The following is a 54,862-nucleotide window of genomic DNA, read 5'->3' on the forward strand; positions in this document are numbered from 1 at the left end:
CCCTACTGAAAGTAGGACGTGCTCTGGTAGCACCGCTGACGCCTGACGAGGAATCATCTCCCTCGCGACGAGAAGAAGACTAGCAGGTCAGCGGCCCGGCACCGAAACCGGACGGACGATCCCGCCGTACGGCCCGGCCCCGCCGCCGGTGCGCGGGGCCCCGTCCGTGGTGGTCTTCTGGGTGCGACGCGTCGTCCGCGTCCGATCCGAACCCGATCCGGTCCAGCCCGCTCCCTGGAGGAATCCGCCGTGTCCAAGCCCCTGATCGTCATCACCGGTGCCAGCTCGGGCATCGGCGCGGCCACCGCCCGGCTGCTGTCCGCACAGGGCCACCCGTTGTTGCTGCTCGCGCGCCGACTGGAACGGCTCGAGGAGCTCGCCCTGCCCGAGACCCTGTGCCGCAAGGTCGACGTCACCGACCGCGAGGCGCTCCGGGAGGCGGTGCGCGAGGCCGAGGAGCGGTTCGGGCCGGCGGACGCCATCGTCAACAACGCCGGGGCGATGCTCCTGGGCCGGATCGCGGACCAGGACGCCGAGGAGTGGGACCGGATGATCGACCTGAACGTCAAGGGGGTGCTGTACGGGGTGCGCGCCGTCCTGCCCGGCATGCTGGCCCGTGGCGCCGGCACCGTCATCAACGTCAGTTCCGTCGCCGGCCGCAAGACCTTCCCGAACCACACCGCGTACGTGGGGACGAAGTTCGCCGTCCACGCGATGTCGGAGAACCTGCGCGAGGAGGTCGCCTCCTCGGGAGTCCGCGTGATCACCATCGCCCCGGGGGCCGTGGAGACGGAACTGCTCTCCCACACCACCGACGAGCGGATCAAGGAGGACTACCGGGCGTGGAAGGAGGCGGCCGGCGGCGCCCTGGACCCGCAGGTCGTGGCCGAGGCCATCGTCTACGCGTACCGCCAGCCGCCGGAGGTCACCATCCGCGAGATCGTCCTCGCGGCCACCGGCCAGCAGGGCTGAACGGGCCGGACCGCCGGCCGGCAGGGCTGAACGGGCCGGACCGCCGGCCGGCAGGGCTGAACGGGCCGGACCGCCGGCCGGCAGGGCTGAGCGGGCCGGCTCGCCGGCTACGGCTACGGCTCGGCGGGGGCGCTGTCGCTCCCGGTCCGGACCGCGGCGCCGAACCGCCACGCCTCGATGTCGCGGTAGCGGATCGGCCCGGGGCCGCGGCCGAAGTTGCTGCCGACCAGGTGGAGTCGCTCGGCCGGCCACGGCCTGCCCACGAACCCGGCGAGCCCGGCCGCGGCCTCCGGCACGCTGGTGGGATCGTCGCGACGGCAGCGCGCCAGGGTCAGGTGGGGGCGCAGCGGGCGGTCGGCGAACTCGATCCCGCAGGACCTCACCAGCTCCCGGACGTCGGCGGCGAGCCGGTGCAGTCCCTCCAGGTCCCCGTCGATCCCGCTCCACAGCAGTCGCTCGTCGAAGTGGCCGCCGCCGCGCAGGCCCAGCTGCAGGGCGGGGTGCGAGGCCGCCCGGCCAGCCAGCACCGCCCGCAGCGACGGCACTGCCGTGGACGGCAGTTCACCGAGGAAGGCGAGGGTGATGTGCCAGTCCTCGATCCGGTTCCAGCGCAGCTGCGGGTACCTGGCGTAGGCGGGCTGCAGCGCACGGGCCAGCTCGTCCTTGGCCTCGTCGGGCGGGGCCAGCGCCACGAAGACGCGCAGGGTCGAGGGCTCGGGGGAAACGTCCACGAGGGGGGAGGGTAGCCGAGGGCGGGCCGTCCGCGCCGTCGGTGCCCGCCCGGTCCGCCGCGCCGGGGGCGTCCCGACCGCCCGCCCTCGGGTCTTCGGCACCGAGGGGCACGCAGCCCGCCGCGCAGGCCGGACACGCCCTACGGCCCGGTTCACGGCCGCCGTCCGCCGGGCCCGCGATGATCGGGGGACGGACCCGCACCGCCCGGCGGTTGCGGCGCGCAGCCACACAGAAGGGACGGCCGATGGCCGACGACCAGGACACGGGCAGGCCGGCGTCCCCCGCCCCGCCGGGGCGGACCGCGGCCGGCGGAGGCCGGGAGCCGGGGCACCCCCCGGGCGGGGGCCGGGAGCCGGAGCACCACTTCCGAGCGGACGACCGGAGCCGCCGTGCGTCGACCGGCGCCGACGGCGCGGGCCGGCCCCTCGGTCGGGCCCCCGTCGTCGCCGAGCACTGAACCGACCGACCCGCTGTCCGCGCCCCCACCAGATCCAGGCCCGTGCGACCGGTGTTCCCGGCGGGCCAGCCGTCGAGGAGACGATGCACATGCCGGCCCGACCCACCCCCACCGGTCCGACCGGGCCCGCCGCGGCGTCACAGGACCCGTTGGCGATGGTCCGCTCCCCCGGCTACCTGGTGGTGCTGGCGCTCTCGGCCCTGCTCGGCGTCCCGATCTCGGCCGGCGCGTTCGGGTTCCTCGCCCTGGTCTCCGAGCTGCAGTCGCTCGTCTTCGACGACCTGCCGAAGGGCCTCGGCTTCCACGGCACCCCCGACTGGTGGCCGATCCCGCTGCTCGCGGTGGCGGGCGTCCTGGTCGCCCTGACGATCCGGTACCTGCCGGGTGGCGGGGGCCACCGGCCCGCGGAGGGGCTCAAGACGGGGGGCACGCCCTCGTTCACGTCGGTGCCTGGCGTGGCGGTCGCGGCGATCGTCTCGCTCAGCCTGGGGGTGGTCCTCGGTCCCGAGGCCCCGCTGATCGCCCTCGGCGGCGGGCTCGCGGTCGGCGCGGTCCGACTGCTGAAGCGGGACGCCCCGCCGAGCGCCGTCTCCGTGATCGGCGCGGCCGGCAGCTTCGCGGCCATCAGCGAGCTGCTGGGCTCGCCGCTGGTCGGCGCGTTCCTGCTGATGGAGGCGTCCGGCCTGGGCGGGCCGGTGATGGGCGTGGTGCTGGTGCCCGGTCTGCTCGCCGCGGGCATCGGGTCGCTGATCTTCACCGGTCTCGGCACCTGGACCGGCCTCGGCACCTACTCCCTCACGTTGAACCAGGTGCCGGCCGCCGGCCGGCCGACCCTGGGCGAGTTCGGTTGGGCGATCCTCGCGGGCGTGGTCGCCGCGCTGCTCGGGGAGGCGATCCGCCGCTCCTCGCTCGCCCTGCAGGGCGTGGTGGACCGCCACCGCCTGCCGCTCACCGTCCTGATGGGCGTCGCCGTCGGTGTGATCGCGCTGGTGTACGCGGTGATCACCGACCGGCCGGCCACCGGGGTGCTGTTCTCCGGGCAGGACGCCCTGGGGCCACTGCTGGACCAGAGCGCCGGCTACACGGCCGCCACCCTCCTCGTCCTGCTGGTGTGCAAGTCGCTGGCCTACTGCGCCTCGCTGTGCGCCTTCCGCGGCGGCCCGGTCTTCCCCGCCGTGTTCGTCGGCGCGACCGGCGGCCTCGCCCTGTCCCACCTGCCCGGTCTAGGCACCACCGCCGGATTCGCCATCGGGATGGGCGCGATGACGGTGGCGATGCTGAAGCTGCCGATGACCGCCACGATGCTGGCCACCCTGCTGCTGGGCGAGGCCGGTCTGACCGTCGTCCCGCTGGTGATCGTCGCCGTGGTGGTGGCGTACGTCGGCACGCTCCGGCTCGCCCGGCTGCCCGGCGGGCCCGCACCGGAGGCGTCATCGCCGCCCGCTCCCGCACCCGCGGCCTGACGCCGGGGCCGGCCGGGGACCGGGACCCGAGGACCCGCGGACCCGAGGCCTGAGGACGTGCGGCGTGGGCCCTTCGTCCTGCGGGGTGCCGGCGGTCAGGCCGCGGTGAAGCGGCTGCTCGCCTCGCCCCGGAGCCGGCCGGCCGGAAGCCTGCGGCCGAAGGCGAGCAGGAGGAGGTCCTGGGCGGTGCCGTACACCGGGACGCCCGAACCGTACGACCAGTCCAGGTCCTCGGCGCACAGCCGCACCCCGTCGACGTCCGCGCCGAAGAACCTGAGGCCGGCGGGGCGGATCCCGTCCAGCAGGACCCGCAGCCGCTCCTCGGGCACGCGCCGGTCCAGGCCGAGGGGGACCGTGACGTCCAGGCCGTGCACCACGTCGTGGCCGAGCGCGGCCCGGATCCCGCCGACCGGCGGCGTCCAGGGGTGGTGGGCGCCCTCCCGCAGGAACGCGGCGAGTTCGGTCGCGGAGCAGGCGGCGGCCTCCCTGCGCGCGACGCGGTCGGTCATCCGGTGCAGGCTTCCCCGGGCCCTGACCAGCTCCCGGATCGTCGCGGGCAGGGAGAGCCGGAACCCCGTCGACATGTGCGCCGCGACCTCCCGGACCCGCCACCCCGCGCAGAGGCTGGGCTCCTCCCACTGGTCGGGCCGCAGGCCGTCGAACAGATCGGCCAGTTCCCGGCGTTCCGCCGCGATCATGGCCCGGATCCCGGCCTTCCCGTAGGTGTGAGTCGTCGCGTTACCCATGGGAGCAACCCTGCGGCAGGCCTGACCATCCGTCCAATAGACGGACATGATGCGGTCCAGCACCAGCAGTGATGGATCCCGCCGGTCGGGCCCCGGCGGTCAGGCCGGCTCGGCCCCGTTCGCGGCCACGACCAGCCACTGGGCGGGCAGGTCGATCCGCCGGCCGTCGGGGGTGAACTCGGTGGTCGTCAGCGGCAGGTCACCGGTGGCGAGGACGGTGAGACGGGCGGTGCGGAAGAGCTCGGCGAAGGCCGCGTCGGCGACCTCCGCGGGGGCCAGACCGTGGGCGAAGACCGGGCGCAGCTTGGGAGGCGGGCCGGCGGGGCCCCGGGCGAGGTCGGCCAGGACGGCCTTGGCCGACTCGCGGAGTTCGACGACGAAGGCCCGGCCGCGCTCGCCGATCAGGGTGGCGATGGCGCGGGCCACGGGGAGACGGTCGGCCGGTTCGCTCTGGTGGATGACGCCGCGCACGTACACGTTGGCGTCGCCGAGGCGGTCGTGGAGCGCCAGGACGGCCCGGGTGTCGGTGGCGTCGAGGGGCGCGAACTCGGCCCGCCCGGGCGGGTTGCGGCGCCGGGCGAGGTCGAGGGCGGCGGTGGAGAGGTCGACCCCGACGGCTCGGGCGAACCGGTCGGCGAGGAAGTGGGTCTGGGTGCCGTTGCCGCAGCCCAGGTCGACGACGGGCAGACCGGGGTCGGCGAGGTGGCGGTCGAACAGTTCGAGGTGGCGGGCCGCGGTGAGGCCCGGTTCGGCGTCCCAGATCACCGCCCCCGGCTCCTCGGGGGCGTCCCGCCAGAAGCCCTCCCAGTTGTCCCGGTACCGATTCGTCACGCTCATGGGTAGACCTCCCGGTTTCACGCACGGTGTCGGGATGGTGTGTAGCGGGCCGGGGCCCGGGAGGCAAACGGGGTTCGGGAGGCGCACGAGGGCGGGGTGGCGCCCCGGTGGGCCGTTCCACGCCGAACCGGATCACTCGAAGTGAGGACGGCCGTTCCCGCCGCACGAAGGGTGACGAAGGCCGCGCGGGAGGGCTCGCACGCGTCGACCGGACCGCCGGAGCCGTCGGCCTCACCCCCGGACGGGCCGGATGCGAACGGGAACGCGGACGAGGTCCGGCACCCTGGTGGGGTGCCGGACCTCGTCCGACTATGGAGCGCCAGGCCCGGGTTGCACGGACTCTCCCTACTGAAAGTAGGACGTGCTCTGGTAGCACCGCTGACGCCTGACGAGGAATCATCTCCCTCGCGACGAGAAGAAGACTAGCAGGTCAGCGGCCCTCCGCCGAATCGGGTGGACGGACCGCCCGGCCGCGTGACCGAGGCCGGTGGGCGGCACCGGCGCACCGGATGCCGCCCACGAACGTCGTCGACCGCAGCGACCGGCGGACGGTCAGCCCTGCGGCACCGGACCGTACGAGCCCGACTCGACCTCGGCGACCGCGCCCGGACGGTCCGGTCGCCACCCGAGGATCGTGCGGGCGGCGGCGCCGCTGACGCTCTGGTCGAGGGCGAGCGCGTCCGCGAAGAGCGGGCCGAAGACCTCGGCGGCCTTCTCCACCGGCACCGCGTGCGGGGCGGCGGCCACCCCGGCGGCGCGACCGGCGGCCCGGGCGAGGTCCCTGACCGGGACGGCAGACTCACCGACGCCGTGCCAGACGGTGCCGGCCGCGGCGCGCTCGACGGCCGCCACGAACAGCTCGGCCAGGTCGTCGACGTGGACGGCCGGCCAGCGCACGCCCTCCTCGCCGTAGTACTCGGGCGCCCCCTGCGTCCGGGCCCGGTCCACCAGGATGGCGGGGATGCCGCCGCCACGGCCGTACACGATGCCGGGGCGGACGACGACCGCGCGCACGCCCTCGGCGGCCTCGGCCAGCACCCGCCGCTCGATCCGCGGGCGGTAGCCGACGATGTCGATCGGGTCGGTCGGGGCCTCCTCGCCGACCTCCTGGGCCTCGCCGGTGGCACCGAGCACCCAGACGCCGCTGGTGTAGACGAAGGGCCGGCCGGTGCCGCGCAGCGGGGTGACGAGCGCCTCGATGACGGCGGTGTCGACGTCGGCGTCGCCGCTCGGGGGCGCGAGGTGGATCACCGCCTCGATCTCCGGGGTGACCGCGCCGGCCAGCGAGGCCGGGTCGGCCGTGTCGCCGACCACCTGGGCCTGCCAGGGCCGGTCGGGCTGCGGCTCGGCACTGCGGGTGAGCGCGACGACCTGGTGGCCGGCGGCGGCGAGGTGCTCGGAGACGACGGTGCCGATGTAGCCGGTGGCGCCGGTGAGCAGGACCTTCACGATGTTCCCCCTATGTCGAACATTTCGATGTCGAAACTATAGTCGGGCTCGATCCGCGATGTCAAACACTTCCATGTCGAAATGTTAGACTCGGAACATGACCGACCAGCAGCCGCAGCACGACGGCGTCGACCGCATCACCGCCCAGTGGCGCACGGTCCGCCCCGACCTGGACACCTCCCCCATGGCCGTGATCGGCCGGCTCTCCCGGGCCTCGCGCCTGCTGGAGCGCGGGATCAAGGAGAACCTGACCGTCCACGGCGTCGAGCCCTGGGAGTTCGACGTCCTGGCCACCCTGTTGCGTTCCGGCGCCCCGCACGTCCTCACCGCCGGCGAGCTCAGCGCCGCCGTGATGGTCAGCTCCGCGGCGCTCACCAACCGCATCGACCACCTCGTGGCGAAGGGCCTGGTCGAACGGGCCGTCGACCCCGCCCACCGGCGCCGGGTGCTGATCTCCCTCACCGACGCCGGCCGGGAACTCACCGACCGGCTCGTCGAACACCACCTCGCCGGCGAGGAACGCCAGCTCGCCGGGCTCAGCGGCACCGAACGCGACCAGCTGGCCGGCCTGCTGCGCCGCGTCCTGCTCACCCTCGGCGACCACGACGAGGACCCCGCCGCGCGGTGACCGGTCGGCGCTGACCGCCAGGGCTGACCGCCCGGCGGTTCGTGGCCTTCGAGTCGCGGGCGGCGGTTCGTGGCCTTCGGTTCGTGGCCTTCGGGTCACGGTCGGCGGTTCGCGGCCGCAGGATCCGGTCGGCGAGCGGGTGATTCCGTCACCGGGGCGGGTGAAGCAGGACATGACCGCAGCCGGGGCGGGCAGGCGGACACCATCTGTCCAGCCCTGCTCCGGAGGTGCGCATGTCCGCCGCCATGGTGCTGATGGTCGTCCCGCTCGTCGTCGCGGCCGCCGTGACCGCGGCGTCCCCGCGCGCCGGGGAGCGCCGCGCCGCCCGTTCCCGGAGGGTCCGGCGGGCCGGGGGCCACCGGCCCCGGCACGCCCGGCCCTGAACACCGGGCCCCGCGGACCGCCGTCCGCGGGGCCCGGCGGCTCCCGTCCACACCCGGCTGCCGCGGCCGGCAGCAGGTGGGAGGCTGTTCCGGGCGACGGCCCGCTCCGGGCGGATACCCGCTCCCGGCGGATACCCACTCCCGGCGGGGTGAGCCACCGCCCCGTCAGCGCCGTCGAGGCCCGGCCGGGCCCGAGGCCGCCGGCAGGCCCAGCGGAACCAGCGCCGGGACGCGAGCGCGGTAGGTCTCGTAGGCCGCGCCGAACCGCCCGGCCATCATGGCGTCCTCGGCCCGGACCCGCAGCAGCAACCAGGGCACGGCGACGAGGATGTAGGCGATCCACACGCCGAACCCGCAGGCCGCCATCCCCCCGGCGATCAGGCCCAGCAGGCCGGTGTAGATGGGGTGGCGGACCAGCCGGTAGGGGCCGTCGGTGCGCAGCTCGTGCCGCTCCTGGACGGTCGGCACGCTGGCCCACATCACCCCCAGGACCCAACGGGCCCACAGGAGGAGCGCGGTGGACGCCACCGCCAGCAGCGCGCCCGCGACGGCGAGCACCGGCTGCCAGTAGCGAAGGTGTTGCCAGAAGTCCCGGGTCCGGTCGAGCAGGGCGAACAGCGCGTAGCCGCCGCCGACCAGCAGGACCCGACGGAGCATCGAACGGCGCAGCCCGCGCAGCCATCCGCAGAGGCCGGAACGAGCCGCGACCGCGAAGTAGAGGACGCCGGCCGTCCAGGCCGCGCAGAAGATCGCGACGCACGTGTAGGTGAGCGCGACGGTTGCCGAATGCAGAGAGCCCGTGGCCCAAGGCTCCTCCGCCACCGGAGGGCTCCACCACCACCCGCGGGTGGACCGCAGGGCCCTCCTTCCACCCGGAGGTGGAGCCGCCCCGGAACGCCCACGGGAACGGCCACGGGAGCGCCCACCGGAACGCCTCGGCGCGCCGCGGACCGGCATCCGGGCCGCGCGCACGCCCGATCGACCGGGTACGCACGGACATCTGAAGGACCGTCACCGAAGGTGTCCGGACCGCCCCGGCCGGGCCCCGTGAGCGGCGACCCTCCCCCGGCCCCGGGTCTGATCCTGCCGAGGGGCACGGCCGTCAACGGCGGCACGCTTCTGTACGCCCATGCCTACGGGGCCAGGGCGATCCCCCTCGCCGCCGTCACGCTCGCCCTCCTCGCGACCGGCGACCGCTCCGCCGCCGCCCCGGTCCTCGCGATCGTCGGCCTGGCCCAGATCGGCGACTCCGCGATCGGCGTGCAGCAGCGCAACCCGGGGATGGCCGTGTGTGCCGGCCTGCTGGCCGTCCTCCACCTCGCCTCGGCGTGGTAGTTCCATGCGCGCTGACCGCAGCCGTGCGCGGGAAGTCGGCGGATCCGACTTCCCGCGCACGGAGGGCCGCGATCACCCGTGGCGGCGGGTGCTTCCGACGCCCGCGGCCGGGGCGCCCCGAACGGACGAAGGGACTCCCCCCGCCCCACGACGGGCCCGGCTCACCGGCGCCCGCGGCCTGCTGCCGTCGACGGGTCGCGGGCGGGCCGGCCCGGGGTACGGGCTCCCCGGGCGGTCAGGACGCGCAGTCGCGACAGATGGGTTGACCGTTGCGGTCCTCGCCCGCGAGCTGGGCACGGTGGTGGACCAGGAAACAGGTCATGCAGGTGAACTCGTCCTCCTGCATGGGCACGACCCGCACGGTGAGCTCCTCACCGGACAGGTCGGCGCCCGGGAGCTCGAGCCCTTCGACGGCCTCGGGCTCCACGTCGACGGCGGAGCTCTGCTTGTCGTCGCGCTGGCTCTTCAGCGCCTCGATGCTGTCGTCGCTGCTCTCGTCGCCGGTGTCACGCGGAGCGTCGTAGTCGGTTGCCAAGGTGGTGCCTTCTCCTCAGGGATTGCTTCCGGCGGGCGGGTCGTCCCGCCCGCCGGCCGACGGAGTGCCGGCCGGGCAGGTTCTCATGGCCGATCCGCCCCGTGGCGAGCACCACCATCCCACCTCGCCCACCGTACGGCGCGCGAAGGCCGACACGCGGCCCCGTCGAGGTGCCGTCGCCCACCCCGGTCCACGGCGTCACGATCCGCCGGGCAGCGCCCCGTCGGCCGCGGCGAAGGTGAGCCCTCCGGAGCCGAGCGGCCTGCGCCCGCCGGCGGCGCCCTGCCGCGGGATGCCGGGCTCCGGAGCCGACGGTTCCCGGAACGGCAGGCGCTCCACCGGGAGGAGCCGCTCGCGCTCCCCGACCGCGGGCTGGTCGACGAGGGGCTCGGAGAAGGGCTGCCACAGCGGGCGCCGGTCGGCGTTCATGATCACCAGTCTGCCAGTCCGCCCGCCCGACCACCCCCGATTTCCCCACGGCCCCGCCGGGAGGGTGGTGTCGGGGTGGTGTCGGGGCGGGTCACTTGCCGGCGGCGGCCAGGGAGGTGACGGCTTCGGGCACGGTGGGGCGGTAGAGGCCCATCGTGGGGTTGAGGACCCTGGTGCCGCCGTCGAGCGGGAAGTTGTGGGTGTTGGCGAGGGGCATGTTGGTGCCGTCCTGGTCGACCAGCACGTTGACTTCGTTGATGCCGGGGGCGGTGCCGGTGGTGGCGCCGCCGGGGTTGAGGTCGATGACGGCATAGGCGTTCTGGCCGGCGGGGACGGGGAAGCGCGCGGTGCCGCTGGCGAGCACCGGCCTGAGGTTGTTGCTCTGGTCGCGCGCGGCGGAGTTGCCGAGGTCGACCCCCGGGGAGGAGCTCAGGGTGCAGGCGTTCGCGCCCGTGTTGTGCACCTCGATCACCCGCTGCGTCGGCGCCCCCTGGCGTGCGGTCACCCGGATCGTGAGGTTCTGGATGTCGCACGGGTGGTCGGCGGCGGGGGCGGCGCCCGTGGCGGGCGGGGTGTGGGTGGCGGGGCGCGAGGCCGTTGCCGGTGCACCCGTCGCGGGGGCACCGGTGGCCGGGGCGCCCGTCGCCGGGGGCGCGGGCGTCGCCGGCGCGGTGGCCGCCGCGCTCTTCGCGGGGGCCGTCGGCCCGGCGGCCGGGTCCGCGTTGTCCGGTCCGCAGGCGGTCAGCACGAGTCCGGCCCCGGCGACGAGGACGGCGGTGGCGAGCAGCGGGCGGCGGTGACGGACGGACATGAGGACTCCCCGGTGGCGGTGCGTGCTGACTGCTTCGGACACCCAGGATGACGACGGGTCAGGCGAGTTCGGTGGCACCGGTGGCGTCACAGTCGTCAGGACATGACAGAGACGGGACCGTGACATTCCGTCAGTCGTGGGGGTGGTGGCGGTGGTGGGGGTGGTGGGCAGGTGCGGACAGGAGTGGACAGTTCCCGCCGCCGATCGGTCTGGGAAGTGGACATCCGCCACCGCCAGTCTGTGCGGCATGAACCGCCGGGCCGGGCACTCGGCCCGAGGAAGAGCGAGGACCTCCCCCATGACGCACACCAGAACCGCCCGCCGCTGGATCGCCGCCGCGGCCGCCGCGATCACCACCGCCATCGCCGTCCCGGCGATCGCCCAGCCGGAGGACGGCGGGTACGGAGGCCGGGCGAGCCGCATCGACTGGCACGCCTGTGCCGACACCGACTTCACCGGCATGCAGTGCGGCACCATCCGGGTGCCGGTGGAGTGGTCCCGCCCCGGCGGCGCCGACCTCACCCTCTCCCTGGTCCGCCGACCGGCAGACGACCAGGCGCACCGCCAGGGCAGCCTGCTCCTCAACGACGGTGCCGGCGGCTCCTCGATCGAGCAGCTGCGGCTGGCGATGCACATCGGATTCGCGCAGTTCGCCGGGGACATGACCCGCAAGTTCGACGTGGTCGCGGTGGACCCGCGCGGGGTGGGACACAGCACGCCGATCGTCTGCGGCGAGCCGCTCAAGCCCGCCGGGGTCACCCACTTCCCGAAGGACCGGGCCGCCTTCGACGCGCTCGCCGCCCACAACCGGGCCTTCGCCGACGACTGCCGGCGCCGCAACGGCCAGCTCACCGCCAACGTCGACCTGACCAGCACCGCGCGGGACTTCGAGGCGGTGCGGATCGGCCTAGGCGAGCAGCAGGTCGACTGGTACGGCATCCACTACAGCACGCTGCTCGGGCGCACCTACGCCGAGCTCTACCCCGGCCGGCTGCGCAGCATGGTCCTCGACACCGCGCTGGACGACACCGGTGCTCCGCTCACCCGCATCACCCAGGAGGCGGCCGCCGCGGAGGAGGCCTTCGACCGCTTCGCCGCCTGGTGCACCGCCGCGGCGGACTGCGCCCTGCACGGCAAGGACGTCGCAACCGTGTACGACGGTCTCGTCGCCGCCGCCGACCGCTCGCCCGTCCCCACCGGCTCCTCCGCCCACCAGCCGCTGACGGGCGAGGACATCCGCGAGGCCACCCAGGGCTTCCTCACCCTGACGTTCCCCGCCTGGCGGGAACTGGCCGAGGCCATCGTCAAGGCCACCGACCCGCAGCGCCCCAACGCGATCGACTTCACCCACGACTCCGACGACACCATGGACCCGGTCCAGGTCCAGGTGCCGGCCTGCCTGGACAACGCCTCGCCGGTGCGCACCTTCGACGACCTGGCCCGTCTGCAGCAGGACCTCGCCCGGGTGTCCCCGCACCTCGGCGGCGCCGTGCGCTCGTACAAGGCGGTGGCCGGATGCCTCGGCTGGCCCGTGCCGGCCCGGCCGGTCAAGGCGGGCGGCCCGGTCGGCGGCGCGCCGGCGGCACTGATCCTGCAGTCCACCCACCAGGCCCTCGCCCCGTTCCAGGCGGGCGCGGCGATGGCCGGACAGCTGCCCGGCAGTGTCGTGCTCGGCCACGAGGGAGACGACTACAGCCTGTTCCTGGTCTCCAAGTGCGCCGCGGCGGCCACCAACCGCTATCTGACCACCCTCGCCCTGCCCGCGGCCGGCACCGTCTGCACCGACTGACCGGCCACCGCCCGTGCCGCGCGACCCCGCAGCTGCGTGGCTGCGCGGTCTCCGGCCCCGCGACCGGCCGTACCGCTCGACCACCGTGCCGCGCGACCTGACGGCTGCGCGACCGCCCGTGCCGCCGGCCCGGTGTTCCGGGGCCGGCGGCACGGGCGGTCGTCGCGGCTACAGCATGACGAGCAGCTTGGTGTCCGGGACCAGCTTCCGGTTGACGGAGGTCGACTGGACGAAGACGGTGTACGCCGGGTTCTCGCCCGGCTTCACGGTGACCTCCGAGGCCGGCAGCCCGAGGAGCCGGCGGGCGGCCGGGCCGGAGAACACCCGGCCGGTCATCTGCCCGGTGGCCGGGTCCTTCTCCGCCACGGCGAGCTGCTTGCTGCCCTGGATCTTCTCCCGCTTGGACAGCTCGTAGTAGGCGCAGCCCGTCTTGTACGCGTGCCCGGAGCGGGTGACGAAGTCGCGGATCGGGCTCGGCTGGTCGACCGGGACGAGGATGTAGCTGCCGGTGTCCAGGGCGTCGAGGTTGGCCGCGACGTCGGCGGTGTTGAGGTCGTGGCCCATGGTGAAGAGGTTCCTGGTGCCGCGCACGCCCTGCTCGCGGCCGCGCAGGAAGCTCGTGGCGGCGGTCTTGACGGTGCCGATGGCCTCCTCGACGCCCTTGCCCGAGTCGGCGTCCCAGATCGCGATGTTTCCCGCGGGGAAGCCGTACTCCTGGGCGGTGCGCCTGGCCAGGGAGTTCGGCACCAGGATCGCCGACGTCCAGTGCTCGGGCAGGTCGTCCAGGGCGCCCTTGATGCGGTCCTTCCACGCGCTCAGGACGGCGGCGCCCTGGCCGGCCTTCATGCGGGTGTGCATCTGGCCGCTCTCCGAACAGCCGGAGGCGTTCTCCTCGCCGTCGGTGACGACGACCTGGAGGAAGGAGTGCTCCCCGTAGCCCTCCCAGATGTTCTTCAGGTCGTCGACGGACTTCACGGCCGCCTCGATGAGCGCCGTCGCGCCGTTGTCGACCCGGTAGAGGCCCTTCAGGGAGGGCAGGTGCTTGACGTCCATGTCCCAGACGAGGTTCTGCACCTCGTGGTCGAAGGCGTAGAGGCTGATGCGGGTCTCGTGGCCGAGCCGGTCGGACTCCTCCTGAAGGCCCTTCACGAACTCGTCCACCACACGGACCAGCTGCGCCTCGTGCTGGCGCATCGAGCCGGACTTGTCGACCACCAGCGAAACGTGGTTGACCTTGTGCTTGATCCTGTTCGCGGACATGGTCCTACCCCTTTCCCAACGCCTTTTCGACGCCTTTCCGGCGCCCCCTCCGACGTTGCTCCAACACTATGGGGAGGCACTGACAGTGCCCCCTGACCTGGGGTTTCACGGGGCCGGAATTCACCGGAGGAGAAGGTGCCGCCCCTTGGCGGACCACACGGCCTGAATTGCGCCGGGCGAACGTCGGATCCGCCCGGCGAGGGCGGAAGGACCATTTCTTCGGACGCACTCGCGGGCCGGTTTCCGGGCGCCCGGCGGGCTCCGCCGGGCCGCCGGCGGGGTGCGGCGTGAGAATGGGGAGGCACCTGTTGTTCCACCGTCCCGGGAGGCGTCCCGTGAAGGACCTCGAGTTCGAACAGAAGCGCACGCTGTCGCGTGCCGAGGCCGCCGATCAGCTGGAGGCGTTGGCGGCCGCGCTCAGACGCGGCGGCCAGGCCGAGCTGGAGCTCGGGCCCGGGAAGCTGACGCTGCGGATCCCCGACGAGCTGCGCACCGAGATCGAGGTCGAGCTGGAGGACGGCGAGATCGAGCTGGAGATCGAGTTCTCCTGGCGGACCGGGCAGGCGGACGGCGGTGACTGACGGCGGCGGCTGACGGAAACCGCCGAGGGGCCCGGCGCGGCCCGCTGCTACTGCGGGTTGCCGTTGGCCGCGAGGCGGGAGCTCATCTCCGCGTGGGCGCGCCCGGAGTGGGCGTTGGCCGGGTCGTGGACGAGCCGCAGGTAGTCGTAGAGCACCTGCACGCACTTGTCCCGGGTCGGGTACGAGGCGTCGGAGGTCAGCGCGAGGTCGTTGGCGACCTCCATCAGCCGGCCGTCGGCATCGGCGTACACCGGGTGCCAGATCAGTCTGACCGCCGGGTTCAGCGCCATGACCAGGCGCAGTTGCGGGACCTCCTGCGCGATGAGGACGCTCTCGGGGTCGTACGCCCGCAGGAAGATGTGGACGGGGCCGCGGGCGCGGCTGACGAAGGCCTTGGACAGGACGTTCCACATGGGCGTCTTGAGCAGCCAGTCCGGGGTCAGGGACAGCTTGTCGACCACGCCGCCGAAGGGCGTGGACTCCAGCGGGGTGTGGCCCTTGGCGCGGGCGTAGTCGCTGACCTCCCGGCCGCCCGACCACAGGGCCAGCGTCGGCGTGTCGATCTCCAGGTAGTCGCCGACGACCCTCACCAGCTCCTGGTACCAGGAGTTCGACGCGCGGTAGTCGCGCTGCTCCTGACGTTCGGTGAACTTCGCCATCGCCTCGTCGTTGAGCTGCCCCTGTTCGGCGATGCCGCCGAGGACGAGCTGCCAGGCCGTCTCGGTGACGTCCGCGGGGAAACCCGCCTGGGCCATCATGGCCCGGAACGTGCCCCACTCACCGTGCGCGGTGGGGTCGGCGGCGTTGCGCCGCGCCTCCTCCCGGACCGCCCCCGGGTCCTGCTGGCGCTGGATCCGGCGCGTCACCGCGGCGTTGCCCACCGTCCGCTGGAGCACGCCCAGTCCGGCCGGGCTCGCGGACCGGCCGGCGGCCTGCTGCGAGGCCTGGTGCGGGGCCGCGTCCCGGGTTCGTCGCCGCGGCGCCGTCTCGGGTGTCGGCGCGACCGCGGGTGTCTCCGTCTTCCGCACGCTCCCCAGCCCCTCCACGTCCCTGCGTCCCTGCCCGGCCCCGGCGGGGCCGAGACTAGGGCCTCGCGGCGGCTGCCGGGAGGGCCGGAAGGGCAGTCCGCGGGCACCGGTGGGGGGCGGCGCGGGCGGCGGCGGGGGCAGCGGGACGGGGCGCCGGACGGGAGGGCGGCGCGGGGGGCAGGGGCGGAGCGAGGGCGGGCAGCCGGACGGCGACGCGGGAACGGCGGCAGGGACGTGGGCGGGGGCGGGGACTCAGGCGAGGGGCAGGGACGCGGGCGGGGGCTCAGGCGAGGGGCAGGGACGCGGGCGGGGGCTCAGGGGAGGGGACCGGCCAGGGTCTCGATGTCCGGTTCCTCCGTCCAGGTGAGGCGCACCAGGTCCGGGGCGGGGCGCTCCCCCCTGGCGACGGCCACGGTGAAGTCCTTGGCCTCCCTCAGTCCGAGGGCGGGTGCCCGCCTGCGCAGGTACTGCATCGCGGCCGCCGTACCGCTGGTGCGGAGGACCTCCCGCAGGGCGATCACCAGCGGGTCGAAGCCGGTGCCGCCCTTGACCTGGCGGAGGTAGCGCTCCTGCCAGTCGTCCGTGTACGCGAGCGGGGACAACCAGTGGACGCTGCCGTCGAAGCGGTCCACCAGGTACGTCCCGCACCAGCCGGTGGTCCGCAGGCGGAGGTCGCCGGTGCGGAGGTACTCCGCCGAGTCCACGGCCAGCAGCCATCCGACCTCGTGCTCCTGCGCGCCGGCCACGGCGAGCTCGGGGAAGGACCATTCGGCCGGCGACTCCTCCCGCTGGCGGGCCAGTTGGGCTTCCACGAGCTCGACCGCACGGTCCCTGGTGATCACCGTTCCATGCTCCACCCCGCGTCAACCGGGTTTCCCGGGCCCGCGGGCGCACGGGGTGCGGGGCACGGCGGGCGCTCCGGCGCGGGGGGCGTACCGACCGGAGGAGGACGGCGGCCGGACGGGTGGTCCTGCGGGTGGAGGGGCAGTCCGTCCTGCGGGCTGACGGCGGGCGGTCGGGCGCGCCGTATCGTCGGTGCCATGAGCCGAGCACTGCATCTGGCCACCTACCTGCTGGCCTTCGACACCGAGGCCCGGACCCTGCAGGACCGCGCCCGCGCCGGTTTCCTGGTGCGCGCCGCGGCCCTGGCCGAGCTCGCCCGCCGGGGTGCCGCCGCCGAGGACGACGGGGGCCGGGTCCGGGTCGTCCGCGCCGACCCCACCGGGGACGGCGTGCTCGACGCGCTGGTCGCCGACCTGGGCGGCGAGCAGCGCACCTGGAAGTCGTGGATCAAGCGCGGGCGCGAGGACACCCTGGAGGCCGTCGAGGAACGGCTCGCGGTGCTCGGCGTCATGACCGTGACGGACCGCGACCCCTACGGCCCGGTCGCGCCGCGGCGCGCCGCGGCGATGGAGGACCCGCGCGAGGCCCTGGACCTCCAGGTGCGGGTGGCCGGGCTCGTGCGCGGCACCGCCCCCGTCGCCGACGTGCCGTACGAGGAGGCGGTGCTCGCGGCCCTGGCCGCCCACGGGCACCTGCGGCTGGTGATCTCCCGCCACGACCGCAGGGAGCACGCCGACCGGATCGCCGCGTTCACCGACCGGGTCGCCGTCGAGGCCGCCCCGGGGCTGGCCCGGGCGGTGTCCGGGCTGAACCTGACCATGGTCGCCGCCCAGGGCGGGATGGGCGGCGGCTGACGGGCGCCCCGGGGTTTCTCCGGCGCCGCGCGCCCGGGTGCGGGTTAGCCTCGGCCGTGGGCCCGGCAGCCCGCCCCGGGCCGCGGGAATGGCCTGACCAGCACGGCAAGCCACCCTGACCACCGCATCCGGCCGACCGGCCGTCGAGGAGCACCGTGGAGCTCTGGCTGTTGAACCACACCCCGGCCGCGCCCCTGGCGGTGCTGGTGGTCGGGGGCTTCGTGCTGCTGGCCCTGGCGGGCAGCGTCCTGGCCGCGCGCCGGTTCCCGGCGCTCGCGGACGGCGAGCACAACGAGATGGTCGGCGTGGTGCTGGGGATGTTCGGCGCGATCTACGGCATCATCCTGGCGTTCGTCATCGTCAACCTGTGGACCGAGCTGCAGGACACGGGCAGGGTCGTGTCCACCGAGGCAACCGCGGTGTCCCAGATCGCCCGCGACGCCCGGGCCTTCCCGCCCGCGACCCGGGAGGCGGTGTACGCGGCCGTCCACGGCTACGTACACGCCGTCGTCGAGGACCAGTGGCCCCTGATGCGGGCCGGGAAGGGCGACTCCGCGGTGACCACCCGGGCGCTCGACGGGATGTACGGGGCCCTCGCGGACTACCAGCCCGAAACCCCCTCCGAACAGGCCTTCTACGCCAAGGCCCTGGACAGCCTGAACGACGTCGCCGCCCAGCGGCGGGCCCGGATCGCCGTGAGCCACGGCCAGCTGCCGACCCTGCTGCAGGTGCTGATCTTCGGCGGTGCCGTGGTGATCACGCTGACCACCTTCCTGTACGGCATCCGGAGCCGGCGGATGCGGCTGCTGTTCGTCGGTTCGGTGGCCGCGCTCGTCGGCTTCAGCCTGCTCCTGGTCATCGTCCTCGACCGGCCGTTCTCCGGGTACATGAGCGTCTCCCCGCAGCCGTTCAAGGACAGTGCGCTCGCCCGGTTCTGGTGACCTGGTCTTCGGAACCGGCGTGAACACCCTTTGCTGATGAATCATCATATTGCTTGCACTGCAGGGTGATTGCGGACATCCCTGGCCGGAGCCTTCCCTCCGGGACGGGCTGCGTCCACCGGGTGAGGCGGACGCCACCGCGGACGGCGGCCCGGCGTCCGACGCAGTGTCCAGCGCCGCATCCGGCCCGGCGTCCGGCGCCGGGCCGGAAATCCGGTGGTTCACCGAAGCCCCGAGGTACAGACTGGCCGGATGCCCACCCTGGAGCTCCTGCGTCCCGACCACGCCGAGGCCCTGCTGGCGTTCGAGCGCGCCAACCGCGCGTACTTCGCCCGCAGCATCCCCGACCGCGGCGACGCCTACTTCGCCGAGTTCCCGGCCCGCCACGCCGCCCTGCTCGCCGAACAGACCGGGGGCACCTGCAGGTTCCACGTGGTGCGCGACGCCGGCGGGGAACTCCTCGGCCGCGTCAACCTGGTCGACCTCGCCGAGGGCGGCGCCGAACTCGGCTACCGCATCGCCGAATCCGCCGCCGGCCGCGGCATCGCCTCCGCCGCCGTCGCCGAGGTCTGCCGGCTCGCCGCCACCGTCTACGGCCTCGACTTCCTCACCGCCGCCACCACCCTCGACAACCCCGCCTCGCAGGCGGTCCTCGCCCGCAACGGCTTCCAGGTCCGGCACGAGTTCCGCCTCGACGACCGGGCCGCCCTCGCATACCGACGCGACCTGGCCGACCTCCGCCCGACGCCCCTGGCTTGACGTCCGACCAGTCGTGTTCGACCACCTGCTGCGCGTGAAGCGCCACCCCGGGGCCCGGGGCGAGCTGACGAGGGGTCCGCAGGCGCCGGTCGTCGGTGACGGCTCAGCCGCGCAGATGCGCCAGCAGTCCGTCACCCGCCGGGTAGGGGCTCTCTGCGGGGAGGAGTCGGCGGGCGGCGTCGAGAGCTCCGTCCCTGACGTGGGCACGGATCGTGTGCGCGAGCGTGGTGACGTCACTGATCGAGACGATCCACTCGTCCGCGTAGCGCTCGGCGGCCTCACCGGCGAGGCCGAGCTGCAGGGAGCGGTGAGCGAGCGGCTGGAGGTGCAGGTCGCGTTCGGGGTCCCACTGCACGCGCGCCGGGGCACGCTTGAGCCGGCGCTTCCAGCCTGCGCGGTCGGGATGCAGCCCGTGCTCGTAGTGCGACAGGCAGGCGTTCTCCAAGGCCCATTCGAAGCCCTCGCGGGTGATCTCGACCGCGAGGACGGTCTCCTGGCCTTCCTTGGCGGCCCATCCGCAGCGGTACATCATCCAGAGGAACGACGGCTTGATCCACGTCATCCGGTCCCGCCGCCAGGCCGCGGGGAAGCGGCGGCCGTCGAGTGCGGCGGGCAGGCCGATCTCCGGCGCGTACGCCTGGTAGACCGTCACGGTGGTGGGCGTATGGAGGGCGCGGATCTGGTGCTTGGGTACTGACACGGTGACCAGGGTCGATGGTGGGTGCGCTTCGCGCCATCGAATTACCAGGGGATGGAACCGGCCGAGCACCCGGTGAAGTGCGTCCGAGGGCCGGGGCGTCACCGAGCGGCTGTCGCCTCCGGTCGGACGCCGAGGAGGTCGTGCAGTGCCCGGGTGCCGGACGGGGTGACCCGCAGGGCTCGGCCGGAGCCGATCCGTTCCACCCAGGCCCGGTCCAGCGCCGTGCGGCACAGTGCCGCGCCCAGGGCCCCGCCGACGTGGGTGCGGCGCTCCGTCCAGTCCAGGCAGCTGCGCACCACCGGGCGGGCGCCCCGGCGGCCCGCGCGGGGCGGGAGCTCGATGGCCTGCTCGGCCAGCCAGGCGCGGCCGTGCTCGGTGACGGTGAGGCCGGCCTCGTCGGCGAGCAGCCCGCGGTCGAGGAGGGCGTCCGCGACGGCCACGCCGAGGCGGCCGGCCAGGTGGTCGTAGCAGGTCCGGGCACGGGCCTCGGCACTCAGCCGGGTGGCCTCGCGCAGGGTGCGCGGTGCGGGTGCGCCGCGTTCCGCGAAGGCGGTGAGGTCCTCGATCAGGGTGGCGACGGTCTGGTCGGCCAGCCGGACGTAGCGGTGCCGGCCCTGGCGTTCCTCGGCCAGCAGGCCGCCCTCGATCAGCCGGGACAGGTGCTCGCTGGCCGTGGACGGCGCGACGCCGGCGTGCCGGGCCAGTTCGCCCGCCGTCCAGGCGCGTCCGTCGAGCAGCGCGGTGCAGAAGGCGGCGCGGGTGGGGTCGGCGAGCAGGGCGGCGAAGCGGGCGAGCGACATGCCCCCATGGTCGCGCGGGAACGGTTCGGCCGGGGCCGAAACGACGTGGTCCTAGCGTGGCGGGCATGACGGAACCCATCGTGTTCGACCGCTACGACGACGTGATCGCGGCCCTGGCGGACGCATCCCTGGTGCCGCCTCCGGCCGCGGACGGGCCGCCGGGTGGGGTGGCCTGGTTGCGGGCTCGGGTGGCCCGGTTCGGCTCGGGCGAAGTCCACGCCCGGCGCCGCGCCCTGGTCGAGGCCGACCTCGCCTCCCTGGACCCCGGTGCACTGCGTCGGGCCGCGGCGACCGGGTGTGCGTCCGACGTGCGGCTGCGGGTCGTGCGGGCGCTCGCCGCGCAGCTCGGGCTGGCCGAGCCGGAGGCGGTGGCGCGGGACGTGGTGCTGGTGGCGCGGGCGTACTTCGCGGACGCGCCGGACGATCCGGAGGCGGACGCGGCGGTGGCGAGGCTGCTGCCCGCGATGGGGTGCGGGGAGGCGGGGGCCGAGCAGGAGGACCCGGGGCAGGAGGGCGCAGGAGGGGAGGACACGGGCCAGGAAGGCGCCGGACGGGAAAGCGCCGGATGGGAAGGGGCCGGGCAGGAGCGGGCCGCGAACCGGATCGGTCTGCTCGTCCAGGCCTGCGAGGCCACGGCCGCCCTGGTCGAGCACGCACGCCGGGGGACGGGCCTGGAGGCTGCCCTGCGAGATGACCCGCCGGTGCGGGTGATGCGGCGGGTCGCCGCCCGGGACACCGCCGTGGCCGGGGTCGCGCTGCCGGCCGGGACGCCGGTGCTGCTCGACCTCGTCGCCGCCCAGGAGCCGCACCGCGAACCGCTCACCTTCGGGGCGTCGCCCCGCAGCTGCCCGGGCCGGGCGCACGCCCTGGCCATCGCCGGCGGCATCCTGCACGGTGCCTCCGCTCTCGGAGAGGAATCACGATGACCCCGTTCGCCGCCCTGCACCACCGGCCCGGCCGGCCGCTGCTGCTCCCGAACGCCTGGGACCACGCCTCAGCGGCGGCCCTGGCCGCCGAGGGGTTCACCGCGATCGGCACCACCAGCCTCGGGGTGGCGGCCGCGGCCGGCCTGCCCGACGGCGCGGCCGCCACCCGTGAGGAGACGCTGCGGCTGGCCCGCGGGCTCGGGCGCGGGGGCTTCCTGCTCAGTGTCGACGTGGAGTCCGGCTTCAGCGACGACCCGGAGGAAGTCGCCGCACTGGCCGTGGAGTTGGCCCGGGCCGGGGTGGTGGGGATCAACCTGGAGGACGGCCGGGCGGACGGCACGCTCGGGCCCGTCACCGTCCACGCGGCGAAGGTCGCGGCGGTGAAGGCGGCCGTGCCGGAGCTGTTCGTGAACGCGCGTACCGACACCTACTGGACCGGGCAGGCCGACCCCGGCCCGGAGACCGCCCGGCGCCTCGACGCCTACCAACGCGCGGGTGCCGACGGCGTGTTCGTGCCCGGGCTGGCCACACCCGGCGCCATCGCGGAGCTGGCGGGCCGGCTGACCGCCCCGCTCAACGTCCTCTGGTCGCCCGAGGGCCCGGGTCTCGCCGAGCTCGCCGACCTCGGCGTGGCCCGGGTCAGCCTCGGCTCGCTGCTCTACCGCGCCGCACTGGGTGCGGCCGTCGACGCGGCGAGGGCGGTGCGGACGGGCGCGCCGGTCGGCCCGGTGCCGGGGTACGCGCAGGTGCAGGCGCTGGGCGAACGCTGAGGGGCCGGGACTGCGGGTCGGGGGCCTTCACGGGGGTCCGTCGCCGGGCGAGCCGCGCGGCCGGCCCGGCGACGACGTCGTCGGGGGTGCGGGCGCGGCCGGGCGGGCCGCCCTCGAACCGCACCCGTGCGCCGACGGGTGCGGTGCCGTGGGCGCCCCGCTACCGGGGCGGGGCCACGGGACGTTCTCGCCGCGCTCCGCGTGGATCCGCGTCCAGGGCGTCGGCGGCTGCCGCCTATCCGGCCCGAACGGCCCGACCGACCTGCCCGGGCGCGCTGGCGCGGAAGGCGCGCCGGTAGGCGGCGGGCGTGGTGTGCAGGGCCTCGTGGAAGCGGCGACGCAGGTTGACGGCCGAGGAGAGGCCGACGCGGCGCGCGATGGTCTCCACGGGCAGATCGGTCTCCTCCAGCAGCGCCCGGGTCGCGGCGATCCGCCGGTCCAGCAGCCAACGGCCGGGGCTGACGCCGAGCTGTTCGGTGAAGCGCCGGGTCAGCGTGCGGGCCGAGACCTGCGAGCGAAGCGCCATCTCGGCGACGCTGACCGGCTGGTCGAGGTGTCCTGACAGCCATTCCAGCAGCGGGGCGAGCGAGTCGGGGACCGGCCCGGAGGTGGGCAGATCGGCGTACTGGAGCTGGCAGCCCTCGCGGTGCGGCGGCATCACCATCTGCCGGGCCACGCGCATGGCGTACGCGGCGCCCTGGTCGGCACTGACCAGGTGCAGGCAGAGGTCCACGCCGGCCGCCGAGCCTGCACTGGTGGCGACGTCGCCGTGGTCCACGTAGAGCACGGCGGGGTCGACCCGGGCCTGCGGGTGGCGGGCGGCCAGTTCGGCGGCCCGGGCCCAGTGGGTGGCGGCCCGCCGGCCGTCCAGCAGTCCGGCGGCGGCGGGGACGAACGCTCCCGAGCAGAGGCCGACGATCCGCGCGCCACGCCGGTGCGCCCGGCGGACGGCCTCCACCACCGCGGGCGGAACCTCGGTGTCGGCCGGCCGTGGCCAGCCCGGGACCAGCACGGTGTCGGCGCGTTCCAGTGCCTCCAGGCCCGCCGTGACCACCAGGTCGTAGCCGGCCTCGGTGCGCACCGGGCCGGGGTGCTCGGTGCAGACCTCGAAGGCGTAGCGGGCGGGGACCGCGGGGCCGTGGTCGCCGAACACCTCGCTGGCGCAGGCGAGCGGGAAGGTCGGCTGCGGGGGCTGCAGCAGGGCGACGACACGGTGCAGTTCCGGGGGCTTCGGCGGCGGACGGAGCGTCATGGCGTGAAAGTACCCGATCGTGTCGGTCGGGACACTGGGGCCGGGCAAGTGGTCCAGACCAGTATCGGTGCGTGACCACCGCACCGACTCCCCGACCCCGGCCCCTGCCGCTGCCCCCGGCGCGGCGCCGGCCCCTGGCCGCGGGCCTCCCCGCGACCCAGCCCGCGGCCCGACCGTCGGCCCGACCGGGGTCCCCGGCCGCACCTCCGGCTCCGCCCGCACCGCCGCCCGGCCGGCCCCCGCTGTGGGACCGGCGCTTCACCCTCTACTTCACCGCCCGCGCGGTCTCGCTGCTCGGCGACGCGATGATGCCGGTGGCCGCCGCCCTCGCGGTCGGCGCGCTGTACGGGGTCTCCGGGGTCGGCTTCGTGCTCGGCACCTGGACCGCGGCGGTCGTCGCCCTGGTCCTGTTCGGCGGAGTGCTCGCCGACCGGATCGGCGCCCGCCGGATGATGGTCGGAGCCGACCTCGCCCGGGTGCTCACCCAGGGCGTGCTGGCGGCCGCGTTCCTCGCCGGCCCGCCGCCGTTCTGGCTGCTGGTCACCATGGCGGCCCTGGCCGGTGCGGCCACCGCGATGTTCCAGCCCGGCGTGAACGGGATGGTGCCGCTGGTCGCCCGCGAACCGCAGCGGGCCAACGCCACGCTCAAGGTGGCCGACGCGCTCGCCCAACTCCTCGGCCCGGCCCTGGCCGGGCTGCTGATCACCCTCGCCGGCGCCGGTACCGTGTACGCGATCGACGCCGGCACCTTCCTCGTCAGCGCCCTGTGCCTGGCCCTCGTGCGGGTCGGCACCCGGACCGGCGCCGACTCTCCCGGCCGAGGCGGCGGATCGTTCCGGAGCGACCTGCGCCAGGGCTGGCAGGAGTTCCGCGCGCGCACCTGGATGTGGGCGGTGATCCTGATCTGGGTGGGCTACGGCGTGCTGCTGTTCGGCCCGTTGGTGCCGCTCGCTTCTGCCCTGGTCGGCACCCGCCTCGGCCCCGACGCCTACGGGCTGGCGGTCTCCTTCCTGGGCGTGGGGACGGTGGTCGGCGGCCTGCTGGCGCTGCGGCTGCGCCCGGCCCGACCACTGGCCGCCGGTGCGGCGGCGATGGTGCTGTACGCGGTACTGCCGCTGGGCGTGGGACTGGGCGCGGGGCTGCCCGTGCTGCTGGTGTGCCACGTCCTCGGCGGCGGCGCCTGGGCCTTCTGGTCGGTCATGTGGGCGACCAGCGTGCAGACCCACACCCCGCCCGCGGTGCTCAACCGGGTCACCGCGTACGAGCTGGCGGGCTCGGTGTCCGGGATCGCGCTCGGCCAGATCCTGGCGGGGCCGGCCACCGCGTTGGCCTCCCCCGCGCACCTGCTGCTGGTTTCGGCGCTCGCCTGCCTGGCCGGCTGCGTGGCGCTGTTCGCGATCCCGGCGATCCGCACCCTGCCCGCCGTCGCCCCCGCTGTCGTCCCCGCGGACGGCGAGGTGGACGGCCGGCCTGGCGGCGGGGCTGGTGGCGGCCCGGACGGCCCTGCGGACCGTTGACACCGCCGGACCGATCACACCGCCGGGCGGTCGGCGCCGCCGGCCGGTCCGCCGGACCGGCGCGGATCGCGGGGTCGAGCGGGGCCGCCGTCCGGCGGGCCGCGGTGCACGGACGGACGCGCCGGTCGGCCCGGTGCCGGGGTACGCACAGGTGCAGGCGCCGGGCGAGCGCCGAGGACCGGGGCCTTCCGGGGCCCTCGGGTCACGCGCCCTGTTCCTCCGTGAGGCGCCGGAGCAGGGTGAGCAGGGTCGTGCGCTCCGCATCGGGCAGGGGCGCGAAGCACGCGGCGAGCACCTCGTCGGCGACCTGGTGGCCGGCCGCCAGGACCTGCTCACCCGCAGGGGTGAGGTGGTGCTCCAGGCGCCGACCGTGCCCCGGCCTGCGGTCGACGAGGCCCTGGGCCGTGAGGCGGCCGACGAGCGTCCCGAAGGCCTGCTCGGTCTGGAAGGTCGCTGCGGCGAGCTCGCGCCCCGAGGCGCCGGGCGATCGGCTGATCGCCCGCAGGGCGTCCCACTGGGCGAGGGTCGTGCCGGTGGCCGAGAGCGCGCTGTCGAGCGCCCGGTGCTGCCGGTACTGGGCCTGCTTGACCGCCCTGCCGAGTTCTTGCAGCTCATTACGCATGGGGCGAGTCTACCGAACGACCAAGCTAGCTTATATAAAGATATTTAGTTACAGTGGAGGCATGCCCACAGACACCCCGCACGCACCCGCCGGCCCGCCCTCGGACCTCCCCCTCCGGCTCGACGAGTCCGGAACCGGCAGGCCCGTCCTCGTCCTCCACGGGGGCGGGGGCCCCGCCACCGTCGCCGGCCTCGCCCGACACCTCTCCCGCACCACCCGCACCATCACGCCCGTGCACCCCGGATGGGACGGATCCCCCCGCCCCGCATGGCTCACCGGCATCGACGACCTGGCCCGCGCCTACCTGCGGCTCCTGCACGACCGAGCGCTGCGCGACGTCCTCGTCGTCGGCTCCTCGCTCGGCGGCTGGACGGCCGCGGAGATGGCCGTGCGCGACACCGCCGGAATCATCACCGGCCTCGTCCTGATCGACGCGGTCGGCGTACACGTCGAGACGGAACCCATCGCGGACGTCTCCGCCCTCGACGCCCGCGGCCTCGCCGAGCTCTCCTGGCACGACCCGGACCGCTACCACGTCGCCGACCTCCCGGCCGAGGAACTCGCCCGCAGGCAGGCCAACGCCGCGACCATGCGCCTGCTCGCCGACGACCCCTACATGCACGACCCCGAGCTGCTGCAGCGGCTCGGCGGCGTCCAGGTGCCCACCCTCCTGCTCTGGGGCGCCAGCGATCGCGTCGTCACGCCCGCCTACGGCGCGGCCTACGCCGGCGCGTTCGGCAACGGCCGACTCGAGGTCGTCCCGGAGGCCGGCCACCTGCCGCACGTCGAACAGCCGGAGGCCACCTTCGCCCTGATCGACGCCCACCTGCAGCGGACGGGCACCCGCACCGTCACCACCGGGTAGCCGGCGCCCACGGCGGCCCGGGGCGGGTCGGTCGCGCCACCACCGGATCGGTCGGGGCGAGGCGGGGGCGGTCGGGGGAGGTCCGGGCGATGCCCGGGGCGCCCGGGGCGTCTCGGGTCGACGCCCCACTACGGGCACGCACCCACGGCTCCGCCCCCGCCCCGGTCCCCGCCGCCCGGGATCGGTTCGGTGCTCCAGCGGGCCCGCACCACGCCGTCGGGGTCCGGCAGGACTGCCGTGAGCAGCGGCGCACGCTCGTCGACGTACACCGACAGGACGGCGGCTGCCCGTGCGTCGGCGATCCGGGCGGCGACGGCCTCGAACTCGTCCTCGTCGACGACCACCCCGGTGATGCGGCCGTCCTGGTCCTCCCAGACGACCTCGACCAGGGAGTCCTCGCCGGTGAGGGCGGCCAGCACGCCGGCGACGTCCGGGGACAGGTCCGGCCAGACGGCCAGTCGTGCCCGCGGGGCCAGTCCGGCCCGCACCGCGGCGACGGAGCCCTCCGTCAGCCGGTGCCAGCGCGAGGCGTTGTCGACGTGCACCTCCTCCAGCAGCGCCGCCCGGCCCGCCGCCACGCTGCGCCGCACCCGGGCCCAGAAGGCGTCGTCGGCCGGGTGCCGCTCGCCCCGGCCGTCCGGTTCGACGTCGTACGGGGACGCGTCCTCCGGCTCCGGGAAGAGCCCCAGCGCGCGGGTGCGGGCCACCGCCGCCGGGCAGGGCCGGGCGCTGCCCACGTACACGTACTGGTCCCAGCCGACGTGGACGGCGAAGGCGCCCTCGGCCTCCAGGCGGCACCAGGCGCCGCTGTCCCGCAGCATGGCCCGCACCAGCTCCAGGGCCACCGGCAGCGGCACCCGGGCCCCGTCGTGGTAGCCGGTGAGGTCGGGCGGGAAGAGGCCGGCCAGGCCGTGGCCCTCGACCGGGGGCTCCAGGCCGAAGTGCGTGAAGCCGGGCGCGACCTGCGGCTCACGGACCTCCAGGTGCCGCACCCCGCTCTCCTCCGCGAAGGCGGCGATCGCCGCGAGGTAGGCGGCCTCGACCGGGCCGTGGTCACTGACCGGGTCGAGCGTCCCGACGTAGGCGCCGCGATCGTCCCGGTCGGCGGGGTCGTACTTGGTGATCCGGTGGACGTGGGGCAGCACGTCACCACCCCCCGGCGGCGGGGAGGGACGTCGCCGCGCGGGGCGCGAGGGGCTGCTGACGAGCACGGGGAGAATTCACCGGGCCATCGTGCCGGAAACCACCGCAGCACGTCCCGACATATACCGATCGCGAATTGTTCGGGCAGCCCTAACTCGCCAAAACAACAAGGTCGTTCGCGTTTTTACAAGTCAGCCGATCCGCCGGTGGGCGAGGCTTGCGCCGAAAGCCTGAACCGTCCCCGACTCGTCTTCGGAGAAACGGATCCCTCATGCGTCTCAGGAAAATCGCGGCCGTCGGCCTGCTCGCCCTCACCGCCACGGTCGCCAGCGTCGGAACGGCCAACGCCGAGAACGACTGGGTCTACGGCGCCTACGGCTACCACGACCCCAACCGGCACATGTTCGGCATCGGCGACACCGAGGCCGACGGCCAGTACCCCTACGTGCAGTGGAAGGTCAACGGCGTCTCGCAGGACCCCATCCCCAACTACAACGGCAAGGGGAGCTGGCGCGACGAGCCCAACCCGAGCTACATGTGGGGGCAGAGCCTGGCCTGGCGCATCTGCCGCTCCAACGGCTCCTGCTCGCGCTGGCACTACGAGACCGTCTGACGGCCGGCGCCCGCACCGTGCCCGCACCGCCGCTCCCCACCCGGGGCGGCGGGGCGGGCCGTTCGCCGTACGGCGGACTTTCCGCATCCGCATTCGAGGGTCCGTCGGCTGTCGCGTTCGGCGGCTGAATCGACGACGCCGCAGGAATTACCCCCACGGGACGGGAAGGGGGCGTTTCGATTCCGGATCCGACTGCCGGCCGGATTCGGCCCGGGTGAGTCCCGCCCGGCCCCGCCCGGTCCGGACTGGGCCGGTCCGAACAGGACCGGTGCAGCCGGGGATTCCGGCTACTCGACGGATTCGGCAGTGGCGCGGGTGATGTGGCTCGACCGGGCCCGGGGCGCGAGCCGCCCACGGTCGCCGTCACCGAAGCCGCGCACCGGCTCCCACCACCCCGCACCGCCCGTGGGAGCACTGAAGCTCGCAGCCACGGAGCGTCACGGAGTCCACGTAGGTTCCGAAGCTCGATCGCCGGTTACCGGAAAGTCATGGTCGGCGCGGTACGGCTCCGTACCTGCCAGCGATAGAGGTCGCGCAGCAGGGAAATCTCAGCGCCGTGATGGATCAACTCCCTATTGACGTGCAGGACCCTGTTCTCCATGGGAAACCGCTCGGGACCCACCGCGGGCAGATTCTCCAGGTCAGCGTCCGAGAGCGCGCGGACCCCCGCATTCCATCTCCCGTACATCTCATCGAGCTGTTTCAGCGCCTCGTCAGCGGTCCCCGCGTAGGCGAATGTCTCGGAGGCGACGTCCTGGCCGCCGAAGTACCATCCGACCCGATAACCCAGGCACGAGACGATGATGTGCGCCAGCCGCCAGGCAATCGTGGTCACCGGCGCCGGCTCCGGCACCCGATCTGGGGACGCGAAGTCCATCGTCCACTCCCCCGAACCTTCCGGCATCGGTGCGGCCGACGTGCCGCGTGGGCGGATGCTCCAGCAGCCGCCCACCGGCTCCCAGAAGTACTCCTCATCGGTAAGTCCGTCCAGCCGCGGCCGCAGGTTCATGCGCCAGTGCCAGTCCAACTGCTCCGCGAGCCGCTCGCTTTTCGTCATTCCCGCACACTACATACAACGGAGATCTGGCTGCGACGCTCGCGAACGCCATCGCCGGCCGTGGGCCGCGAGACCGTGCCGCACCGGGAGATGACGCTGGGGGCCGATGTGCCGTGCGGGCCGCGCCGCCGCGAGCGGCTGCTTGACATCAACGATCCGGCTGGCCGGGTTGGGCTCAATGACCCAAATGCGACAGCATCGACCGATGACATGACGGATGATCAAGACCGCAGACTTCCGCCCGAGATCAGCATGAGTATCCCGAGCGAGCACCACACCAGAGCCTCCAACCTGCATGTTCGAAGATGGCGAAGACTCATTCCTGACCAACGGCAGGCCCGCCCGGACGAGCTGCGGTGACCGCCGACGCCACGGCAAGGGGTGGGCAGCACCACGGGGGACATCCCGGCCGAGCAGCGGCGCATCCTGCAGTCGCCTCCGCCCGAACTCGTCGCGGAGGCCGCGGCGAACCCCGGCGGGTCGATCGCGGCGATCGACTACGCCTACATCGGCGATCCCGACGGCTATGTTCCGGCCGAGGCCGTCCGGGGCGTCTGGCGGGTCGGCCCGGACGGGAAGCTGACCGGCGAGTTCGAGGAGAACCCGGGCTACGGCCCGCCCAAGGACGACTTCGCCAGGCTCACCGACTCCGACCACTGGCTCGAGTGGCTCGGCGATCCCGCCGCCGCGGTGCGCGGCTCCAACCTGGACTGCCTGACCAGCCAGGCGCCGGGAGCAGTGGTGGAATGGGTCAAGATCCTCGACGATCCGCGCCACCTCACCGGCGGGCCGCGCAGCCCCGAACGCGACGACCTGAGGCTGGCCGTCTCCTCCGCCCTGGCCGTCACCGCCCCCGGAGGAGCAGGAGCCGGGGGCCTGAACCCCCGGCCGGTGGGGTGCGCGTTCAGCTCAGGAGCTGGGTGAGGGCGCCGGCGACGACGGCGGCGAGGGTGAGCACGGCGGCGACGGCCGCGGCGGCGCGGGTCAGGGCGGTCGGGTGGGTCGCGCCGTCCAGGCGGGCCAGGACGGCCGCGCCGACGGCGGCCAGCAGCGCGAACACGACGAGCAGGCCGGCGGCGAGCAGCAGGAGGGCGAGACGGGTCACGGTGGTCTCCCTTGAGGCGGTGGGGTGTTGACGTGCCCTACGCTTCCGGGAACGGTGTTCGCCGTGGTGCGCACGGACGAGGACGAACACCGTCGAACACACCGTCCTGGGGGTGGAGATGCCGTACGAGGAGGACACCGGCCGGGCGGGCGACGGCCCGCTCGCCGAACTGCGCAGGCGTCTGGCCGACGGCCGGGCCCTGGCCGGGCTGAACGTGACCGGGCTGGCCGCCCGGGCTCGGCTGGGCCGCACCACCGTGCACGAGGCGCTGCGGGTCGGCGGGCCCGTTCCGACGGCCGACACCGTCGCGGCGCTGGCGCGCGCCCTTCGTCTGCCGACCCGGGAGCTGCTGGACCTTCGACGCGCCGCACTGCGGGAGGCGGATCCCGGGGCAAGCACTGCGGCCGGCACGGGGACCGGCACGGGCACCGGGACGCCCGGTGCCGGGCGGCAGGGCACCGGCGGGGTGTGGGTCCGCAACGAGCTGAGCGGCACCGTCCACGGAATGGTGATCCAGGCCGGAACGGTGCACGTCCACCCCGGCACCGGCGGAACGACGGATCGGGACGGGGACTGACGTGGCGGACACGGCCGACGTGACCGCAGCCGCCGCCGGCGCGGCCGGTGTGACCGGCCTGGGCGATGCGGCCGACCTGGACGTCGAGCGGGCGCGGGTGCTCGCGGAGGCCTTCCTCCGGGCGAGGGTGGCGCGCTGGGAGGAGCTCGGCTGCGAGGTCTTCCCCGCACCGGGGCTCGCCCTGGACGGCTCCCACCTGTTCGCGTTCCGGGCCGCGCCCCACCCCGTCGCGGGGCGGGTGCGGGGGTTCGGCGGGGCCTTCCCGGTGGTCGACCGGGCGAGCGGGGCCTGCCGGTTCGTCACGAGCCCCGAGGAGTACGAGCGCCTGCGGCGTAGGAGAGGCCGACGCGCCCGGGGCTGGGTCCGCTCGCCGGGCCCGACCGCCGGCCCCTGAACGGCCCCCGGCCAGTCCCCGACCGCGGGCGCCCGGCCGGCCCCTGCGCGGGGCCTCCGGGGGGGGAGACCTCCACGAAGGGGCCGGCGGCCTGGGCCGACCGCTACCTGAAGAGACGGTCGCCGCTGGTGGCCATGCGGTGGGTGGAGCTGTGGCGGTTCACCCAGTCGCGCACGAGGTTGACGGCGTTGGCGCACTGCCAGCCGTTGTCGTACTCGCGGACTCCGGTGAAGGCGCCGTACCCGGCGATGATGCCGTCCACGCGGGCGTCGCCCAGCAGCTTGTCGACGTACCACGGGTCGTTGTAGGTGGTCGTCCAGGACAGCGTGGCCGCGAGCCGCCCCGCCGAGCGGTCGGCGGCGCCCTTCTTCAGCTCCGCACAGGTGTTGTAGGTGGCCTCGGTGCAGTTGCCGAAGCCCTTGGTGATGTCGCTGTCGCCGTAGTCCATCGCCCGGTGGCCGGTCGGGAAGCCCGAGCCGGACCGGTCGAAGGCGCCCTGGGCCTGGTCGCGGGTGCCGGTGGTGGTGATGCCCTCCAGCGGGCCGAGCCGGCCCTCCAGGCTCTTCCAGCCCCGCCCGCCGACGTCCGGGGTGTTGCCGCCGTGGTACTCGAAGAAGCCGTAGAGCACCTGGATCCCGGCGGCCGTCAGCCGCTGCGCCTTGTCGCGCAGACCGGCGACGCTGCACGTGCGGTTCGGCTGCTCCCCGCAGTAGTTGGGGTCCTTGATGTCCAGCCAGACCAGGCTCAGCCGGCGGCCCGCGTTGGCGTTGGAGAGGATGCGGTCGATCATGCTGTCGAAGCTGGGGCCGTACCGGTTGTCGCCCGCGGAGGAGCAGTCGTGGTACGCCCGCCATTCGTTCGGGTTCCACCAGGCGCAGACGTCGATCTCGATGCCGTTGGCGCCGTGGCCGAGGGCGGCGTCCACGCCGTCCAGGGTGTCGACCCGGTGGGCGATGGCGTAGATCGCGTGGCGCTGGTCGGCCGCCGCCGCGGGGGTCGCCGCGACGGTGGTGGCGCCGAGGATCCCGCAGAGCGCCGCGATCAGCGCCAGTAAGGTCCGCGGGCCTGCCCCGTACCTGGGGTGAGTGGTCAAGGAGGTGCTCCTTCGCGCGTCGGGGGTCCCGGTCGCCGCCGGTGCGGCGGTCGGGCGACGGGAGGCGGCCGGGCGGGGCCCGTCCGGCGGCGGTCCGGCGGCGGTCCGGCCTGCGGATTCCCGGCCCCGGCGGGGCTGACCATCCGTAGGCCGACCTTCCGTGGACCGACCGTCGGTCCGGGCGTGCCAGCCCTCCCGGTGACGACACCCCGACTCGAGCTTCGTCATGGACACCTCAGTGTGCCACCGGCGCGAGCGGTGCACGGGGGAAACGGCACGAATCAGCCTAGTTCGACCACCATCGAAAGTCGCTGACGGAGGCTCGGCAGTGCGGTGGCGGCCCCGGTCCCGGGCGCCGGCCCCGGGGCCCGGCCGGACCGCGACCGCGACCGACCGGGACTGGACCGCAACCAGGACCAAGACCGAACCCCCGGGCCTACTCGGGCCAGGCGGAGCCCCGGATGACCTCGACGAAGTCGGCGCGCTCGAAACCCGGGACGAAGTGCGCCAGGACGTCGGCCTTGACGTTGCCGAAGGTGGTGGCGGGGCGGTCGGCGATGCCGCCGGCGAAGGCGGCGAGGATGCGGTTCTTGAAGTCGGGGCGGGAGTGGGCGGCGACCACGGCGGCGCGCTGCTCGTCGGCCGCGGCATCACCTCCGCCGCCCGCCGCAGCGGCCTGGGCAGCGACGAGACGCTGCGGCGCGCCGTCGCCCGCCACCTGGGCACGACGCCGACCGAGTACCGCAGCCGCTTCGCCGCCACCGCGCGCGACCCGGCCCCCTGACGGCGGTGGTGGGGCGGGGCCCGGGGCCCGGGGTGCGGCACGGGCCGCGGGGGTTCGGGCGGGCGAGGAGCTCGGGCCGGCGTCCGCCGCTCCGGACGGCCGGGGCCGGGGCGCTCCGGTTCAGGCCGACGCCTGCGGGCGGGCCGGGTCGAGGTGGTGCACGGCCGTGTGGTCGGCGTGCGGGGCGAGCAGGCCCCGCAGTCGACCGACCGCGGCCTCGAGGAGGTGGCCGTCACGGGTGGCGTGGAGGGTCTCGAGGAGGAAGACGACGCGGGTGGAGTCCTCGGTGACGCGGGTGCGGTGGGCGTCCCGGTGGTTCCAGTGGCGGGTCAGCACGCCGACGGCGTCCGCGTACACGACCTCGCCGGGCGCGGGGTGTTCGACGGTGTCGGGTTCGCCGAGCGGGGTGAAGGCCTCGGCGCCGTCCGCGCGGCGGATGACGACGTCACCGGCGACCCGGTCCAGGTCGAAGGCGCCCGCGGGCAGGCCGTGCCGGACGGAGACGGCGTTGTAGGAGTCCACGGCCGGGTTGATCCGCGGCAGGGCGCCCCGCTTGGCGAGGCGGCGGCCGAGGGCGTCGACGCTGGGGCGGACCCGGCGGGGGTTGGTGCCGAAGGAACGGTAGGCGAGGTGCCAGGCCCCGATGCGCGGGTCGCTCTCGTCGGCGGGCTGCCAGGTGCCGTCGACGACCTGCCGCTCCAGGTCCGCCAGGGCGGCTTCGGTGGCGGGCCAGGGGTCGCGGCCGCGCAGGCCGGTGGCGGTGACCAGGGCGACGCGGGCGTCGGGGAAGGCGTCGGCGACGGCGGGGTCGAGGCGGAAGTCGGGCACGGGGGGTCCGTTTCGTGGGGGCTCGCGGGGCGGCGGGGCTCGGTTCGGGGCGCGGTTCGGGGCGCGGTTCGGGGCGCGGCGGCCAGGAGTCGGGGGCGGGGGGACGGGGTCAGGAATCGGGGCCGGGGTCAGGAGCCGGGAGTCAGGACTCGGGAGCCGGGGTCAGGCCAGGGCGAGGAGGCTGACGGCGAGGGCCGCGACGCCCAGGCCGAGGAGCTGGCCCCGGTGGATCCGCTCGCCGAGGACGGCGCGGGCGAGCAGGACGGTGGCGGCCGGGTAGAGGGCGGTGACCACGGCGACGACGGTGAGGTCGCCGCTGCGGACGGCGAGCAGGAAGAGCAGGTTCGCCACGGAGTCCAGGACGCCGGCCGCGGCCGACAGCGCGTACGCGGGCCGTTCGGTGCCCAGCCTGCGGCGCAGCAGGGCGGCCGCGGCCAGGGTGACCGCGGAGGAGACGGCCCGGCCGACGATCAGCGGGCCGACGCCGCTGCCCGAGGGGGCCTGGTGCAGACAGACCAGCTGGAGGGCGATGGCGGCGCCCGCCCCGAAGGCCAGCAGCAGCGCGGTGCGGGAGGGGCGCGCCGCGCCGGCGCCGTGTCCGGCGCTGACCAGCACGACGGCCAGCAGCGCCAACGGCAGGCCCACCAGCCCGGCGGCGCCGAGGTGCTCGCCCTGCAGCAGCCCGACCGCGACGGGCAGGGCGGCGGACACCAGCGCGGTCACCGGGGACAGCACGTTCATCGGCCCGATCGCCAGCGTCCGGTAGAGCAGGGCGAACGCGGCGGCCGAGGCGACGCCCGAGGCCGTGCCCCAGCCGACGGCTCCGGCGTCGAAGGAGGCACCGAGGACGGGCCAGAGCAGCAGCTCGACCGCGAGGCTGGCCGGGGCGGCGATCAGCACGGTCCGCAGTACGTGGGCCTTGCGGGCGCCGAGGCTGCCGAAGAAATCGGCACACCCGTAGGCGAGGGAACTGCCCAGGGCCAGCAGCAGAGCGATCACGGTGCATCCCCTACGATGTCATTGGAACGACCACAACGTACAACAGATCGACCGCGCGGCACCAACGGAGTGACCGCACGGTGCAGTGGAATGGTCTACGCGAGCAACGTGAGGAAGGTGGCCAGGTGACCGAGACAGCGGCGGCCCTGCGGACGGTCGCGCACAACGTCCGGGCGGCCCGCACCCGGGCCGGCCTGTCCCTGGAGGAGCTCAGCCGGCGCGCCCAGGTCAGCAAGGGTGCCCTGGTCGGGCTGGAGAAGGCCCAGGGCAACCCCAACCTGGCCACCCTCGTCCGCCTCGCCGACACCCTCGGCATCTCCGTGTCCGCCCTGATGCAGGGCCGGGCCGAGGGCCGGGTGCGCGTGGTGGCCGCCGAGGACGTGGCGCCGCTGTGGACCGGCGAGCGGGGCGGAGAGGCCCGGCTCATGCTCACGACCTCCGGCCCGGCCCCCGTCGAGGTCTGGCGCTGGCGCCTGGAACCGGGCGAGGAGTACCCCAGCCACCCCCACCAGGCCGGGGTCGTGGAGACCGTCAACGTCACCGCGGGCCGGATGACCCTGGTCGTGGACGGTACCGAGCACACCGTCGAGGCCGGCCAGACCGCCACCTTCGACGGCGACGCCGCCCACACCTACCGCGGTGCGGGCACCGGCCCCTGCCACCTGGTGATGACCGTGCACCTCCCGCCCGGCCCCGCCACCACGGGCTGACCCGGGGGGTCGGGCACGAGGCGGGGCGGGGTCGGGCACGGGGCGGGGCGCGGGCACCGGCCGGTCACAGCTGCAGGAGTCCGGCGGTGGTCGGCCGGAACCCGCACCGGGCGTAGAACGACTCCAGGTGCGGCTCGTAGTCGACGTGCAGCCACTGGGCGCCGCGGGCCCTCGCCTCGTCGGCGGCCGCCCGCACCAGCCGCACGCCGAGCCCCCGTCGGCGTTCGTCCGGATGCACCGTCGTGTCCAGGACGAAGGCGTGCAGGCCGCCGTCGCCGGCCACGTTGACGAAGCCGACCAGCCGGCCGCCCCGCCGTGCCGCGACCCACGCCAGACTGCGCGACAGCACCGGCGCGAACGGGACCGGCCGGTGCCCGGGCCACGACATCCCGAACAGCTCGTTCAGCTCGGCGTCCGTCAGCTCCGGACACACCGTCAACACCGCACCCCGCGTCTCACGGCCTGACTCATCCGACGCCTCACGGCCTGACTCATCCCGCGCCTCACCCCGGGCCCCGCCCGACACCTCGCCCACCACCCCGTCGCCGGCCAGCGGCGCGTCACCGATCTCCATGCGCAGCAGCCTGTCACGCACCCCCGGGCCCCGATGATCACCCCTCCCCCGTTCCCGCCCCGCGTCCGGGGAAGGAGGGACGAGGTGGCGCAGGACGAGGTCGCCGGGCACGACCGGCCGGCCGGTGCCGGCGAGGTGGTCGTCGAGGAGGCCGTGCACGATGCGGTGGTCGACGATCAGGGCGCGTCGTGGCCGAGGTCACCGGGGACGACGAGACCACCGTCGCGGACGTCCAGACCTGGCCGGGAATCCCGATGGCGGTCGTCGGGCCCGCAGCGATCGCGGCGAGCACGGCGGGCACGGCCGCCGGGAGCCCGGGGTTCTGCAGCGTGGGGCCGCGGGGGCCCAGGCGGCAGGAAGCACCGAGAGCCCCTGCCGACCGGCACCCTGACCGCCATGGCGGCAGGCCGAGTGTTTTCGGCATGCTGAACGAGAGCCACTCGGGCAACGGGAATGAGAGCCACGTTGCTCCGTCCGGGGAGCTCGTGGGGATGCCGACAGGCCAAGATCGGCAGTGACTTTCGAAGCCACCCCTATCGGGTGATGTTTCGTCACGACGTTTCGTCCGGGGTGTTGTCACCGGCTTGTCGTGGTTCGGTCGATAGGTTGGCCGCCCCGGGTCCCTCCGGGCGCGGTCCCTGACAGGCCCAGCCTGGAAGGACCCGGCTCCGATGTCGGAGCCGGGTCCGTGGAACGGCTGGGGCGGCTGGGCTTTGCGTTCGGGCCCTCGGTCAGACCGAGCGACTCGGATTCAGAAGAGTGAACGGGTCACGGTGCTCCGAGTCTCTTGACGCAGAGGGTGTGGACTTCGAGATCGCCAACGTTGATGCCCTCGGCGCCGCCGACCTTCAAGACGCTCTTGTGTGTGAGCACGCCAGTCGCGCCGGCCACCAGGTTGCAGTGAGCGGGCGAGTCTCCGTTGATGACCTGGAGGACCTTGACGGTGGCCCTGCCGTCGGTGCAGCCGACGGTGATCGGTTCTGCCAAGTCGGCCGCGACGCAGTCGCCGGCGACAGGAACCGGCGGATTCTTCGAGTCGCTGTCGTCCTCTGCGAAGAACCCGCCGTAGATGATTCCGCCGGCGACCGCCAGGAGCAGGGCCCCCGCGACGAGTAGTTTCCCGCCGTGCCATGCGATGCGGAACAGCCGTCTGAGGCCCCCTCTGGAGACCTGTATCGGGGAAGGTGTTGTCACGGCGCAGAGTTTGCCAGCCCCCTGCTGGGCTGCCAACGTCCGAGGGTGGCGGTCAGCGGATGTGGTGCTCGGCCTCGGTGGCCTGGAGGCGGTAGGACTCGGTGCCGGTCTCGATCAGGGTGAAGCGGAAGGTGAGGCGGTCGGCGATGGCCGCGCAGAGCCTGGGGTCGGTGAAGGTCTTGTCCCACTCGCCGAACGGGGCGTTCGAGGCGACCGCGGTGGCCTTGCGCTCCTCGCGCTCGGTGAAGATCTGGAACAGCAGCTTGGCGCCGCGCTTGTCCAGGTTCAGGTAGCCGAACTCGTCCAGGCAGAGAAGATCGACTTTGGTGTAGCGGGCGATGGTGGCGGTGAGGTTCTTGTTCGCCTCAGCCTCGGCCAGCTCGTTCACCAGCGCGGTCGCGGTGGTGTAGCGCACGCTCATACCGGCCTCGGCGATGGCGGTGCCGATCCCGATCAGCAGGTGCGACTTGCCGGTGCCGGAGTCGCCGATCAGCACCAGCGGGCGGCCCTCGCGCACCCAGGTCGGGCTCTTGAGCGCCGAGACGGTCTCCGGGGAGACGTTCGGGTTCGCCTCGTAGTCGAAGTCGTCGAGTTATCCGGGGTCGGTGGCCGCGGCGACGATATTTGTGCAGGTCGTAGCGTTGCCGACGGCGTCCGTAGCGTGGGCGCCACTCTGGTTCAGGAGTCGAGGCTGGGCCTTGTCCAGAGCGTGATGTCGCTGCTTGTCGCGACGGCGAGCGTGCGTCCGGAGGGGGAGAAACCGACGGTTCGCAGTTCGGAGTAGTGGGCGTGGAAGATGTGCCACCACTTTTCACCGGCGGGACCGCGGCAGAGTCCGCCATCGGCCGAGAGGAGGACGCGGTGGTGCGGCCAATCTGGGCTGACGACCTCAACGGTCCATCCGTCCTCGGTGGTGGAGTGGAGGCCGCCGCCGAACAGGCCAGCGATCCGGACCTCGGTGCCGGCGAGCGGCCCGAGTCCAGGGCAGGACAAGTCGGGGCCAGTTGGTGTGCTGTGATCGAGGTCGGGGTCGGGGTCGCGAGCGAGTCGCTGCCCCGTGGAGGCGTCGAAGATGCCGTGACCGCTGCTGGAGACGACCATCAGGAGGTCGTTTCCGCTGGCGGGGTCGACCCCGAAACCGACTCCGAGTAGCCCACCGATGGGCGTTCGCCGCGCGAAGACGGGCTGCCAGGGGTGTGGTGCCGGGATGACCGGGGCAGCGAGGAAACGATCTTTCAGCTGCTGCTGGTATTCGGAGAGCATCGTGTCCTCATGATGATGTCCCAGGCTCGGCCAGGGCAGCTTACTGGTGGTTCAGAATCAGCTCGTCGTGGACCGGAGCTGCGGTCATTCGTCGATGCGCTGAAGGATGTGCGTGAAGTCGCCGGTCTCGACCAGACCGACGAGGACTTGGGTCATCTTGCTGATGCCGGCGTCGCGGACGATGAGGCCGTCCGAGCACGAGAAGTAGGCGCCGCCGAGGGCCTCCCCGGTCGCCGCCCACCGGTCCATGATGGTCTCCACCTGAGCGAGGGTGATGACGGTCGCACTCCACCGGGTTCCGTCGTTGAGGTCCACGAAGACGTCGATGTTGTCCACCGATTCCAAGTCCTCGCCGGCATTCGGCAGGAACGCCGCCTCGAAGTGCTCCGTGCAGACCCTGAACCAGGGCCCGTCCCATCTGCCCGCGTGTGTGTTGTGGCTCACCGGGCGAGTGTGCCGGGCTGATCCTCCAGCCTCAACTGCATTGTTCTGGCCGCTGCGGGCGTGCGACGGCTGGCATGTCGTTCACCGGGGCACGTCGCCGCGTTCCCGAATCTGACGCTGGAGGCGGAGGATCTCGCCGTGGGCGGCAGCCAGCCGTTGTTCGAGCTCTTGGACGCGTTCTCGATGGGCGGTGCGTTCGCGGCGGAGGGCCTCGGTGAGAGTATGGATCACCGTGCCCTCGTCGGCTGAGGGCTCCTGCCGGCGAGGCCGACTGTCAGCCCGTTGCTGCCCCCGAAGGGTTTCGATGCGTTTGCGCAGGTCGGTGTGGGCGTAGAGGAAGTCCAGGCTGACGCCCGCCGCGCGGGCGACAGCCCGAAAGTTGATCTCCTCGCCTGCTTTGACCAGTCGCCGGATGCCTGTCTCCGCTCGCTGGACGGCCTGCTCGTGCTTGTCCTGAGCTGCCTGCCGCAGGGCGACGATGCGCCGGTTCTCGGCTGGGACAGTGTCAGGAACCGAGGCGGTCGGACGGGTGGTCATGCGGGCTATGTCCCTTTGTGATCAGGTGAGTTGGTGGTGTTCTTATAGCCGGTGCGACCGAGTACGCCCGCGCCGCGGACGACGGCGGTGCTGGCGTCCGGCTGGGCCTCCAGAGCGATGATCTCCAGCTGCATGCTGCGGATCTCCGCGTTGCGCTGTTCCAGCCAGACGTTGGCCGCGCTCATCGGCTCGCCGTAGCGGTGGGTGTGCCGGGCCTGCCGGGATGCGACCAGCGACTCGGTCTCGGCGAGCTGGCGCTGGATGTCGGGCAGGAAGGTGCGGTCGGTGGCGAAGTGGTCGCAGCCGTGGCAGGCGTTGCCCTTGTCGCAGGACCGGGTGGGTGGCAGGAGGCAGTAGCCGTTGGGCAGGATCCGGTCGGTGCGGCGGTCGAGCTGGACCAGGTCCAGCATGTCCCGGCGGTCCATTCCGAGCTCCCGGCCGTCCCGGCCGACCTTGGCCAGAGCGAGGAATTCCCGCTCGGCGGTGCTGGCCAGAGTCGCGGCATAACGCATCGTCATTTCGGGAGAAAGGTGGCCAAGGTAGCGCTGGACGACGTGGATGGGGGCTCCAGCGTTGATCAGCGTGGTCGCCTTCGTGTGGCGGAGCCGATGACTTCGTGAGTAGAGGAGGAGTTCGCCGCGTGAGTCGCGCAGGTCCAGGTGGTGGCTGAAGTCCTTCAGGACGCGGTTGTAGTTGCTGGTCTCCCAGGACTTGGTGCCGTGCCGGTTGCCGGTGGTCTTCGGGAACAGGTAGCGGATGGTGTCGGCGCGGTCCAGGTGCCAGTGCTCGCGGACCCATGCCTGCTGTTCCCGGACGATCTCGACGACGTCGCGGCCGACGAGGATGGTGTTCGGTGCCGCGTCGATCTTCGTCTGCTGGTAGCGGAGCCGGGCGACCATCCCGCCCTCGGGGACGGCTGCAGCGTCCAGGCCGGGGATGTCGGAGAGCGGTTCGAAGTCCATCATCAGCACTTCGCTGGCCCGGCGTCCGGTCATGGCCTGGATGAGCCAGGCCCGCATGACCGCAGGATGTCCGAGACCGGCCAGCTCGACCTGCCGGGCGTCGCGGACGACGGTCCGGGTCTGCTCGGTCGGCAGGCCGAGGAGCTCGATGTGGGTGAGCATGCTGCTGAGGTCGGTGTCGTTGATGTAGTTGCGTTCGTCGGCCTCGCGGACCTCGCGCTGCCGGGGCCGGTCGCCGGAGCGGAACATGCGGGCATGGCTGTCGGTGAGCGCCAGCCACCGGGCATCGTCCAGGGCTTCGGCGGCCTCGGTGCGGCAGTCGGTCATGACCCGGTAGAACAGGTCGATCGTCTGCAGGTTCTTGTTGATCGTCCTCGGCTGGAGGCTGCCGCCGACCTCGGCCCGGCCTGGTGTCTCGCGCTGCCAGTGGTGCAGGAAGGTGCCGAAGTCCAGTGCGAGTGCGCGCAGGCTCCGCTCGGAGCCGTCCGCCAGGGCGGGGTGGTCGATTCCCCGTTTGGCCGTGAACGCGGCGAAGCGCGCTGTGTTCACGCGGTGCTGCATCACCGTCGACCAGGTCAGTTGTCCGGACTCCATCTGCAGCCGGAGGTAGAACTTGGTCCCCTCCCGCAGCCAGACCGGGGTGATATCGCCCCAGCGGACGGCGGTGTTGGCGCGCGGCTCGTGCTCGCGCCGCGGGATGCGAGGGTCCAACCGCAGCGACCAGATATCGTGCCGCCACCAGTCGACCTCGCTGGCGTACTGCCGCAGCAGCCGCTCCAGCATGCCGCGCAGAGCGTGCTCGGCCCGGAGCCGATGCCCGGAGGCGGGCATCCGGCCCCGGTCGGCGTGGAATCTCCGAGCCCATGCGGTCATCCACTCGGCCAGCGACCGGTCAGCGAAGGAGCGGACATGCGGGTGGCGTGCGATGACGTCGACGGCGGTGACCGCCCAGCGGTTCCACTCACTGGCGTGTGCTTGGCGTTCGCCGGTGCGCGCGCAGGTGGCCAGCCACCAGCCCACCTCGCGGCGCATGACCAGCGGCAGGCCGCTGATGTCCAACCGGACCTGCCGCGATCCGCGCATGAACACCCAGGCCAGCCTCGGGTCGCGTCCGTCGAACAGCGGCCCGGCGAACACCGGGTCCAGTCCGTCGACCAGCGCGGCGCTCTGGGCAGACCGGTCCGGGACGGTCGAACCGCCGGCAGGAACTGGCGGGATGCGATGGTCGGTCATGCCGAACCACCTTCCAAACCACGCCAGTTAGTGGTGAACGACTTCCAGTTCGCCAGGGTCTTCAACTCGGCGTCCTCGGTGACCCAGCCGTAGAGGGTCAGCGTCGTCTGCACGTCGGCGTGGCCCATCCGCCGCATCACCACGTGCTCGTGAGCCCCGGACAGCAGCAGAGCGGTCGCGTGGGTATGGCGCCACCAGTGCGGTGTCCAGGCGGACGGAACCGCCTTCCCCAGCCGACGCTTGAGACCGTCGACCAGGTCGTAGACGGTCTCCGGCCGCAGCGGCGCGAGCCACTCGCCGCGACGCAGGTTGACGAACACCCACCAGTTCTCCAGGTCCACCGCCCGGTGGGCATCGGCGTCGCACAGCTCCCACACGTACTCACTGTGCAGACGCTCCAGGTCGTCGCTGATGTAGACGCGGCGGAATCTGCTGTTCTTCACCCGTACTCCGGCCGGGTGGTCCTGCCGAGGTACGACCTCGACGAACGGCGTCCCGCCCCGGCCGACGTGCCAGTCGCAGTGCTTGAGCGACAGGCACTCGCCCAGCCGCATCCCGGTCTCGCTCAGCGTCGCGAACAGCAGCCGGTCGCGTACCGACCCCGACCACCGTCCGGAGACGGCGTCGAAGCGCGCGCATGCGTCGAGGATCGCCTCGGCTTGGGCCGGCGTGAGCACTGGTGCCGGCCCGCGATCGCGCGCTCGGACGCGCACCGCCGGACTCACATGCTCGCTATTGGGGTCCAGGTGAGCCAGTGCCCCGACGTATCGGCTGCGGGCCCGGCGCCCACCGACCCGATAGAGCCGTCCGGCGACCGCCACCCCATGCACATCCGCGTGATACCGGTAGAACGACAGCACCGCCGCCACCCGCAGCCCCACCGTCGACTCCGCCACCCCGCCGACCTGTGTGGCACCAGCACCCGGCAAACGGTGCACTCCGACCGGATCACCGGTCCGCAACGCCGTCAGGAACGGCAGGAACGACGGCAGCGTCACCTCGTCCCAAGCCAGCCCGGCCGCCTCCAGGTAGTCCCACCACGCGCTCAGAGACGTGGCATAGGAACGGAGGGTGTGAGGTGATGCATCTCGCCCGACGCGCAGGAACTCCAAGAACTCCTCGACAGGCACGACCGGCAGGTAGTCGGGACCGACCACCGTCCACGTCCGCCCATCACCCAACTCGATTCTCTGCACTGGCACAGTGCCATGCTGCCGACGTCACCGACGCTGTCGGGCCACCCCGGATAGCGCAACGCCAACGACCACCAAGACGAGTGAACCCCACGCTGACTGACGTTCCAGACGGGCACAAATGAACCCCGGATAACTCGATCCGCTTCTGGCGGGGGAACTTCGCGGCGGCGACCAGACGCTGGCGTCGGCGGACGTCGCGGTCGGCGCACTCGACCTGCAGCAGGTCCAGCAGGAACTGCTTGTAGGTGTACTTCTCCCGGCGGGCGGCCTGTGCGAGCTCCTCGTAGCGGTCGCGGATCGTGGGCAGCCGCAGGACCTTGCACGACTCGTCGATCAGCGCGTCCTCGGGATCGACGTCCGGGCGGTGCATGCGGCCGGGGGCCTCGGTGCCGGTCAGCTCCAGCGGCGGCCGGGATCCGGTCGCGTTGGTGAGGGTCATGCCGTTCCTTCCTCGGTGGCCCGGCGCTTGAGCAGCCGGTCGTACTTCGACAGCGAGGGCAGCGGTCGGGTGTCCGAGGGCAGCGGGCGACGCGCGTGCAGGGAGATCACGTTGCCCCGCTCGACCGGGCCCGGCGCGACGCCGAGCCGCTCCATCGCCTGCCGGGCGGCCGGATCACGGTCCGCCCCGGCCTGCTCGATCGGTTCGTCGGCGGCCTCCTCGGGTGCCTCCTGGGCCTTGCGGGCCTCGATCGCGACCAGCTCCGCGCTGCACGACTTCGCCCGCAGGACCGCCTCCATCCCGGCGACCACGGCGGTGGTCGGCAGCTGGCGGTGCAGCAGCAGGACCTCGATCAGCGCCCGGGTGCCGTCCCGCTCACCGTGCGCCTCGCGGGCGGCGGCCCAGAATGCCTCGTGGACTGGGGTGAACGAGCCCTCCGAGCGGGCCTGCGCGAGGGCCGCGGCCCCGGCCAGGGCGCCGGGCTTGACCAGCAGGACCTCCAGGTAGTGGTCCAGGACGTCGTGGTAGGTGTAGCGGCGCGTCAGGCGCGGGTGGCGGGCGACGACCTCGCGTCCCTCGAAGACCAGCAGTTCGTTGGCCCGCAGCGAGACGCGGACCGTGCCGCCGATGAACCGGGCTGGCACCGAGTAGTAGCACTGGCGGACCGTGATCCGCCCGTTGCGGTGGACCGTCGGCGTCAGGTCCAGCCCGCAGTCGTAGGAGTCCGCCGGCAGCGGGTTCAACAACGGCCGCTCGGCCTCGAAGTCGAAGCCGATACTGGTCGGACGGCCGTGGACGTGCCGGTCGTCCTCCAGCCGGTCGATCTCGGCGAGCATCTCGTTCAGCTCCGCCAGGGTGGCGACCTGCGGCGGCGGGACCAGGTGGGTCCGCCGGAACCTGCCGCCCTCCTGCTCGACCCCGCCCTTCTCGTGGGCGCCCTCCTCGCCCGGCGTGCAGTAGAACGGCGTCACCCCGATCTTCCGCGAGTTCAGAGATTCTGAAGTATCGGCTGGGTGAACCCATGGAAGCCTGGGCGGTATTGCCGCCTGGAGAGAGCGAGTTCGGCCTGGAAGCAGTCCGGACTGGTGGGTCGGCTCAGCGTCGTGCGGAGAACGGTATGGCGTCGGCCCATTCCCAGAACGCTCGGCCCTCCGTCACCTCGCGTTCCATGATCGCGAACAGTTGAGAGGCATCCGTATTGGGCGGGATGTCGACGGCGACGTGACGGTCACCGCTCCACTCACTCAGCAGTCCCGCCGTACCGATCTCTTTGTAGATGCGATCGACTGCCCCGTTCAGTTGTGCCGAGGGCAGGCCCGGGACGAAGAGCAACCGCAGAACACGATGAGAGGAGAGGGCGACCACCTCAGCGACCTCGTTACCGTCCGACAGGACGACCTGGTCGCCGAAGGCCAGCCCGTAGGTGCGAAACGGGATGCAGGCGATCGAGAAGGTCCCATCGTCGAGAGGCTTCAGCCACAACTGCTCCTTCTGCCCGTCCAGCCCGAAGGGCGCCAGATCGGCATGGGCGATGTAGTTGCTTTGAGCGCGCCCGACCGGGTCGTCGTGGACGATGAACTCGATCACATGCTCTCCCTGGCTGATGTCGCTGCGGTGACATGATGCCGCGCCGGCTCGGTCGTGCTGCAAGCGGGGCGTCGAAGTGGCTTCTCAGGGCCTGCATCAGGTCTGTTCCGCGACGGACTCTGCGACTGCGGTGGTGTAGCGGAGGCTGGCCTTGGCGCTGAGGGCGAAGACGTGGGCGAGGTGGAGCGGGTCGGCTCCGGTGGCGGCGGCTTCTTCGAGGATTCGATCCTGTCGGAGCCGGTCCAGGCTGACGGGGAGCCGATTGACCAGGCGGTCGAGCCAGAAGGTGCCGACGGCTGTCGTGGTGGTGGCCGTGTTGCGGCTGACCAGAAGGTGGGGGTTGGTGCTGTTGGGCCAGCGTCGGCGCCGGTGGGCCAGGTAGTCGGTGATCGCCTCGGCGGTGTAGTCGTCCAGCGGGCGATTGCTTCCAGCCGGATCCAGGCGGTGGCCGGGCAGGTCGACCTGGTCCAGTTGGAGCGCGCGGATGCGGCGGGCGGGCAGCGCGTGGATGCCCGCGAGGGCGACGACCACCCGCAGGGCGGGATCCTGTTCAGCTGCGGTGGCGACGGCATCGACTTCCAGGCCGGTGAGCTGAACCGGTACCGAGACCTGGTTCCCGCTTATCCTCACCCCTCGCATCGGGTTGGCGAAGACGAGCCGTTCCTTCTTCAGCACGCCGAACAGGCTCCGCAGGGCACTGGCCTCGTGTACTCGGTTGGGGCGGTCGGAGAGCCAGCTCGTGATGTCGTCGCGGGTGACCTGACGCAGAGTGGTGTAGGCCGCCGTCCGCTCGCGCAGGAACGGCTGGACCAACCTGAGCTGGGTGATGACCGTGGACCGGGCGCGGGGGCGCCGACGTCGGCTGCCGTTGCGCAGGATCGCGATCCAGGCGTCGACCTCCGCCCGGATCCCGGCCGCGAGGAATTCCAGGCGAGTGTCGCACCAGGCCTGCACTGTGTCGGGCCGGTCGTCGAGCAGCACGTCCAGGTCCTCGAAGACCTCCAGGACGTGGTTCGAGGGAACCGCGTTGTGGGTGAGTTGGGCGATCGTGGACGCTCTGATCGGCTCGCCGACCGCATGAACCGAGCAGAGGATGCGGATTCCCCGGCGGACGGAGCCAAGTGTGCGAGGGGGCCAGCCTCTCAGCTCGGCGATCCGTCCGGCGCGTGCTTCCAGGACGGCGGCCAGTTCGGGATCGAGAAGCGGTGCCATGCTGCTGACTCCGCGCAGGTCACGGGCCATCTCGAACAGCGGTAGCTGCCTCCAGCGTGACCGGGCGGAGTGCAGCAGATGGTCCGGCGGCCGGTCCGCGGGGTGCTCCGGGCGGGGCCGTGGGCCGCCGCGCGGACGCAGGGTGCCGACGATGAACAGCTGATGGCCGGTGCGGGCGGCGGCCGTCAAGTCGACGCGCGTCTTGTTGTCCGGCCCGGCGATCAGGGTGGCCTGTCGCCGACAGAGTCGGCAGACGCCGTCCTGGGCGGCCACCTCGCGGTCGCAGACCTCGCAGTGACCGCCGGTGGCCTTGGCGACGAAGCCCCAGCATGCCTTGCACCGGGGGCGGTCGAGCCAGCCCCAGCCGAAGCAGTCCCGGCAGCTGCGGGTCGCCCAGGGACGGCGACGACGTATCGGCGTGCTCACAGCGGCGGCCCAGACCGGCCGGGACGGCGCCGGAGGACAACCGGGCTGCCACCGACCACCTTCCGCTCGGCCTGTTCCTCCACGCCGTCCGGCAGCCGGCTGTCGATCGGCTCGGGGACCAGAAGGTCAGCGGGTGTGCACTGCAACACCGCGCAGATCACGTCCAGATCGTCGAGGCGAACGGTCAGGGGGCGCCCAGACCACAGGTGCGACATCTTGCCCGCCGAGATGACCAGTCCGGCATCCGCGAGCATCTTCTGCAGCTCGGATGCCTTCCAGACGTCGCGCTGGGCGGCGACCATCCGCAGGTTCCACTTCACCGTGTCCTCCCAAAGCGCGCGGCGGCCCTCTGGCCGGCCCGGACCCACGCGTCCTCGACGTGGGATTGCTCGACATGCACGTAGATCATGGTGGTGTTGAGCCACTCGTGGCCGAGGATCTCCTGGATGGCCACGACGTCCATGCCGTTGCGGTAGAGGTCAGAGGCCGCGAAGTGCCGCAGCACGTGTGGCGTCAACTGGCCTATCTGGTGCGGAAGATGGCGTGCGACCGCCTCGGCGAGCCCGGACCGCAACGCGTCGTCGGTCACCGCGCGGCTGGATCCGTCGCCGTACCGGCGCTCGGACGGAAACAGCGGGGCCAAGGGGTCCTCGGCCCTGTCGTCGAACTCCCAGCGAGGGCCGGTGACCCACCACTCCAGCAGGTCCCGAGACCCGTTGATCAGCGGGACGAGACGTTCCTTCTTCCCCCGGCCGACGCTTCCCTTGCCCTTGAAGAGGATCTTGCCGAACCGTCCGAGGTCCCAGCGGACGTCGCCGATCCGTAGCAGGCACAGCTCGGAGATTCGCGGGCCGATCAGGCTGGTCAGACGGGCGGCCGTGTAGTTCCGCGCGGCCGGCGCGTACTTGCGCGCGGCCTCCATGTCCTCCCGCCAACCCGAGAACAGCCTTGCTGTCTCCCCGGCCGAAGGCGGGATCCGAAGGCGGGACGCGGTGCCGCCACGGGGTCGGTTGACCTCGTCGAGCGGCGACTCGACGACCGTGCCGGTGGCCGCGTGGATCGTCGCCTTGTGTCTCAGCTCCAGGAACTCGAAGTAGACGGCGAACGCGGCGGCCTGACGGACCTTCGTGCCCGGCGCCGAGCCGCGGCGATGCCGGCCGAAGTACCGGTCCAGGTCCTGCGGCTGCATCTCCCACAACGGCCGGCCGAACCACTCCCGCAGCCCAAGGACCCCGCCGACGTCCGCACGGATCGTGTCGTCCAACACCCCGGCGGAAGCGCGGGCGAGCACGAACTCCGCCAGCAGGTCCTGTTCGAACGCGGCGACCTCTTCAGCGGACTCCAGCCGCAGGCTGGGCCGCAGGTCGCGCACGACAGCCAGCGCCATCCGCCCCTCCCCTTCAGCTTTTCGGCGGCATCACCATAACAGCTGAGGAGACTTCAGAAATCCTGAAGGATGGACGGCATTCCCTGAAGCGGGTACCGCCCAGACAGACCTGCAGATCAGGCAACCGCCAAGGCCATCACGGGACTGGGCGCGACCAATGAACCCACGGGAACATGGACAAACCAGGACCGGAAGCTCACCCACCGCGTCGACTCGTGCCGGTCGCGCCCGAAGCAGACCTGCCGCACCGCTGGCCGCAGGTTGTCGTATCGGATGTGCCGGGCCGGGACCCCGCCCAGCGCCTCGAACGCCGCGACGTGCCCCTCCAGGAACGCCTGCTGGGAGCCGGTTGCGTAGACGCGGTGGACGGCCTTGCCGCTGTAGGACATCCGCAGGGTGAACAGCACGCACTTCACCCGCTCGCCGGCCAGGTCCAGCCAGACGTCCGCGAAGTCGACCTCCGCCTCCTGGCCGGGCTGCTTCTCCTGCGGGACCATGCCCTCCAGGTGCTGGCGGCCCTCCCTCGCCAACGCGGCCAGCTGCGGGCGCCGCTCGCTGACGTAGTTCTTGATCGTCGAGTACGAGGCCAGGTCGAAGTCGTACTCGACCGCGAGCCGAACCTTGATCCGCTCAATGGTGTGCCGCTGCTTGCGCGGGGCCTCCAGATCGGCCCAGAGCATCTCGTCGATCCGGCCCATCACCGGCTCCAGCATCGACCCGCGCGGCTCCGGTCTCTTGCGCTTCTTGGGCACCGGCGTGCGAAGCGCCTCCGCCACCGTGTTCCGGCTCACCCGGTAACGCAAAGCCAGCTGCCGGCCCGAGACCGTCGGATCGGCACGGCGATCCCTCCGGATCTTCTCGAACAGCAACTCGCGCGACAAAGCCACCCCGGCCTCCTGACATGACCGTGATCAAGGACCACAGCCTGTCGCGCCCACCCGGAGCAGTCGACGACATTGCTCCGAACGCGGCGTGTCGCACCCCTCAGCCGAGGTGGCTCCCAATCTCGTTGCCCGAACCGATGGCTCCCAGTCCCACTGCCCTACCGGCTCTCAGAACACCTGCCCAATACAGGCCGAGTGTCCGGGTCCGGTTCAACACGTCAGGAACCCCCCGCCGATGGTCCCGCCGGAGTCTCGTCCCGCAGCCCGACCGGCTTGACGAACCGTAGGAGCTTCGACCCCGCCCACGGGGCCCTCCCCCGTTGCGTTGCCGTCGGGGGATCGGTCACCGGGACCGGCGCCGAGGCGGGGTCAGCCGGCGAGCAGTTCGACCAGGGACGACACCCCCTCCGGGCCGTGGCCGGCCATGGCCGCTCGCCGGGTGAGGGCGAGGGCGGCGTCGAGGACGGAGGTGTCGAGGCCGCGGGACCGGGCGGTGTGGGCGACGTGGGCCAGCCCGGCCTCGGCGGAGGCCACGCTGCTGCGGTCGCCCGGGTGGTGGCGGTCGTCCGCGCGGCGGGCGAAGTCCTCGATCAGGGGAGGCAGCAGGAGCGGCAGCCCCTGGGCGTACGGGGCGAGTTCGGCGCCGCGGATGCCCTCGGCACGGGCCAGGGCGAGGGCGTGGACGTAGCCGTGCACGGTGGTCCAGAACAGGTCGAGCAGGGCCGCGTCGAAGGCCGCCGCCCGTCCGGGGTCGGAGCCCACGTGGTGGACGGTGCCCAGGGCCCGGAGCGTGGCGCCGTGCGCGGCGTGGGCCTCCGGGTCGCCACTGACCAGGATCGTGGCCCCGGGGGTGCCGATGGTCGCGGTCGGGGTGAGGATCGCGGCGTCCAGGAGGCGCAGCCCCCGGGCCTCGGCGTCGGCGGCGTTGGCCCGGGCGTCGTCCGGGGCGAGGGAGGTGGCGTTGACGACGGTCCGGCCGCGCAGCGCCTGACCGGCGGCGTCCAGGACGCCGCGGGCGGCCGTCTGGTCGCGGACGCAGAGCAGGACGAGCGGGGCGTCCGCCACCGCGGCCGTTGGGCTCACGGCGGATCGGGCGCCGTGTGCGAGCAGGTCGGCGTCCCGGCCCGGCGTGCGGTTCCACACGGTGACCGGATGGTCCGCGGCCAGCAGTGCCCCGGCCAGCGCCCGCCCCATCGGGCCCAGGCCCAGCACGGCAACGGCGCTACGGAAAGGGGTGGTTGAGGAAGATCGTCGGTTCGGCATGGCGGTTACGCTAGACCTTCACGCCGGCGGCAGGGTCAAGTCGGACGTCCGGGTCCGGCGGCCCGGACCCACCGAACCGACGGCCCGGCAGACCCGGTGGACCGGCGGACCGACAGCCCGACAGCCCGACAGCCCGTCGCCCGACCACGGAGGTGCCACGATGCGGATCGGAGAGCTCGCCCGGCGCACCGGGGCCACCCCGCGCGCCCTGCGCTACTACGAGGAGCAGGGCCTGCTCCGCCCCGAGCGCCGGCCCAGCGGCTACCGCGAGTACGACGAACGGGACGTGGACGCCGTGCACGCCATCCGCACCCTGTTCGCGGCCGGACTCAACAGCGCCACGATCGCCGAGATCCTCCCGGGCCTGCCGTCCCCGGGGCACCGCCGCCCCGGCCCGACCTGCCCGGAGCTGCTCGCGGGCCTGGCCCGGGAGCGCACCCGGATCACCCGGCAGATGGACGAACTCGCCTCCGCCCGGGACCTGTTGGACACCATCATGGGTGCGCAGGCGCCGAGCGAGGTGATCCGCGCCCGACCGCAGGCACCGGCCGCGCCGCGCTGACCGACCCCTTCGGGGGGCGCGGGCGGGGCGGCGGGCGATGCGGCGGGCGGTGGGGAGCCGGTCCGCCGGGTGCGGGTCGCGCTGCGCTTCGCTGGCAGGCCTGGTCAACCGGCGGCCTGCTGGAGACCGTCGAGGACCAGGTCGAGCCCGAAGGTGAACTCGTCGCCGTAGGAGTACCCGGGGCGCATCACGTGGGCGGTCGCGATCTCGGCCAGGTACGGGTATTGCCCGTCGGCGAAGCCGGCCGCGATGGACTCGGCCAGTGCGGCGGTCTCCTCCGGCGTGTCGAAGGGCAGCGTCTTCTCCTGCAGGGCGAACCCGTAGATGTAGCTGTCGAGGACCGAGACGGCGTGGGCGGTCAGGGTGAGGGAGAACCCGGCACGCCGCAGGCAGCCGAGGACGGCGTCGTGGTGGCGCAGGGTGGCCGGGCCCGGGTTCGCCCGCGACTCCATGAGCCCGATGGCCCAGCGGTGGCGGGACAGCACCAGGCGCATGGAGTCCGCCCGTCGGCGCATCGCCTCCCGCCAGGGCTCGCCCGGGGCGGGCAGGTCGACCTCGCCGAAGACCAGGTCGACCATGCCGTCGAGCAGGTCCTCCTTGTTGGCCACGTGGTTGTAGAGGGACATCGCCTCGACCCCGACGGCTTCCCCGAGCCTGCGCATGCTGAGCGTCTCCAGGCCGCCGGCGTCGGCGAGCCGGACGGCGGCGAGCAGCACCCGCTGCCGGGTGAGCGCCTCGCGGGGCTGGGGCGGGGTGGTGCGTCGGGTCACAGCGGCGATCGCTTTCTGTCGTGGCCTCGGGGGCGGTGAGGGACTCTCGCGGGCTGGTCGGGCGGTCACAGGAGGTTTCGGGCGGTTTCGGGCGGCCGCGGGCCGGCCGGGCGCCCGCGAACTCCCGGCATTGACGACCTTACGCCGTAAGTGCTGTACTTACGGCGTAAGTGAGACTTACGCCGTAAGTTCGCAAGGGCGCGGCGGCGGAGGCGGGAGCAGGGACGATGCAGAACACGACCAGACGGACCCCCACCAGGACGGCCGGGACGATGACGGCCATCACGCAGGAGTGCTACGGCGCCGAGCCGGAGGCCGTGCTGCAGGTGGCACGCCTGGCCCGGCCGGATGCCGGACCGGGCGAGGTGCTGGTACGGGTACGCGCCTCCAGCGTCGACCGGGGCACCTGGCACCTGATGGCCGGCCTGCCGTACGCGGTGCGGCCCGTGAGCGGACTGCGCCGGCCGAAGCTGGCCAACCCCGGCCGCACCATCGCCGGCGTCGTCGCGGCCGTCGGCCCCGGCGTGAGCGGGTTCGCACCCGGCGACGAGGTCTACGGCACGGCACCGGCCGCCTTCGCGGAGTACGCCGTCGCCCGCCCCGACCGGATCGCCACCAAGCCGGCCGGGCTCTCCTTCGAGGAGGCGGCGACGGTACCGATCAGTGCGCTCACCGCGCTCCAGGCCGTCCGCGACCGGGGGCAGGTCCAGGAGGGCCGACACGTCCTGATCACCGGGGCCTCCGGCGGCGTGGGCACCTTCGCCGTCCAACTCGCCCACGCCCTCGGAGCCCACGTCACGGCCGTCGCGAGCACCCCCAAACTCGACGCCGTACGGGCCCTGGGCGCCGACCACGTCATCGACCACACCCGCGAGGACTTCCTCGCCGACCCGCGGCGCTACGACGTCATCGTCGACATCGCGGGCAACCGCAGCCTCAGGGATCTGCGCCGCGCCCTGTCGACCCGCGGCAGGCTCGTCATCACCGGCGGTGAGACGGAAGGCCGTTGGCTCGGCGGCACCGACCGGCAATTGCGCGCCCAGGCGCTCTCTCCCTTCACACGCCAGACCCTGGGGACCTTCATCGCCTCCGAGCACGCCGACGGGCTGCGCGACCTGACCGCCCTGATCGACGCGGGCACGCTCAGCCCCGTCGTGGACCGCGTCTACCCGCTCGCCGAGGCGGCGGCCGCCGTCCGGCACCTGCTCCACGGCCGCGCCGTGGGCAAGGTGGCCATCGCCGCCCCCGCCGGGTGATGCCTCGGGTGACGCCCTGGTGTCATCGCACCTCCAACTCGGTGTGGTGGACGGTGAATCCGCCTCGCAGGACCGGTGCGAAGGGGGCCGGTGCCATGCAGGTGCCGACCACCGGCTGGTACGGCTTGCCGTCGGCGCCCACGTCCACGTTCCCCACGCCCCAGGAGAACCCGAGGCGAGCACCGTCACGGCCGGCACCCCCGCCGCTCCCGTCGACGCGGCCCCCGTCGCGGCCCTGGTAGATGCTCAGGCCTATGCGCTGACCGACCTCGCCGGTGTCCGACCTGGTGACGACCGCCGTCAGCGTGGCGACCGGGCCACCGGTGGCCAGACAGTCCACCTCCGCGTCGGCGGTGTAGGTCCGCCCGGTCTCGGCGCTGCGGTGGGAGAAGTGGACGGCGCCCCGGGCGTCGGTGGGCAGGCCCTTCTCCAGGCGGGTGCCGGGGAAGAGGTGGGTGTACGGCTCCGCCCGGGCATCGACGGTGAACCAGATCTCGTCGTCGGGGACGAAGGCGTACCGGATCCGCGCGGTACCGGTGACGCCGGCCGGGCGCGCGGCTCGCACGCCCTCCTGCGCCGACGGGGCGGTGGACGGAGCCGCGGACGAAGCGCCCGACGGGGCGGCGGAGGCCAGGGCGACGCCGGCGAGCGCGGCGAGGACCAGGGCGCCGGCCGCGGCGGCCCGGGCGGTGCGGGAACCGCTGCGGGCCAGGGTGCTGACACGGTCCTGGGCGCGGTCGTGGGCGCCGACGTGGGCGTGGGCATGGGCGAGGACGCGGTCGTGGGCGTGGGTACGGATGCGGAACACGGTGGACTCCCTCCCCGGGGCGGCCCCGGTGGCCGCCGTCCTGGTGCCCCAAGCGTGGCCGTAACGACCCCGTTCAGGCATGTACCGATCGGCACATGGTTCGCGCTCCGCTGGCCCGACCAAGCCGTTCCACCCTGCCGATCGGCAGGGCTGGCGGCCCGGAGCGGGGCCAGGTGCACGGCTCTGGGCCCGTGTTGCCGGAACGGACACCGCGGCGGGGCGGGCAGTGGCAGCCTTCTCCTGACGGGCGGCGCCGGGGAGGGCAGGGGCCATGGCGGTGGACGGCAACGAGGACGGGAACGAGGACGGGGCCGGGGCCGGGGAGGAGCAGCTCGGGCACGCGGAGGAGCGGGCCGGAGCCGGGCCGGCGGCGGACGCCGCGCCGATGACCGTGACCAACACGCTCAGCGGCGGCACCGTCCACGGTCCCGCGATCCTGGCCGGTCGGATCGGGACGGTGATCGTCAACCCGGCGCCGGCCCGGGGCGGGCCGCCGCAGGCAACCGGTGGCGGCCCCTTCCCGCTCGGCGCCCTCCCCCCGCTGGCGAGCGCCTTCCAGTCGCGGGACGACGTCCACGGACGGCTGGCCGCCGCCCTCGCCGCGGAGGCGCCGGCCGGAGTGGGCCTCCGGTCCGCGGTGCTGGCGGGAGGCGGCGGCGTCGGCAAGAGCCAGCTCGCCGCGGCGTGGGCGCACCGGGCCGCCGACACCGGCGCCGACCTCGTCCTGTGGGTGGACGCGACCGACGTCTCGAACGTCCTCGCCCAGTACGCGCGGGCCGCGGCCGCGTTGGGGGTGCCGGGCACCACCGCGGACCCCGCCGACACCGAGCGCGACGCCGCCGCCTTCCTGAGCTGGCTCACGGCGACCGACGGCCGGTGGCTCCTGGTCCTCGACGACGTCACCGACTTCACCCGGAGCGCCGTGTGGCCGACCCGGGCGCGCAACCCCGCCAGCCAGGTCCTCGCCACGACCCGCCTGCGCGACGCGACGGTCAGCTCCGCCGGCCGCACGATCGTCGAGGTGGGCCTGTTCAGCCGCGACGAGTCGCTGGCCTTCCTGCGGTCACGGCTCACCGGCGCAGGGCGGGCCGAGCTGCTGGACGAGTCCGCGGACCGGCTGGCCGAGGTGCTCGGACACCTGCCGCTCGCGCTCGGGCACGCCGCCGCGTACACCGTCCGCAACGGCTGCACCACCGGGGAGTACCTGGACAGGTTCACCGCGCGGTCCGCGGACCTCGACTCGCTCATGCCCGCGGCCACCGACGCCGAGAAGTACGG

The 54,862-nt window shown here is 73.6% G+C and carries 60 protein-coding genes and 4 pseudogenes (1 of these 64 running past the window's edge); 24 read left to right on the forward strand and 40 right to left on the reverse strand.

What is annotated here, in order from left to right:
• Positions 1 to 249 precede the first annotated feature (249 nt).
• Positions 250 to 972: an SDR family oxidoreductase gene (locus AB0N04_RS16020; protein ID WP_360206320.1), complete on the forward strand. Its 723-nt coding sequence runs from the start codon at positions 250 to 252 to the stop codon at positions 970 to 972.
• Positions 973 to 1,085: 113 nt separating this feature from the next.
• On the opposite strand, the gene thpR is transcribed toward AB0N04_RS16020, so the two are convergent.
• Positions 1,086 to 1,703, reverse strand: a complete 618-nt coding sequence (gene thpR / locus AB0N04_RS16025) for an RNA 2',3'-cyclic phosphodiesterase (RefSeq protein ID WP_360206323.1) — start codon at positions 1,701 to 1,703, stop codon at positions 1,086 to 1,088.
• 547 nt (positions 1,704 to 2,250) lie between these two features.
• Between thpR and AB0N04_RS16030 the strand changes: the two genes are divergently transcribed.
• Entirely contained in the window at positions 2,251 to 3,624 is a 1,374-nt protein-coding gene (locus tag AB0N04_RS16030; protein WP_360206326.1) for a chloride channel protein, read from the forward strand.
• Positions 3,625 to 3,719: 95 nt separating this feature from the next.
• Here the strand turns inward: AB0N04_RS16030 and AB0N04_RS16035 are convergent, their stop codons facing one another.
• From AB0N04_RS16035 to AB0N04_RS16045, 3 genes are all read right to left on the reverse strand, one after another.
• The gene (locus AB0N04_RS16035; protein WP_360206329.1) at positions 3,720 to 4,370 is read right to left on the reverse strand and encodes a maleylpyruvate isomerase family mycothiol-dependent enzyme; all 651 of its coding nucleotides are present in this window, start codon (positions 4,368 to 4,370) and stop codon (positions 3,720 to 3,722) included.
• A gap of 99 nt (positions 4,371 to 4,469) precedes the next feature.
• Positions 4,470 to 5,207 (reverse strand): methyltransferase domain-containing protein, encoded by a 738-nt coding sequence (locus tag AB0N04_RS16040; RefSeq protein WP_360206332.1) that lies wholly within the window; start codon positions 5,205 to 5,207, stop codon positions 4,470 to 4,472.
• Positions 5,208 to 5,759: 552 nt separating this feature from the next.
• On the reverse strand, positions 5,760 to 6,656 hold the full coding sequence (locus AB0N04_RS16045) for an NAD-dependent epimerase/dehydratase family protein (RefSeq protein ID WP_360206334.1): 897 nt from the start codon (positions 6,654 to 6,656) through the stop codon (positions 5,760 to 5,762).
• Positions 6,657 to 6,753: 97 nt separating this feature from the next.
• On the opposite strand from AB0N04_RS16045, the gene AB0N04_RS16050 reads away from it, so the two are divergent.
• A complete protein-coding gene (locus tag AB0N04_RS16050; protein ID WP_360206337.1) occupies positions 6,754 to 7,284 on the forward strand; it encodes a MarR family transcriptional regulator in 531 nt (176 codons plus the stop codon).
• A gap of 233 nt (positions 7,285 to 7,517) precedes the next feature.
• Complete coding sequence (locus tag AB0N04_RS16055) at positions 7,518 to 7,667, forward strand: hypothetical protein (protein WP_360206340.1); 150 nt, start codon at positions 7,518 to 7,520, stop codon at positions 7,665 to 7,667.
• Between the two features lie 165 nt (positions 7,668 to 7,832).
• Here AB0N04_RS16055 and AB0N04_RS16060 read toward each other — a convergent pair whose 3' ends face one another.
• Positions 7,833 to 8,489, reverse strand: a complete 657-nt coding sequence (locus AB0N04_RS16060; protein WP_360206343.1) for an isoprenylcysteine carboxylmethyltransferase family protein — start codon at positions 8,487 to 8,489, stop codon at positions 7,833 to 7,835.
• 198 nt (positions 8,490 to 8,687) lie between these two features.
• Between AB0N04_RS16060 and AB0N04_RS16065 the strand changes: the two genes are divergently transcribed.
• A complete protein-coding gene (locus AB0N04_RS16065; RefSeq protein WP_360206345.1) occupies positions 8,688 to 9,002 on the forward strand; it encodes a DUF4267 domain-containing protein in 315 nt (104 codons plus the stop codon).
• A 235-nt stretch (positions 9,003 to 9,237) separates the two neighbouring features.
• On the opposite strand, the gene AB0N04_RS16070 is transcribed toward AB0N04_RS16065, so the two are convergent.
• From AB0N04_RS16070 to AB0N04_RS16080, 3 genes are all read right to left on the reverse strand, one after another.
• Entirely contained in the window at positions 9,238 to 9,537 is a 300-nt protein-coding gene (locus tag AB0N04_RS16070; RefSeq protein WP_360206348.1) for a DUF4193 domain-containing protein, read from the reverse strand.
• A gap of 198 nt (positions 9,538 to 9,735) precedes the next feature.
• Positions 9,736 to 9,966 carry a hypothetical protein gene (locus AB0N04_RS16075; RefSeq protein WP_360206351.1) on the reverse strand — a complete coding sequence of 77 codons (231 nt, stop codon included), beginning with the start codon at positions 9,964 to 9,966 and terminating at the stop codon, positions 9,736 to 9,738.
• A 91-nt stretch (positions 9,967 to 10,057) separates the two neighbouring features.
• Positions 10,058 to 10,777: a DUF4232 domain-containing protein gene (locus AB0N04_RS16080; protein WP_360206354.1), complete on the reverse strand. Its 720-nt coding sequence runs from the start codon at positions 10,775 to 10,777 to the stop codon at positions 10,058 to 10,060.
• A gap of 298 nt (positions 10,778 to 11,075) precedes the next feature.
• Between AB0N04_RS16080 and AB0N04_RS16085 the strand changes: the two genes are divergently transcribed.
• Positions 11,076 to 12,566: an alpha/beta fold hydrolase gene (locus tag AB0N04_RS16085; protein ID WP_360206357.1), complete on the forward strand. Its 1,491-nt coding sequence runs from the start codon at positions 11,076 to 11,078 to the stop codon at positions 12,564 to 12,566.
• A gap of 168 nt (positions 12,567 to 12,734) precedes the next feature.
• Here AB0N04_RS16085 and AB0N04_RS16090 read toward each other — a convergent pair whose 3' ends face one another.
• Positions 12,735 to 13,826 (reverse strand): vWA domain-containing protein, encoded by a 1,092-nt coding sequence (locus AB0N04_RS16090; RefSeq protein WP_360206360.1) that lies wholly within the window; start codon positions 13,824 to 13,826, stop codon positions 12,735 to 12,737.
• Positions 13,827 to 14,161: 335 nt separating this feature from the next.
• Between AB0N04_RS16090 and AB0N04_RS16095 the strand changes: the two genes are divergently transcribed.
• Positions 14,162 to 14,407 (forward strand): amphi-Trp domain-containing protein, encoded by a 246-nt coding sequence (locus AB0N04_RS16095; protein ID WP_360206362.1) that lies wholly within the window; start codon positions 14,162 to 14,164, stop codon positions 14,405 to 14,407.
• Between the two features lie 47 nt (positions 14,408 to 14,454).
• Here AB0N04_RS16095 and AB0N04_RS16100 read toward each other — a convergent pair whose 3' ends face one another.
• Positions 14,455 to 15,435 carry a hypothetical protein gene (locus tag AB0N04_RS16100; RefSeq protein ID WP_360206365.1) on the reverse strand — a complete coding sequence of 327 codons (981 nt, stop codon included), beginning with the start codon at positions 15,433 to 15,435 and terminating at the stop codon, positions 14,455 to 14,457.
• 314 nt (positions 15,436 to 15,749) lie between these two features.
• Entirely contained in the window at positions 15,750 to 16,277 is a 528-nt protein-coding gene (locus tag AB0N04_RS16105) for a YrhB domain-containing protein (protein WP_360206368.1), read from the reverse strand.
• A 198-nt stretch (positions 16,278 to 16,475) separates the two neighbouring features.
• Between AB0N04_RS16105 and AB0N04_RS16110 the strand changes: the two genes are divergently transcribed.
• The 3 genes from AB0N04_RS16110 (at position 16,476) to AB0N04_RS16120 (ending at position 18,832) form a co-directional block, all read left to right on the forward strand.
• Complete coding sequence (locus AB0N04_RS16110) at positions 16,476 to 17,132, forward strand: GPP34 family phosphoprotein (RefSeq protein WP_360206371.1); 657 nt, start codon at positions 16,476 to 16,478, stop codon at positions 17,130 to 17,132.
• Between the two features lie 155 nt (positions 17,133 to 17,287).
• Complete coding sequence (locus AB0N04_RS16115) at positions 17,288 to 18,073, forward strand: DUF4239 domain-containing protein (RefSeq protein WP_360206374.1); 786 nt, start codon at positions 17,288 to 17,290, stop codon at positions 18,071 to 18,073.
• Between the two features lie 252 nt (positions 18,074 to 18,325).
• A complete protein-coding gene (locus AB0N04_RS16120) occupies positions 18,326 to 18,832 on the forward strand; it encodes a GNAT family N-acetyltransferase (protein ID WP_360206377.1) in 507 nt (168 codons plus the stop codon).
• Between the two features lie 103 nt (positions 18,833 to 18,935).
• Here the strand turns inward: AB0N04_RS16120 and AB0N04_RS16125 are convergent, their stop codons facing one another.
• Both AB0N04_RS16125 and AB0N04_RS16130 read right to left on the reverse strand, forming a co-directional pair.
• Entirely contained in the window at positions 18,936 to 19,532 is a 597-nt protein-coding gene (locus AB0N04_RS16125) for a DUF4291 domain-containing protein (protein ID WP_360206379.1), read from the reverse strand.
• Between the two features lie 98 nt (positions 19,533 to 19,630).
• Positions 19,631 to 20,332: a winged helix-turn-helix domain-containing protein gene (locus tag AB0N04_RS16130; protein ID WP_360206382.1), complete on the reverse strand. Its 702-nt coding sequence runs from the start codon at positions 20,330 to 20,332 to the stop codon at positions 19,631 to 19,633.
• Between the two features lie 65 nt (positions 20,333 to 20,397).
• On the opposite strand from AB0N04_RS16130, the gene AB0N04_RS16135 reads away from it, so the two are divergent.
• Entirely contained in the window at positions 20,398 to 21,258 is an 861-nt protein-coding gene (locus AB0N04_RS16135) for a hypothetical protein (protein WP_360206384.1), read from the forward strand.
• On the forward strand, positions 21,255 to 22,028 hold the full coding sequence (locus AB0N04_RS16140; protein ID WP_360206387.1) for an isocitrate lyase/phosphoenolpyruvate mutase family protein: 774 nt from the start codon (positions 21,255 to 21,257) through the stop codon (positions 22,026 to 22,028). The genes AB0N04_RS16135 and AB0N04_RS16140 overlap by 4 nt, the downstream gene beginning before the upstream one ends.
• Positions 22,029 to 22,263: 235 nt before the next feature.
• Here AB0N04_RS16140 and AB0N04_RS16145 read toward each other — a convergent pair whose 3' ends face one another.
• Positions 22,264 to 23,280 carry a helix-turn-helix domain-containing protein gene (locus AB0N04_RS16145; protein ID WP_360206390.1) on the reverse strand — a complete coding sequence of 339 codons (1,017 nt, stop codon included), beginning with the start codon at positions 23,278 to 23,280 and terminating at the stop codon, positions 22,264 to 22,266.
• A 71-nt stretch (positions 23,281 to 23,351) separates the two neighbouring features.
• Here AB0N04_RS16145 and AB0N04_RS16150 point away from each other — a divergent pair, with 71 nt between their 5' ends.
• Positions 23,352 to 24,797, forward strand: coding sequence for an MFS transporter (locus tag AB0N04_RS16150; protein WP_360206393.1), 1,446 nt, complete (start codon positions 23,352 to 23,354; stop codon positions 24,795 to 24,797).
• Between the two features lie 202 nt (positions 24,798 to 24,999).
• Here the strand turns inward: AB0N04_RS16150 and AB0N04_RS16155 are convergent, their stop codons facing one another.
• Entirely contained in the window at positions 25,000 to 25,419 is a 420-nt protein-coding gene (locus AB0N04_RS16155) for a MarR family winged helix-turn-helix transcriptional regulator (protein WP_360206396.1), read from the reverse strand.
• A gap of 61 nt (positions 25,420 to 25,480) precedes the next feature.
• Between AB0N04_RS16155 and AB0N04_RS16160 the strand changes: the two genes are divergently transcribed.
• Entirely contained in the window at positions 25,481 to 26,284 is an 804-nt protein-coding gene (locus tag AB0N04_RS16160; RefSeq protein ID WP_360206399.1) for an alpha/beta hydrolase, read from the forward strand.
• 128 nt (positions 26,285 to 26,412) lie between these two features.
• On the opposite strand, the gene AB0N04_RS16165 is transcribed toward AB0N04_RS16160, so the two are convergent.
• Positions 26,413 to 27,429 (reverse strand): RNA-binding protein, encoded by a 1,017-nt coding sequence (locus AB0N04_RS16165; RefSeq protein WP_360206402.1) that lies wholly within the window; start codon positions 27,427 to 27,429, stop codon positions 26,413 to 26,415.
• A gap of 269 nt (positions 27,430 to 27,698) precedes the next feature.
• On the opposite strand from AB0N04_RS16165, the gene AB0N04_RS16170 reads away from it, so the two are divergent.
• Positions 27,699 to 28,040: a hypothetical protein gene (locus AB0N04_RS16170; protein WP_360206405.1), complete on the forward strand. Its 342-nt coding sequence runs from the start codon at positions 27,699 to 27,701 to the stop codon at positions 28,038 to 28,040.
• Between the two features lie 486 nt (positions 28,041 to 28,526).
• Here the strand turns inward: AB0N04_RS16170 and AB0N04_RS16175 are convergent.
• A pseudogene (locus AB0N04_RS16175) lies at positions 28,527 to 29,097 on the reverse strand (DinB family protein).
• 60 nt (positions 29,098 to 29,157) lie between these two features.
• Between AB0N04_RS16175 and AB0N04_RS16180 the strand changes: the two are divergent.
• Together AB0N04_RS16180 and AB0N04_RS16185 are read left to right on the forward strand one after the other, a co-directional pair.
• Positions 29,158 to 29,457: a hypothetical protein gene (locus AB0N04_RS16180; RefSeq protein ID WP_360206407.1), complete on the forward strand. Its 300-nt coding sequence runs from the start codon at positions 29,158 to 29,160 to the stop codon at positions 29,455 to 29,457.
• A gap of 21 nt (positions 29,458 to 29,478) precedes the next feature.
• On the forward strand, positions 29,479 to 30,021 hold the full coding sequence (locus AB0N04_RS16185) for a hypothetical protein (protein ID WP_360206410.1): 543 nt from the start codon (positions 29,479 to 29,481) through the stop codon (positions 30,019 to 30,021).
• Here the strand turns inward: AB0N04_RS16185 and AB0N04_RS16190 are convergent.
• Positions 30,002 to 30,202, reverse strand: a complete 201-nt coding sequence (locus AB0N04_RS16190; protein ID WP_360206413.1) for a hypothetical protein — start codon at positions 30,200 to 30,202, stop codon at positions 30,002 to 30,004. The genes AB0N04_RS16185 and AB0N04_RS16190 overlap by 20 nt on opposite strands.
• Positions 30,203 to 30,314: 112 nt before the next feature.
• On the opposite strand from AB0N04_RS16190, the gene AB0N04_RS16195 reads away from it, so the two are divergent.
• Positions 30,315 to 30,779: a helix-turn-helix transcriptional regulator gene (locus AB0N04_RS16195; protein WP_360206416.1), complete on the forward strand. Its 465-nt coding sequence runs from the start codon at positions 30,315 to 30,317 to the stop codon at positions 30,777 to 30,779.
• A 19-nt stretch (positions 30,780 to 30,798) separates the two neighbouring features.
• Entirely contained in the window at positions 30,799 to 31,173 is a 375-nt protein-coding gene (locus AB0N04_RS16200) for a hypothetical protein (protein ID WP_360206418.1), read from the forward strand.
• Between the two features lie 103 nt (positions 31,174 to 31,276).
• On the opposite strand, the gene AB0N04_RS16205 is transcribed toward AB0N04_RS16200, so the two are convergent.
• Together AB0N04_RS16205 and AB0N04_RS16210 are read right to left on the reverse strand one after the other, a co-directional pair.
• Complete coding sequence (locus AB0N04_RS16205) at positions 31,277 to 32,266, reverse strand: phospholipase (protein ID WP_360206421.1); 990 nt, start codon at positions 32,264 to 32,266, stop codon at positions 31,277 to 31,279.
• Between the two features lie 436 nt (positions 32,267 to 32,702).
• Positions 32,703 to 32,906, reverse strand: a pseudogene (locus tag AB0N04_RS16210) (diguanylate cyclase); the annotation flags it as partial.
• Between AB0N04_RS16210 and AB0N04_RS16215 the strand changes: the two are divergent.
• Positions 32,898 to 33,050, forward strand: a pseudogene (locus AB0N04_RS16215) (AraC family transcriptional regulator); the annotation flags it as partial. The pseudogenes AB0N04_RS16210 and AB0N04_RS16215 sit on opposite strands and share 9 nt — an antisense overlap.
• A gap of 120 nt (positions 33,051 to 33,170) precedes the next feature.
• On the opposite strand, the gene AB0N04_RS16220 reads toward AB0N04_RS16215, so the two are convergent.
• Positions 33,171 to 33,878, reverse strand: a complete 708-nt coding sequence (locus tag AB0N04_RS16220) for a phenylalanine--tRNA ligase beta subunit-related protein (protein WP_360206424.1) — start codon at positions 33,876 to 33,878, stop codon at positions 33,171 to 33,173.
• Positions 33,879 to 34,040: 162 nt separating this feature from the next.
• Positions 34,041 to 34,877: an EamA family transporter gene (locus tag AB0N04_RS16225; protein ID WP_360206427.1), complete on the reverse strand. Its 837-nt coding sequence runs from the start codon at positions 34,875 to 34,877 to the stop codon at positions 34,041 to 34,043.
• A 125-nt stretch (positions 34,878 to 35,002) separates the two neighbouring features.
• Here AB0N04_RS16225 and AB0N04_RS16230 point away from each other — a divergent pair, with 125 nt between their 5' ends.
• Entirely contained in the window at positions 35,003 to 35,587 is a 585-nt protein-coding gene (locus tag AB0N04_RS16230; RefSeq protein WP_360206430.1) for an XRE family transcriptional regulator, read from the forward strand.
• A 64-nt stretch (positions 35,588 to 35,651) separates the two neighbouring features.
• On the opposite strand, the gene AB0N04_RS16235 is transcribed toward AB0N04_RS16230, so the two are convergent.
• From AB0N04_RS16235 to AB0N04_RS16310, 16 genes and pseudogenes are all read right to left on the reverse strand, one after another.
• Entirely contained in the window at positions 35,652 to 35,975 is a 324-nt protein-coding gene (locus AB0N04_RS16235) for a GNAT family N-acetyltransferase (RefSeq protein ID WP_360206578.1), read from the reverse strand.
• A 954-nt stretch (positions 35,976 to 36,929) separates the two neighbouring features.
• Positions 36,930 to 37,391 (reverse strand): hypothetical protein, encoded by a 462-nt coding sequence (locus tag AB0N04_RS16240; RefSeq protein WP_360206433.1) that lies wholly within the window; start codon positions 37,389 to 37,391, stop codon positions 36,930 to 36,932.
• A 16-nt stretch (positions 37,392 to 37,407) separates the two neighbouring features.
• Positions 37,408 to 37,938, reverse strand: a pseudogene (locus AB0N04_RS16245) (ATP-binding protein); the annotation flags it as partial.
• Between the two features lie 95 nt (positions 37,939 to 38,033).
• Positions 38,034 to 38,618 (reverse strand): hypothetical protein, encoded by a 585-nt coding sequence (locus AB0N04_RS16250; protein WP_360206436.1) that lies wholly within the window; start codon positions 38,616 to 38,618, stop codon positions 38,034 to 38,036.
• 84 nt (positions 38,619 to 38,702) lie between these two features.
• Positions 38,703 to 39,062 carry a hypothetical protein gene (locus AB0N04_RS16255; RefSeq protein ID WP_360206438.1) on the reverse strand — a complete coding sequence of 120 codons (360 nt, stop codon included), beginning with the start codon at positions 39,060 to 39,062 and terminating at the stop codon, positions 38,703 to 38,705.
• Between the two features lie 81 nt (positions 39,063 to 39,143).
• Positions 39,144 to 39,599, reverse strand: coding sequence for a DUF6262 family protein (locus tag AB0N04_RS16260; RefSeq protein WP_360206441.1), 456 nt, complete (start codon positions 39,597 to 39,599; stop codon positions 39,144 to 39,146).
• A gap of 5 nt (positions 39,600 to 39,604) precedes the next feature.
• Positions 39,605 to 41,794, reverse strand: coding sequence for a tyrosine-type recombinase/integrase (locus tag AB0N04_RS16265; RefSeq protein ID WP_360206444.1), 2,190 nt, complete (start codon positions 41,792 to 41,794; stop codon positions 39,605 to 39,607).
• Positions 41,791 to 42,996, reverse strand: coding sequence for a tyrosine-type recombinase/integrase (locus AB0N04_RS16270; RefSeq protein WP_363364531.1), 1,206 nt, complete (start codon positions 42,994 to 42,996; stop codon positions 41,791 to 41,793). The genes AB0N04_RS16265 and AB0N04_RS16270 overlap by 4 nt, the downstream gene beginning before the upstream one ends.
• Positions 42,968 to 43,429 (reverse strand): ATP-binding protein, encoded by a 462-nt coding sequence (locus tag AB0N04_RS16275; protein ID WP_360206450.1) that lies wholly within the window; start codon positions 43,427 to 43,429, stop codon positions 42,968 to 42,970. The genes AB0N04_RS16270 and AB0N04_RS16275 overlap by 29 nt, the downstream gene beginning before the upstream one ends.
• Positions 43,426 to 44,400, reverse strand: a complete 975-nt coding sequence (locus AB0N04_RS16280; protein ID WP_360206453.1) for a hypothetical protein — start codon at positions 44,398 to 44,400, stop codon at positions 43,426 to 43,428. Before AB0N04_RS16280 ends, AB0N04_RS16275 begins: the two co-directional genes overlap by 4 nt.
• A 124-nt stretch (positions 44,401 to 44,524) precedes the next feature.
• Positions 44,525 to 45,016 (reverse strand): DUF4265 domain-containing protein, encoded by a 492-nt coding sequence (locus tag AB0N04_RS16285; protein ID WP_360206456.1) that lies wholly within the window; start codon positions 45,014 to 45,016, stop codon positions 44,525 to 44,527.
• A gap of 96 nt (positions 45,017 to 45,112) precedes the next feature.
• Positions 45,113 to 46,501, reverse strand: a complete 1,389-nt coding sequence (locus AB0N04_RS16290) for a hypothetical protein (RefSeq protein ID WP_363364536.1) — start codon at positions 46,499 to 46,501, stop codon at positions 45,113 to 45,115.
• 149 nt (positions 46,502 to 46,650) lie between these two features.
• Positions 46,651 to 46,974, reverse strand: a complete 324-nt coding sequence (locus AB0N04_RS16295) for a helix-turn-helix transcriptional regulator (RefSeq protein ID WP_360206462.1) — start codon at positions 46,972 to 46,974, stop codon at positions 46,651 to 46,653.
• Positions 46,971 to 48,041, reverse strand: a complete 1,071-nt coding sequence (locus AB0N04_RS16300; RefSeq protein ID WP_360206465.1) for a tyrosine-type recombinase/integrase — start codon at positions 48,039 to 48,041, stop codon at positions 46,971 to 46,973. Before AB0N04_RS16300 ends, AB0N04_RS16295 begins: the two co-directional genes overlap by 4 nt.
• A 116-nt stretch (positions 48,042 to 48,157) precedes the next feature.
• Entirely contained in the window at positions 48,158 to 48,832 is a 675-nt protein-coding gene (locus AB0N04_RS16305; protein WP_360206468.1) for a hypothetical protein, read from the reverse strand.
• Between the two features lie 462 nt (positions 48,833 to 49,294).
• On the reverse strand, positions 49,295 to 50,137 hold the full coding sequence (locus AB0N04_RS16310) for an NAD(P)-binding domain-containing protein (RefSeq protein WP_360206471.1): 843 nt from the start codon (positions 50,135 to 50,137) through the stop codon (positions 49,295 to 49,297).
• A 211-nt stretch (positions 50,138 to 50,348) separates the two neighbouring features.
• On the opposite strand from AB0N04_RS16310, the gene AB0N04_RS16315 reads away from it, so the two are divergent.
• Positions 50,349 to 50,750: a MerR family transcriptional regulator gene (locus AB0N04_RS16315; protein WP_360206474.1), complete on the forward strand. Its 402-nt coding sequence runs from the start codon at positions 50,349 to 50,351 to the stop codon at positions 50,748 to 50,750.
• Positions 50,751 to 50,854: 104 nt separating this feature from the next.
• On the opposite strand, the gene AB0N04_RS16320 is transcribed toward AB0N04_RS16315, so the two are convergent.
• On the reverse strand, positions 50,855 to 51,520 hold the full coding sequence (locus tag AB0N04_RS16320; RefSeq protein ID WP_360206477.1) for a TetR/AcrR family transcriptional regulator: 666 nt from the start codon (positions 51,518 to 51,520) through the stop codon (positions 50,855 to 50,857).
• 227 nt (positions 51,521 to 51,747) lie between these two features.
• Between AB0N04_RS16320 and AB0N04_RS16325 the strand changes: the two genes are divergently transcribed.
• Positions 51,748 to 52,776: an NAD(P)-dependent alcohol dehydrogenase gene (locus tag AB0N04_RS16325; RefSeq protein WP_360206480.1), complete on the forward strand. Its 1,029-nt coding sequence runs from the start codon at positions 51,748 to 51,750 to the stop codon at positions 52,774 to 52,776.
• A gap of 22 nt (positions 52,777 to 52,798) precedes the next feature.
• Here AB0N04_RS16325 and AB0N04_RS16330 read toward each other — a convergent pair whose 3' ends face one another.
• On the reverse strand, positions 52,799 to 53,584 hold the full coding sequence (locus tag AB0N04_RS16330; protein WP_360206482.1) for a hypothetical protein: 786 nt from the start codon (positions 53,582 to 53,584) through the stop codon (positions 52,799 to 52,801).
• Between the two features lie 271 nt (positions 53,585 to 53,855).
• Between AB0N04_RS16330 and AB0N04_RS16335 the strand changes: the two genes are divergently transcribed.
• A protein-coding gene (locus AB0N04_RS16335) for an NB-ARC domain-containing protein (protein ID WP_360206485.1) crosses the window boundary here: on the forward strand, positions 53,856 to 54,862 show its 5' portion. Its footprint extends 241 nt past the window's final position; the window shows 1,007 of its 1,248 coding nt (coding positions 1–1,007); the start codon lies at positions 53,856 to 53,858; its stop codon lies off the right edge, out of view.

This window comes from Kitasatospora sp. NPDC051702 (assembly GCF_040681575.1).
In the GTDB taxonomy this organism is placed as follows: Bacteria; Actinomycetota; Actinomycetes; order Streptomycetales; family Streptomycetaceae; genus Kitasatospora.

Bases quoted from the DNA above. Each gene is read 5' to 3' on its own strand.
- AB0N04_RS16155 (WP_360206396.1), bottom strand. From the start codon at position 25,419: ATGCGTAATGAGCTGCAAGAACTCGGCAGGGCGGTCAAGCAGGCCCAG.
- AB0N04_RS16130 (WP_360206382.1), bottom strand. From the start codon at position 20,332: ATGTCGCTCGCCCGCTTCGCCGCCCTGCTCGCCGACCCCACCCGCGCC.
- AB0N04_RS16030 (WP_360206326.1), top strand. From the start codon at position 2,251: ATGCCGGCCCGACCCACCCCCACCGGTCCGACCGGGCCCGCCGCGGCG.
- AB0N04_RS16145 (WP_360206390.1), bottom strand. From the start codon at position 23,280: ATGACGCTCCGTCCGCCGCCGAAGCCCCCGGAACTGCACCGTGTCGTC.
- AB0N04_RS16050 (WP_360206337.1), top strand. From the start codon at position 6,754: ATGACCGACCAGCAGCCGCAGCACGACGGCGTCGACCGCATCACCGCC.
- AB0N04_RS16250 (WP_360206436.1), bottom strand. From the start codon at position 38,618: ATGCTCTCCGAATACCAGCAGCAGCTGAAAGATCGTTTCCTCGCTGCC.
- AB0N04_RS16035 (WP_360206329.1), bottom strand. From the start codon at position 4,370: ATGGGTAACGCGACGACTCACACCTACGGGAAGGCCGGGATCCGGGCC.
- AB0N04_RS16265 (WP_360206444.1), bottom strand. From the start codon at position 41,794: ATGACCGACCATCGCATCCCGCCAGTTCCTGCCGGCGGTTCGACCGTC.
- AB0N04_RS16235 (WP_360206578.1), bottom strand. From the start codon at position 35,975: ATGTCGTGGCCCGGGCACCGGCCGGTCCCGTTCGCGCCGGTGCTGTCG.
- AB0N04_RS16140 (WP_360206387.1), top strand. From the start codon at position 21,255: ATGACCCCGTTCGCCGCCCTGCACCACCGGCCCGGCCGGCCGCTGCTG.
- AB0N04_RS16325 (WP_360206480.1), top strand. From the start codon at position 51,748: ATGCAGAACACGACCAGACGGACCCCCACCAGGACGGCCGGGACGATG.
- AB0N04_RS16135 (WP_360206384.1), top strand. From the start codon at position 20,398: ATGACGGAACCCATCGTGTTCGACCGCTACGACGACGTGATCGCGGCC.
- AB0N04_RS16080 (WP_360206354.1), bottom strand. From the start codon at position 10,777: ATGTCCGTCCGTCACCGCCGCCCGCTGCTCGCCACCGCCGTCCTCGTC.
- AB0N04_RS16170 (WP_360206405.1), top strand. From the start codon at position 27,699: ATGCGTCTCAGGAAAATCGCGGCCGTCGGCCTGCTCGCCCTCACCGCC.
- AB0N04_RS16315 (WP_360206474.1), top strand. From the start codon at position 50,349: ATGCGGATCGGAGAGCTCGCCCGGCGCACCGGGGCCACCCCGCGCGCC.
- AB0N04_RS16110 (WP_360206371.1), top strand. From the start codon at position 16,476: ATGAGCCGAGCACTGCATCTGGCCACCTACCTGCTGGCCTTCGACACC.
- AB0N04_RS16120 (WP_360206377.1), top strand. From the start codon at position 18,326: ATGCCCACCCTGGAGCTCCTGCGTCCCGACCACGCCGAGGCCCTGCTG.
- AB0N04_RS16260 (WP_360206441.1), bottom strand. From the start codon at position 39,599: ATGACCACCCGTCCGACCGCCTCGGTTCCTGACACTGTCCCAGCCGAG.
- AB0N04_RS16075 (WP_360206351.1), bottom strand. From the start codon at position 9,966: ATGAACGCCGACCGGCGCCCGCTGTGGCAGCCCTTCTCCGAGCCCCTC.
- AB0N04_RS16055 (WP_360206340.1), top strand. From the start codon at position 7,518: ATGTCCGCCGCCATGGTGCTGATGGTCGTCCCGCTCGTCGTCGCGGCC.
- AB0N04_RS16300 (WP_360206465.1), bottom strand. From the start codon at position 48,041: ATGGCGCTGGCTGTCGTGCGCGACCTGCGGCCCAGCCTGCGGCTGGAG.
- AB0N04_RS16085 (WP_360206357.1), top strand. From the start codon at position 11,076: ATGACGCACACCAGAACCGCCCGCCGCTGGATCGCCGCCGCGGCCGCC.
- AB0N04_RS16090 (WP_360206360.1), bottom strand. From the start codon at position 13,826: ATGTCCGCGAACAGGATCAAGCACAAGGTCAACCACGTTTCGCTGGTG.
- AB0N04_RS16040 (WP_360206332.1), bottom strand. From the start codon at position 5,207: ATGAGCGTGACGAATCGGTACCGGGACAACTGGGAGGGCTTCTGGCGG.
- AB0N04_RS16275 (WP_360206450.1), bottom strand. From the start codon at position 43,429: ATGACCCTCACCAACGCGACCGGATCCCGGCCGCCGCTGGAGCTGACC.
- AB0N04_RS16160 (WP_360206399.1), top strand. From the start codon at position 25,481: ATGCCCACAGACACCCCGCACGCACCCGCCGGCCCGCCCTCGGACCTC.